Source organism: Veillonella montpellierensis, assembly GCF_947090115.1.
GTDB lineage: Bacteria > Bacillota > Negativicutes > Veillonellales > Veillonellaceae > Veillonella > Veillonella montpellierensis.
This window is the reverse complement of the sequence record NZ_CAMUMS010000004.1, coordinates 1-57,671: the sequence shown is the minus strand read 5'-3', so window position 1 is coordinate 57,671 and position 57,671 is coordinate 1. Positions and strand designations below refer to the sequence as shown.

Sequence of the window (57,671 nt, the reverse complement as noted above, 5' to 3'; positions counted from 1 at the left end):
TATGTACGCATCAATTCATTATCAATTATTCGAATATCGATATAGACGCCTTACAATGGGGATTAGAAGAAATGTATGCGATTATTGTGGGTGAGTGATAGAACGGATACTTTACTCATGGACAATACACGGGTAAATGTATTAAAATAGAGTGTAATCGATTGTTATCTAATGGAGGATATAATTATGGCAACAAGTATGGTAATTGGCACTCAATGGGGTGACGAAGGTAAAGGTAAAATTGTTGACTATTTAGCAGAACAAGCTGATGTCGTTGTGCGTAGCCAAGGTGGTAATAATGCAGGTCACACGGTTGTAGTCGATGACAAAGCATTCGCATTGCGTTTATTACCAAGCGGTATTTTGTATGATAATAAAACAAATGTTATCGGTACAGGTGTTGTCATTGATCCGAAAGTTTTTTTAGAAGAGCTTAGCAATTTGGAAAAACAGGGGAAATCCGCAAAAGGATTGCAAATTTCAAATCGAGCTCATGTGATTATGCCCTATCATATTCGCTTAGACGAAGCAGAAGAAGCATCTAAGGGAACTATGAAAATTGGGACCACTAAAAATGGGATTGGCCCATGCTATGCAGATAAAGTCAATCGTGTAGGTATTCGTGTTTGCGATTTATATGATGAAGACCTATTTGTGACAAAATTAAAATATAATGTGACGATCAAAAATAAAATGTTCACGAATGTGTATGGCGTAGAACCAGTTGATTTTGATACGATTTTAAGAGATTATAAAAATTATGCAGCGCAAATTAAAAAATTTGTGGCCGATACGAATAGTACCGTTATTAATGCCATTAAAGATGGGAAAAAAGTATTATTTGAAGGCGCTCAAGCGACGATGCTTGACCTAGATCATGGCACCTATCCATTTGTCACTAGCTCTCATCCTGTTGCAGGTGGTGCGTCTGTAGGATCTGGTGTAGGTCCTCACTATTTAAATAATATTGTAGGCGTTGTAAAAGCTTATGCAACCCGTGTAGGTGAAGGTCCATTCCCATCAGAACAACTCAACGAAGTGGGAGAAGCCCTTCGTGAAATTGGCCACGAATTTGGTACCGTTACAGGTCGTTCTCGTCGTACTGGTTGGCTAGACTTAGCCGTTGTATCCTATGCGGCAGGATTAAGTAGTTTAGACTACTTAGCCATCACACGTCTTGATATTTTAGACACCTTTAAAGAAATTAAAATTTGTGTAGGCTATACATTAGATGGCAAACCAGTAACTGGATTCCCAGCAGATTTAAAAGAATTAGAACGATGCGAACCTATTTATGAAACAATGGAAGGATGGCAAACTGATATTAGCGGTATTCGTGAATATGATGCATTGCCAGAAGCCGCTCGTCGTTATGTAGAACGCATTGCAGAAGTAACAGGCGTAGCTATTGGTATCGTATCTGTAGGTCCTAATCGTAATCAAACGATTGTAGTGCAAGATGTATTTAAATAAGCTAGTTATTACCTAGCATTTATAGCATAGCGTCATTCTAAGTTAACCATGTGTATAGTATGTGCCACACATACATGCGTGTGGTTAATTTAGTATATGCGTGATAAAGCATGATGATGTATATACACTGTATATGAAATAGTTATGTATACTATGCATAGAATGTGATATAGAATTATTTAAAAAAATAGATTTAATTAACTATTTTGTATATAATATAAAATAGATAAAGATACATTGTTGATAAGTATCAAATTTCTGTTTGCAACATAAGGAGAATTTTTATGGAAGTTTCGTATGAGCGTTTAGCTGCTGTTTTTAAAGCACTCAGTGATGAAACACGATTACACATTGTGGATATGTTGTCTTGCAATGAACTATGTGCTTGTGATATTTTAGCTAGCTTTAATTTATCTCAATCAACATTAAGTTACCACATGAAGATTTTAATTGATGCAGGCGTGGTCAATTCTAAACGCAGTGGATTGTGGACACGATATTCCATCAATGAATCTACCTTTGAAAGTATACTACACATTCTTCCTCAATTGTATAAAACTAAGGATGAATGCATTTGTGCACAGATTAAATATTGTCGTTTGGAAGACAAGCCGGAGTAATCTATGAGACGCTGGATTATGCATGTGGATATGGATGCATTTTATGCGTCTGTGGAGCAACTGGATCATCCAGAATATAGAGGCCGCCCTATTATTGTGGGCGGTCTTTCTGCACGTGGCGTCGTGGCCACTGCTTCCTATGAGGCCCGTGCCTTTGGTGTTACGTCGGCGATGGGGGCGATGAAGGCCCATCAACTTTGTCCAGAAGGCATCTTTGTGCCACCACGGATGGAACGGTATCATCAAGTATCACAACAGATTCATGAAATTATGGCACAGTATACTCCGTACATTGAACCCTTATCGTTAGATGAAGCTTTTTTGGAAGTGTCTGGCATGGGCCATATGTTTAAGGGACCCTATGAATTAGGCAAGGATATTAAAGCGCGCGTGTTACAGGAAACGGGCTTAGTTATTTCCGCAGGCATTGCGCCGAATAAATTGTTAGCCAAAATAGCTTCTGATATTGATAAGCCAAACGGCCTTGTTATCGTTCCCTATGGTAAGGAAATCGATTTTTTAAAAGACTTACCCATATCACGTTTGTGGGGCGTAGGTAAACATACGGAAAAGCGCTTGCACGAAGGGGGCTTTTACAAATTAGGTGATATACAACGCTTGCCAGATGAACGACCACTGATCCCTTATTGTGGCACGATGGCAAAACGATTCTATGATATGAGTCGCGGCATAGATGATCGTCCCGTCGAGTATGAACGGCGTGTGCAATCGGTGGGCAATGAAGAAACCTATGAAATGGATTTGTCGGATCCAGAATTGATCGATTGCGAATGGCGTTATTTTTCTCATCGTGTAGCACGTAGGTTGCGCAAACAACATATGATGGGACAGACGGTGTCTATAAAAGTTCGGTACCACGATTTTGTAACACTTACACGACAAAAAACATTGCATACCGCTACGGATAGTGAGTATGTTTTGTATGAAGTGGCACGGCGTTTATACGATAAAATAGATAGTCACAAGCCGATTCGTTTATTAGGCTTATCGGTATCGCAACTATGTGAGCCTATCGTGCAAACCTCTTTGTTTGCCACAGAAGTCGCGCAAGAGGCGTTAACAGAAACGCTCGATGACTTGGCAGATCGCTTTGGAGAACAGGCCGTTATGCGCGGTGATTTATGGCAACGTAAGGCGCATACGGTGCGTCAAGTAGAAGCCGATCAAGTAGGAATTGAAAAAACGGTAGAAGTAGAACGTAACAACTAGGACTTTACTAGTATGTATAGCCGATGATATACAGAGTAGAATTTAGGGCGTGCGTACACACATAGAGAGGGCAATAGATGACAGAGTATGAATTACGATATGGAAAAGGGGCGGTAACGGTATCGTTACCAGAGGAGAGAGTGCTGCATGTAGTAATGGGAGCGCCGTATCCAGCGATTATGAATACAGAAAAGGCCTTAGTAGATGCCTTAGAGCATCCAGTAGGGACACCGCCGTTACATATGATTGTTCATCCTGGTGAAACGGTTTGCATCGTCGTATCGGATATTACGCGAGCTTGGATTCACTATGAACGATTTTTACCAACCTTGCTGGACTATTTAAATGATGCAGGCATTCCAGATACGGATATATTTTTATTAGTCGCTTATGGTGCTCATCGAAAACAATCAGAGGCAGAACATCGCATGTGTTACGGTGAAGATGTGTGTAGACGAGTACGTATTGAACACAGTTGTGCCGTTAGCGAGGACTGTCACTACCGCCATCAAGGGGTGACATCGCGCGGAGTACCGATTGAAATTAATGAATTAGCCTTAGATGCGGACCGTGTCATTTTAACGGGTGGTTTGGTATACCACATGATGGCTGGTTATGGGGCTGGTCGCAAAGCCGTATTACCAGGCATTTCGTCCTATGAAGCGATTCAAAAAAATCATGTACTATGCTTATCGGATACAGTAGGCGGTGGGTGTAATCCAGATAATTACAGTAGCAATATTAGTACCAATCGCATGCATGCCGATCAATTGGAACATGCACAGGCACTGAATGCAGATTTTTTGATCAACGTCATTAATAACGCAGACAACCAATTAGCTCGCTTTGTGACGGGGCATTGGCAACAGGCCTGGAAAGATGGAATTCATACGGTGGATGAAATCTTTAAAGTGCCGATTACGGCTAAAGCCGATTGCGTTATCGCCTCTGCTGGAGGGTATCCTAAAGATATTAATTTATATCAAGGTATTAAAACACAAGATAATGCGACAAAAGCAGTTCGCCCTGGCGGCGTTATTATTTTACTAATGGAATTAGAAGATAGTCAGGAACTACCAGAATTTATCAATTGGTTTCACTACGATAATCCGAAGGAACATGAAATGGCATTGCGTAAAGGCTTTACGGTGCCAGGATTTATTTCTTTGCACGTAGTAGAAGACTTACAAACCTATACACATATTTTTGTAACCTTAGAGAAAAATAGGTCCATTATTGAGCAAACAGGGGCAAAGATGGCCACCACCGTAGAAGAAGCATTGGCTATGGCAGAAGACATATTGGGTGATGCATTTACGATTAACATATTGCCTACAGGCAGTACGACTATGCCTGTTGTCATGTCGGATGTTCCTAGCAAGAAGAGTGGGGGCAGTTCTTGCCTGTGCGAGGAGTAGACAGAGAAACTTTTACATAGAAGATATAAAATAGTATGTATAGCGTATATACTATGATATAATGAAGTGATATCATTTTATGAGCGCATATAAGTATATGCATATGTTGGCGTAGTAAGCGTATGCATGACGAAGCGGTCAACGTTAGAGGCTCGATAGAATGTGCATGATTTTAATAGGTATAGGATATAGAAAATGAGGGTTGGAAAATGGCAGATACTGTATTCCATGTGGCGATTCATTATGGTATAACTAGCAATGGGTATATTGCATATAATATAGACACAAAAGAACTTACCGTGGTTCTTCCGGAACAAGAATGGGCCGATAAAGTTAAGGCGTATTTAACAACGGAGCAGACGATAAAAAATGCAGTAGGTCTTAATACGTATGAAACGGTTACAGTATTACCAGTTAGCTCCTTAGATAATTTGAAACTAGCCTTAACCCGTATGTGGACGGCGATTGAAGTACAAGTGGATTGGTCTCGGCCTTGGAATTTGTAATTTTCTATTGCGTAGGAACCAGTATTTTGTATAATAGTGATATATCATATGCGTCTATAGCTCAGTAGGATAGAGCGGTGGTTTCCTAAACCATGTGTCGCTGGTTCGATTCCGGCTAGGCGCACCATAATTAATGAGTAACCACAACGTATTTTGCGTTGTGGTTTTTTATATACTTATTAGACGATACAATGATTGATTAGAGGGCTGTAAAAGCTAGAGTAGAACGACTGTAAACTAGATATAACAATATATAGTCATATATGCATATAATAAATTGTACAAAATTTATTTACATTTTACAGAAATGTGCTACAATATGACCTATATTGTTGATAAAGGAGGTTGTTCTATGTGTAAATCAACTAAAAAATCTATGATGACCATCATAGTGGCTATGATTAGCCTACTTATCTGCTCTTTTCTATATGTGGGATGTGGCTCTACAAAGCAAGCGGCACCAGCAGATAAAAAAATTAAAGTCGTTGCGACTACGACTATGTTAGCGGATTTAGCTCGTCAAGTAGGGGGCGACAAAGTAGAAGTACAAGGTTTAATGAAACCAGGTGTGGATCCTCATGTATATTCGGCTACTACTGCTGATGTACAGGCCTTAGAACAGGCGGATGTAATCGTGTACAATGGGGTAGAATTAGAAGGTAAGTTAGAAGAAACGTTAGAAAATTTAGCGAAGAAGAACAAAGTTGTCATCAATGCGAGCTCCTTAATTCCAGAAAACACATTGCTAGATTTTGAAGAAGACGGAGAAGTGGGTAAAGACCCTCATATTTGGTTCTCTGTAAATAATTGGAAAATGGCGACCCAAGCAGTTGTTAAGGGGTTAAGTGAAAAAGATAGTGCTAATAAGGCGTACTATGAAGCACAAGGTAAAGCGTATACCGATAAATTAACTGCCTTAGATGCAAAAGTGAAAGAACAAATTGCATCGATTCCAGAAACATCGCGTGTATTAGTTACTGCTCATGATGCACTAGGCTATTTCTCTAGAGATTATGGCATTGCAGTCAAAGGTATTCAAGGCGTGACTACAGAAGATGCAGCGAATGCAGCAGATGTAGATGCATTGGCTAACTTTATTGCAGACCATAAAATAAAAGCTATTTTTGTAGAGTCGTCCGTACCTACAAAATCGATTGAAGCTTTACAAGAAGCAGTGGCGGCTAAAGGCTGGCAAGTCACTGTGGGCGGTGAATTATTTACCGATTCTCTTGGCGATGAAGGTACAGAACAAGGTACTTACATTGGCATGATGCAATATGATGTGGATACCATCGTACAAGCGTTAAAATAATAGTATAGTAACATAAGTTATATCATAGCTGCTAGTCAATCAGAATCCCTGGTTGATTGAGCAGCTATGTGTGTATAAGAGGAACATAAGGGGTTTTTATGAAAACAGAATGTGCTATTGCATTGGAACAAGTCTGTGTATCGTATAATCGGCAACAGGTATTATATATTGATTCGTTACAAATTCCTAGAGGTGTGGTAACGGCTATTATCGGACCTAATGGAGCAGGAAAGAGTACGTTATTAAAATCTATTATGGGGATGAAACGGATTGATCGAGGTACGATTACGGTGTATGACAAAGACCATCATCCAGTAGAACCTAATTGCTACAGTATGGCCTATGTACCGCAACATAGTAGCGTTAATTGGGATTTTCCTGCCACTATATTTGATATCGTTTTGATGGGGTGCTATCAGCATATTGGTATTGGTAAACGACCAACACAAGAAGATTATGAAGCGGTGTATGGTGCATTAGAAACGGTGGGACTTCAAGATTTGGCTAAGCATCAGATTAATGAATTGTCGGGTGGACAACAACAGCGCGCTTTTATAGCGAGGGCATTGGTACAAAATGCAGATATGTATTTGCTCGATGAACCACTAAAAGGCATTGATTTGCAAGCGGAGCATGTCATTATGGATGTGTTGCAAGCGATGCGTGAGGAGGGAAAAACGATAGTAGTAGTGCATCATGCATTACATACGGTGCCCATGTATTTTGAATATGTAGTTTGTATCAATCATCAGTTGATGGCCGCTGGTACGGTGGATAGGACTTTCAAAAAAGAAATTGTGGAGCGCACATTTAGTGTTGAAGGAGATAGGCATGGAGAATTTTTTGATACCTTGTGTCGGTAGTAGTATTGTCGCTCATGTTATGCGCTATTATACAATCTATGTGATCATGATCGGCACATCCTTATTGGGCCTTTTATGTGGCATCATCGGTTGTGTTGTAGTGGCGAAGCGAGAAAGTTTGTTAGGCGATGGTATTGCCCATATGGCGTATCCTGGTATGGTTGCCAGCTTTTACCTAGCGTCCATTAAATCTGTGTTGGTGCAATTGATCGGTGCGCTTGTGACAGCTACCTTGGGCATTTTGTTAATACAGTATATTAAGGAGAGAACGCATGTATCCTATGATAGTATACTGGCGACCGTATTATCTGGGTCATTTAGTATTGGATTAGTATTAATGTCGTTGGTGCAACAGCAAGCGGGGGCCAAACAATCAGGCTTAACGCGCATATTGTTTGGTCAACCAGCGGCCTTGATGAAAGCGGACCTAGTAGTGATTAGTGTGTTCATTGTGGTCATACTTATAGCGCTTAAGGTGTATTGGCATCATATCGTTTCTGTTATTTTTGATGCGGTCTATGCCCAATCAATTGGACTATCAGTGAGGACAATTCAAAATGCAATAGCCCTTATTAGTACGATTGGCGTATTGTTAGCGATACAAAGTGTAGGAGTTATTTTAATGTGTGCTTGTTTAGTAGGGCCTGCTATCAGTGCGAGACAATGGGCGCATACGTTCAAACAAATGATGGTCATCAGTGCTATGATAAGTATTTTTTCTTCTATGATAGGAACGGGGATTAGTAGCATCTATTCATCAATTCCTACAGGACCTGCTATCGTGGTGACGATTAGTTGTGTTGTATTGGTGAGCGTACTCATCGCCCCTAAACGGGGAATTTTGTGGAGGGCTATTAGATGATGGAATATGTAGATATTGTTTGTATTGCCCTCTTTACGGGATGGGCCTGTGCTATCATTGGGAATTTTCTAGTGATAAGAGGATTAGCCTTAGTGTCTGATGCCATTAGTCATAGTGCCTTATTAGGCATTGTTATAGGTGTATTGATTTGGCACGATCTCAATTCACCCTATGTGGTCGTGGCGGCTACACTTATGGGCGTAGCTACCGTATATATGATTGAATGGCTTATACAGACCAGGCTCATGGCTAGTGATGCAGCGACGGCAGTCATCTTTCCTTGTCTATTTAGTATCGCCATCATTCTAATTACCAACTATGCATCGCATATGGGGATTGATACGAATAAAGTGCTATTTGGAGATTTGGCTTTTGCTCCTTTCAATCGATTTTATTGGGGCGATATCGATCTAGGGGCGAAGGCACTCTACATGAGTGCCATTAGTTGCTTGGTGGTGAGCGTGGTGGTTTACGTATTTTATAAAGAACTGTGCCTAGCTAGCTTTGATGCTGAGTTTTCGCAATCCATTCATATTTCTCCTGCCATTGTCCACTATGGTATTATGACCGTTACCTCATTTACGGCAGTCACCTCCTTTCAAGTTATTGGAGCTATGTTGCTCATTGCGTTCTTAATCATACCAGCTGTGACGGCTAGCTTTGTGACGCGTACTATGAAAGCGCGTATTGCCGCTAGCTTGCTCTGTATCGTCATAGCCATTGCCATCGCCATGCCTATAGCGATTATCTATCACCTATCTTTAGCGGGCACAATGGGGGCTAGCTTGTTTTTCTGCTTTTTGGTAGTGGCCTTTTATCGATTGGTGGTACGTAAAGAATAAAGAAATGGATATGGTTGATAGAAATAAGTATCACACATAGTGAATGTGAAAATAGCCATGCCATATAGTAGGGATACTATCAAATAGATGTTATATAAGCACTTTGTACATAGGTGCTGAAATTTTTGTGTGCCATCGAATAGGTGGTATATGCTGGTGTTAATTCCTGTATAGGTAGCTTAGAAAATAGAACGTTTAGCAGTTTGATTGCTGTTAGAGTTGGTCCTAACAAGCAATTCGATAGCCCCGTATTGTTGGCTTTTACTATCTATGGTATAATAAATATAAATTAACATGATCGGATTATAATTGCACAGTCAAGATAAGACGTACATTGATGATAAGGGTACGTTTTTTTGTGCTTATATATCATTTGTCACATGGAACGGCAAATGTACAAATACATACTACATAGCAACAAATCTGCATCAGTGAGGACGGCTTTAGAATTTGCTACACCATGCACAGTGTTGTGAGTGCTATCATTTGCTAAGAAGGACAAATGTCATAAGATCGGTAATAGTAACAATATAGGTATATCTAATAAGTATAGGAGGAAACATTGGATAATATACATGAACAAGCGACAGCTATAAAAGCTGCCAAGACAACAACATCGAAAGTTCGTAATACACGTGCTCGTCATAATACGACTAAGGGAGATACTACATCTCATTTGACTACCGAAGGTACAGAAACAGCTACACGTACTCGTCGCCGTACTAGCCATAGCAATACCGATACAGGTCATAAAAAAACTAGTACGACTGGTGCCAAAACTCGGAGTGCTCGTAGTAAAACAACTGCTGATACAGGCAATACGCATACATCACGCCGTGTGGGGCGCCCTAAAACTCGTGCCACAAGTGAAGAAACGACAACTCGTACAACACGAACTACAACGCGTAGTCGTGTAGGAACTACTGCACGTCATACAGAACAGGCGGGGCAAAGTAAAGAACATACAGCATCATCTCGTCGTGCCCCACGGATGAATGTAAAAGAGGTAACTGAAACACAGGATTTGCAAACTACGTTACATCCAGATAGTAAGGATAAATTACTCATCATGCCATTAGGCGGGTTAGGAGAAATTGGTAAAAACATGACTATCTTTCAATATGGCGATGACATCGTCGTATTGGATGCAGGCCTTGCCTTTCCTACAGAAGATATGCCTGGTGTAGATATTGTCATTCCTGACATGAGCTATCTAATCGAGAACCGTAAAAAAGTACGTGCTGTCGTTATTACGCACGGTCACGAAGATCATATTGGATCTCTATCGTATTTAATTAAAGAAATCGGCACAGATACCCCAATTTATGCAACTGATTTAGTGTGCGGTTTAATTGAAGGTAAATTTAAAGAAAGCCGTCTTGGCACGAAATATTTGAACGTGGTTAAGGCCGGTGAAGAAATTAAGGCGGGCGTATTTAAAGTAGGATTTATTCAAACTACCCACTCCATTCCTGATTCTTGTGCGATCTATTTTGATACGCCATTGGGAATCGTGGTTCATACAGGGGACTTTAAAGTAGACCAAACGCCAGTAGATGGTCGCATGATGGACGTTCATAAATTTGCCGAACTAGGCAATCGTGGTGTATTAGCATTGATGGCAGATTCTACAAATGTGGAAAAACCTGGTTATACGGGCTCTGAAAGTTCCGTAGGACCAGCACTTAAGCGCGCCGTAGGAGAGGCAAAAGGTCGCGTCGTATTAGCTACATTTGCCTCTAATGTATCTCGTATTCAACAAGCTATTGACGCAGCTGTTGCGTATAAACGAAAAGTAGTCATTTTAGGCCGCAGTATGGTGAATGTTACAGAAATCGCTCAAGAACGAGGCTATTTGAATGTGCCAGAAGGCACTATTATCGGTGATGATGAAATGAATCGCTATCGAGCAGATGAAATCATGGTACTTACCACTGGTTCACAAGGCGAGCCAATGGCGGGCTTATCGAGAATGTCGACGAGCAATCATAGAACGGTAGAAATTGTACCGAATGACACAGTCATTATTTCAGCAACACCAATACCAGGCAATGAAGCAGCCGTAGGACGGACGATTGATAATCTATTGCGGTTGGGCGCCAATGTGGTATATGGCAAAGAATATGGTATTCATGTATCGGGTCATGCGAGTCAAGAAGATTTAAAATTAATGCAAAATCTAGTGCGACCTAAATATTTTATTCCTGTTCATGGGGAATATCGTATGTTGCGTAAACATGGTGAATTAGCTGTATCGATGGGGGTTGACCCTAAGAACATTTTAGTTGGCGATAATGGACAAATTTTTGAATTTTCTAAACAAGGTGGCAAATTAGGCGGACGGATTCCATCAGGTAACGTATTTGTTGATGGTTTGGGTGTCGGCGATGTAGGTCATATTGTTATTCGCGATCGTCAACTGTTAGCCAAAGAAGGTATGGTTATCGTTGTTATGGCTATGGAACGAGCTACTGGCACCATTGTATCTGGTCCTGATATCGTATCGCGTGGATTCGTGTATGTACGAAATGCAGAAGAATTGATGGCACAAGCACAGGAACGTGCAGAAAACGCTGTGGATCGTTGTGCGGCAGAACATATTAAGGATTGGTTGACCATTAAAAATACGGTGAAAGACGCGTTAGGAAAATTCTTCTATGAAAAAACACGTCGTCGTCCTATGATCCTTCCGATTATTCAAGACGTATAGCCTATTATCAGGGAGAACCTATGAAACAGACCAGTACAAGAGCGTTAGTAGAAACGGCTTTTTTAACAGCCATCATTATTATGTTTGCTTTGATTGGAACGAACGTGCCTATGTTGGGCATGTTCGCTACCATTCTTGTGCCAGCTACGATTACGATTATAGGAATTCGTTGGGGTTTATTCTATAGCCTGGCCGCTATCGTGGTAGAGTTATTTATTTTATCCATGGTGGTAGGACCTATGGTAGGCACTATGGAAGCACTTACCTTTTCTGGCGTAGGTGTCGTATTGGGTTATGGCTATGAAAAGTCATGGGGCACTGCAAAATTATTATTACTTCCCTCTCTGTATTTTGTAGGGAGTATAGTGGTATTGCTTGTCATCGGCAGTTATCTGTTTAATATAAATATGGCACAAGGATTTATCAATGGCTATGAGTCCGCACAATCTATGATACAGGCGATGGCAGACAAAGGCATATACACGGCAGAACAAGTGGCGACCACAGAGCAACTCGTCAGCAATATGATGAATATATTGTGGCGCACCATGGTATTAATGCTATGTATGGTAGGGGTGTGTATCACCTTTTGTGCCTCTAAAATTGCTACATTGATTTTAGGGAGAATTGGATATGTGGTACCGGCATTTCGACCTTGTCGAGAATGGCGTATGCCTAAAAGCTCTATCTATGTGTTGCTATTAGGCATTATCATACAAGCTTGGTCTACGGTACGACCTATGGAGATTTTATTTTGGTTAGGCCCTAATTTATATTTATTAGGGGCCACCTTATGTGCAGTGCAAGGGTTTTCCTGTATATGGAGCATCTTACAATCATATGGTATGGGGGTAAAAGCACGAGCTTCGATTAGTATTCTTGCTTTTCTCTTTCTTTCTACATATTTAATTTTCTTAGGAATATTTGATTTGTTCTTTGACTTGCGTACACGTATTGACAATCGAAGGCGTCGATAGGGGTAACAAGTTAGATAATAGGGTAGGCAAACTATGAAAACAATAACATCCAGATGGACGGCATTGGAAGTGACGATTTTTGTTGTTATCGCCGTATTAGTAGGGATTATAGCGTATATAAATTGGCCATTAGCACTATTAGCCTGTATTGTAGTTATAGCAGGATATTTATATAACTATAAAATGATTCATCGCCGTCGGCGATTACTCATTCAATATCTTGATAGTGTCGTTAAAGGCGTTACACAGGGGAGTAACTTTGCGTTACAAAATTTGCCAACAGCCATGGTGGTCATTGATAGTAAAGCTAGAATTTGTTGGAGTAATAGTGTCTTTCGTGATTGGCTATCGTGTGACATGGATAAGACACAACGGCTCAATGGGTTAATTCCATCTCTTCGGCTGGATAAATTATGGGGCAAGTCGGGTTTCTTTCAGGACCTCATTGGCGATCGCTATTTCCGTGTCATTTATAAATACATCGATAGCAATCAGATGGAAACTGTATCGGCTGATATGAAAGACAATTCATTTATGGCCTTGTATTTTGATGATATTACCGATGTGGAACGAGCACGGCAACAAGCGGTAGATGCCATGCCTGTTATGGGTATTATTCAAATGGACAATATCGAAGAAGTAACCAAGGGACTTGGCGATATGGAATACACCAATCTATGGGCTGAAATTAACAATAGTATTGTAGATGAAATTAATAAGCGAAATGGATTTGTTCGTAACTATCAAGAAGATTCCTATATTTTTACCGTATCGAAAACAGCTTTTTTAGCAATGAAGGAAGAAAATTTTCCTTTAGTGGGGAAAATTAGAAACATTCCGACCGCACGTCGCATTCCAGCTACTATTAGCGTGGGGATGGCCTATGATGAACCATCATTTAAGGAGCAAGCAGAACGGGCACGATTTGCGTTAGAATTGGCCCTCGGTCGTGGCGGGGATCAAGTATGCGTGTATGAAAATGAAAATGTTAAATTTTTCGGTGGTCGTACGCAAGGGTCAGAAAAGAATACGCGTGTAAAAGCGCGCGTTGTTTCACAGGCCATTAAAGAATTGATGAACGATGCGGATCGTATCATTGTCATGGGCCATCAACGAGAAGATTATGATGCCTTAGGTGGTGCAGTAGGTGTGTACGTGTTGGCACAGTCCTTAGGTAAGCCCGTATCTATCGCGTTGAGTGCCTATCCAAAATCCATTCAGAGAATGGTGGATTTATTTAAGGAAGAAGATGGCTATCGAGACACCATGTTTATTACGGCAGAACAAGCAGAAAAACTTGTGACAGATAGTACGCTTGTTGTGGTTACCGATGTGCACCGACCTGATATGGTAGCGGCACCGAAACTATTGGATAAAACTAAGAAATGTGTAGTTATCGATCATCACCGACGGGCCTCTGATTTTATTGCACAACCACTTTTGACATACTTAGAACCATCTGTATCATCTACTAGTGAATTAGTGACAGAATTAATTCAATATTTTGGTGAACACATTGAATTGTCGATTAATGAGGCTAGCGCTATCTATGCAGGTATTATTTTAGATACGAAGAACTTTTCCATTCAAACGGGAGCGAGAACCTTTGATGCAGCATCGTTCTTACGTAGATCGGGTGCTAACGTAGATATTGTTAGAGGATTGTTTACAGATACCTTTGATGCGATGCAAGTTCGTGCTAAAATGTTAAGTAACGCGGAAAGTATTAATGGACTAGCTTTTACAGTGTGTCCAGAATATGTGAATAACCCGACAGTTGTGTCCGCGCAGACTGCCGATATGTTGATTACGGTAGAAGGTATTGAAGCAGGATTTGTGTTCTATCAATTGCCGGATCACGTGATTGGCGTCAGTGCTAGATCGCAAGGAAAATTAAATGTACAATTGATTATGGAAGCTGTAGGCGGTGGTGGTCATCGTACAGTGGCGGGGGCACAATTGGCAAATATGAACGTCAGTGATGCAAAAGAATTAGTGCGTAAAGCAGCATTAGAAGCATTACAGTCATTGAAGGAGGAATAGCAATGAAAGTTGTATTACTAGAAGATGTGAAAAAAGTTGGTAAAAAAGGCGAAATTGTTGAATTAAGTGAAGCCTATGCACGCAATGTGATTATAAAAAAAGGATTAGGTCTTGAAGGCACAGCGACCAATCTAAATAATGCGAAACAAAAACAAGAGTCGGTGGCTCATAAAAAACAAGTAGCCAATGATGAAGCACATATTTTAGCAGCACAACTTAAAAAAGTGGCTGTTACGATTCCTGTGAAAATGGGTGATGCAGGACGTGTATTTGGCTCTGTTACCGCAAAAGATATTTCACAAGCCGTGAAAGCAGCCTATGATGTAGATTTAGATAAAAAGAAAATCGAATTAAAAGAACCGTTAAAAACATTGGGTGTTCACGATGTTGTCATTCGCGTACATCCTGAAATTACAACAACCATTACGGTTACAGTAGTGGCAGAACAATAAGAAAGTACTTTTTATAAGTGACATGCTATGTGGTGTTAGATTTCTCTATGGAAGTCGGCACCACATTTTTTATAGAAATTTCTCTTATTTATCTAGACTTACCATCCTCAGTAGGCGTATGGTAACCATTGCCTAGATGGGATACAATTGGTATGATAGAATTATGAGCAGTGTGTACACACTATGGAAAATAGTTTAGCTACGTGATAGAGTAGACACATCGTGGGTCATTGATTATATAAAGAGGGTTATAAAATGAGTAGTATAGATGCTAGAATTCCACCGCACAATCTCGAGGCAGAGAAAGCTGTACTATGTGCCATGTTGACGAGCGAAGATGCCAGTGATAGTGTTATGAACATCGTGAAAACGGAAGATTTTTATCGCGATGCACATCGCGTTATTTATGAAGCGTTGATGGCAGTGATTCATAGTTATAAACGGGCTGATCTTGTGCTGTTGACGGAGGAATTAAATCGTCGTCATAAGCTAGAACAAGTGGGTGGTGTTGCCTATATTACATCGCTGGCTAACGATACGGCATTAACTTATAACGTGGAACAACATGCACGGATTGTCAGCGAAAAAGCGCAGATGCGACGTTTGATTGATGCAGGCAATAAAATTGTAGGCATGACGTATGCAGGCAAGGAAGAACCAACAGAAATTTTAAATGAAGCGGAACAGTTAGTGTTGAGTGTGAGTGGTCAATCTCGTAGTGAAACATCGTTTGCCCCTATGGGAGAAGTCGTATTGAGTGCCATGGAACGATTGAATGAAATTCAGCAGATGGAAGGTATTCTTACCGGCGTTTCTACTGGCTTTCGTGATTTAGATGAATGCACTAACGGTCTGCAAAAATCAGACTTAATTTTGGTAGCCGCTCGTCCATCTATGGGGAAAACGGCATTTACCTTGAATATTGCACAAAATATCGCTATTAAAAGTAACCGCACAGTGGCATTTTTTTCCTTGGAAATGTCAAAGGAACAATTGGTAGGCCGCGTCTTGTCATCCGTATCGGAAGTGAGTGCGGAAAAATTACGCAATGCCAACTTAGAACCAGCTGAATGGGAACGGGTGATTAAGGCGGCAGATATTATGAGTAAAGCGCCTCTTTACATCGATGATACACCGGGGTTGACACCACAAGATATGCGTTCTAAACTGCGCCGTTTAAAAGTAGACCATGGACTTGATCTTGTCATCGTAGATTATATTCAATTGATGCAAGGTCGATCACATGGGGGTAATGACAATCGGCAGCAAGAGATATCTGAAATTTCCCGTAATTTAAAATTGATTGCCCGTGAACTCAATGTGCCAGTTATCGCTTTATCTCAGCTCAGTCGTTCTGTAGAGTCTCGTACCGATAAGCGACCGATTCTAAGTGATTTGCGTGAATCTGGATCACTCGAGCAAGATGCGGACATTGTAGCATTTTTGTATCGTGATAAATACTATGATGAAAATTCAGAAAAAGGAGATATTACAGAAATTATCATTCGTAAGCATCGTAATGGCGCATTGAAAACGGTGGAACTGTTATTCCAAGGCGAACTTACACGATTCCGCGATATCGCGTATCGTCAAGAATAGCCTGAAATCGCAAGCAAACAGTGCATTACAAGATATAGGTTGTTTATATATTACTGACGGCATCTATATCAGTCTCATCTTTTATTGCCTAATACAGCATCAGTAGTTTTTAGTTTCTTGGTATGATTGAAAGCTGTACATATAAACTATGCTTACGTGAAGTGACTAGGCAGGTGGTAGATTAGAAATAGTTCGCATACTATTATGAGTTTTAGATGATAATACCTACAAGTTGTTATTATGATTCGTCAATAATAACAACTAAGATTATATCTGTCTTCAGAATAAATTGTCATACAAATAGGTACCATCTAATTTCTAGAAGTTATTGTGCATGTGTGGATGTTTTAGAATCTACCATATAGGGTAGTTTTATAGAATTATAGTGTGATTTAGTCATTACCTGGACGGACATATACGTTTGTGCAAGAATATCTATTACTAGGTGCAATTATTGATATATATCATCTGCTTTATAGAAAAAATTTAATTGAAAAGTATAAGACATATACAGATAATACGCATAGACTATGTAGTCTATGCGTATTATCTGTATTTTCTATATTTGATATGATAAATTGAATAGAGAAAATTAGATAGCGTGCTATTGACTTGCAAGCAAGGGATATGATATAGTTATTACACTTATCATATGTGTTTTATGGGATATTAGATATGTAGGGGGATACGATGAAACAACACATACTAACCACTGTTGTAGTAAGTTTTATGATGTTAGGTGGCATTGCTAGTACGGTACAAGCTGCTAGTACGGCACAAGCTACTACTGGTACAGTAGTAGGGGCTGGTGAAGTTCAAGATACAGCTAAAGAAGGCGTGGCTATTGGTGGGCGTAAAGAAGAGAGGAAACAGAATTGGGAGAAGACCATCGTAAGCGGTGAAAATGGTATTGCGATTGCAGCGACAGGTAATGAAGTTACTGGTGCTAATGCAATTGCCGTGGGGAATAGGGCAGAGGCAAAGGGAGATAGATCGATTGCCGTGGGAAATAGTGCAGCGGCAAAAGGAGATAAATCGATTGCGATTGGTGCCAATGCGCGCATTATAAAAGCTGGTGAGAATTATTCGATTGCGATTGGTACAGAGGCATCTACGCATGATGAGGGCAATATTTCTATCGGTAAAGGGGCTGAGACGACAACCAATAATAGTATGGCTATTGGTACTAAGGCCTATGCTAATGGAGCGGGGGCCATCGCATTAGGAGCAGGATCTCATAGCAATAGAGCCTCTATAACCATCGGTCAGGATTCAAAGGGCACTGATAAAGGCGTTGTTATAGGCACTAAAGCAAATGGTGAATTAGGTAAAGAAAATACTATCGTAGGTAGTGAGGCTGTGGGAGGTGCTATGCGAGCAACGGCTTATGGATATAAAGCTAAATCCAAGATGGCTAATGACTTATCAGTTGGATATAATTCTGAGGCGAGTGGTGGATCGAGTGTTGCAGTAGGGAGTGGATCTACGGTTGCATCGCAATGGGCTATTGCTATTGGCGCTAATAGCGTTGTGGGAAAAACTGCTTTAAATACGGTAGCTTTAGGAAGTAATATAAATGAAGTGAAAAATGCTAATAATGTGATTCTAGGAAGTAGCTCAGCGGATGCTGATATTAAAACCGTGAAGAAATCAGTAGTGATTAATGAGGTAACCTATAGTGATTTTGCTGGTGTAGCAAAGGGAGTCGTATCTGTTGGTAGTGTCGGAAAGGAACGGCAAATACAGAACGTATCAGCAGGAGATATTTCGAAGGCATCTACAGATGCTATTAATGGAAGTCAACTTTTTGCAGTAGCAGAAAAAGTATCTACTAATGTAGGGAATATTAAACTTGCGACAGATACAGCAGATGAGGCAAAAAAATTAGCTAAAGAAACAGCGGATCAGTTGGGGACATTGACAAGTACTACTAGTCAGAATTTCGATGTAGTGACACGATTAACACATGAGGCGCACCAAGAGGCTGTTAAAGTGGGAGCTAAATCGGCAGCTTTGTCAGGATTACATCCATTGTCATTTGATAAAACACAAAAATTTAATGTGGCGGTGGCGGGCGGTGCCTATCGCAATGAACAGGCATTAGCATTAGGTGGATTCTATGCACCGAATCAAGATGTATTGGTTTCTTTTGCTACAACTGTAGGTGGTAGTGATAATATGTATAGCATAGGTGCATCCTTCAGAGTAGGAGACAAAGGAGCTACACCGACCGTTTATAAGAATATACCAGAAGTGGTAGCACAACAATCGGAAATGATTCGAGTGCAGCAAGAACAAATTAATCGCCTTATAGAACAAGTGGAAAGCTTGCAGCGTCGTAAATGATAGTATGATAAATATTGGTTGAACAATTGATGAGAAGGAACTACCGTATGGTAGTTCCTTCTTTGCATGGTTGTAGTTAAAAATTTTATAATCTATAATTACCTATTTGAAATGGGGGTTGGTAGCAACTTTTATGAGTGACGATTTTTCTGATTTGCTTCACTATAGAATATTTTTATAACGATACGCCCATTTTCACCATGGCAAAATGGGAAAGTAGAACGAAGTCATAAGGTTGATGGAGAACGATTTTACAGAAGAAAATTTACAAGTCTTGATGCTTTTTTTTAGGACATCGACGGTATGCAAGTAGATATAATAACATGGTGCAAAAAGTATTGGGGTTTACATCACCTAATGAATATATAGCAGAGTACTTTTTACGTATATCGTTACGAGTCGATGTCACACATGTTTGACTACTACCGAACATGTATTGCTATCTATGAGAAATATTCCTTTACAACGAATGATTTTATTGCTATAATTGTTAATTGCAAAAGTGTATTTTTAGCCTATAACTCTGTTTGTGAAGAGGTTAATCTTTCAAGGTTGTGCTAGCAACGTCAAGCAAGGCCCCAAAATTTTTGAGAGGAGTCTTGCTTATTTGTCGTCTTATTTAGCAGGAAAACTGAGACCTGATGGATGTCTTTATTCATTAACGTTATAGAATATGGTAGACCCAAATTAGATGAGAGGTGAAAGCTAGTATGTTCAAACCTGAGCAGGTAGGCAAACGAACTCGTTATACGTACGCAAAAATTAACGAAGTTATTAAAATGCCGCATTTGTTAGATGTACAACGAAAATCGTACGAATGGTTTTTGGAGAGTGGTTTACAAAATATTTTTGACGATATTTCTCCTATTAAAGACAATTCAGGTAATTTAGTACTTTCTTTTAAAGGATTCAGCTTAGGAGAACCTAAGTATGATATTAATGAGTGTAAGAACCGTGATGCTACGTATGCGGCACCATTGCGTGTTAACATTCAACTAGTTAATAATGACCCAGAAAATATGGATATCAAAGAGCAAGAAGTATTTATGGGTGATTTTCCATTAATGACCGATACAGGGACATTTATCATTAATGGGGCAGAACGTGTTATCGTATCTCAATTGGTTCGTTCTCCTGGTGTATATTATGATAAAGAAATCGATACTATGGGGAATCGTTTATATGCCTCTACAGTTATCCCAAATCGTGGCGCGTGGATTGAGTTAGAAACTGATGCGAATGAAGTTGTATCGGTTCGTATCGATCGTAATCGTAAAATACCAGCAACTATTTTAGTGCGCGCTCTTGGATGGGATACGAATGAATCTATCCTTGAATTATTCTGGAATGGTCAAGTTGATGAAGATGGTAATCCAATCTACGATGAACGCTTACTTCGTACATTAGAAAAAGATACGACAGAATCGTCTGAAGAAGCGTTGGTAGAAATTTATAAAAAATTACGCCCTGGTGAACCACCAACAGTAGAAAGTGCAAGAAATTTATTTGACAATTTATTCTTTGACCCTCGCCGCTATGATTTTGCTCGCGTAGGTCGTTATAAAGTGAATAAGAAATTAGGCTGGAAACAACGTATGTTTGGTCAACTATTGGCACAACCTATTTTCAACCCAGAAACTGGGGAAGTCATCTTAGATGCAGGCACTCATATTGGAGAAGAAGAAATTGAAATCGTAGAGAAATCAGGCGTATTTGCAGGTGAAGGATTTGCCGAATTCTACATCGATATCGATGGTGTTCATGCCAAAGTTATCTGTAATAACTGCAACTTGCCATATGAATTCCGCACCGTGACTCGTGAAGACATGATTGCTAATATTAGCTATCTACTTAATTTGATGGATGGCGTAGGACATACGGATGATATTGACCATTTAGGGAATCGTCGTCTTCGCTGCGTAGGAGAATTGTTGCAAAACCAATTCCGTATTGGCTTAACTCGTATGGAACGTGTTGTACGGGAACGTATGACCGTACAAGAAAGCGATATGATCACACCACAGGCACTGATTAATATCCGCCCTGTAGTAGCAGCGGTAAAAGAATTCTTTGGGTCTTCACAATTATCACAATTTATGGATCAAACAAATCCATTAGGTGAATTAACACATAAACGTCGTCTGTCTGCATTGGGACCAGGCGGTTTATCTCGTGAGCGCGCAGGCTTTGAAGTTCGTGACGTTCACCATTCCCATTATGGTCGCATGTGTCCAATTGAAACACCAGAAGGTCCAAACATCGGCTTGATTAACTCTTTATCCAACTATGCGAAAGTGAATGAATTTGGCTTTATTGAAGCTCCATATCGTAAAGTTGAAAAAATTTATGGTACTGGTGATGAAGCAGATAAAATTGTTAAAGTGCGTGTTACCGATACAGTCGCATATATGACAGCCGACGAAGAAGAAGGCATGGTTATTGCACAGGCTAACTCTGTGTTAGATGAAGAAGGATGCTTTGTCAGTGATCATATTGCTTGCCGCTCTGGCCATGATGTATTGGAAGTAAGTCCTGATAAAGTAGACTACATGGACGTAAGTCCAAAAGAAGTGGTATCCATCGGTACAGCGATGATTCCATTCTTGGAAAATGATGATGCAAACCGTGCGTTAATGGGCGCCAACATGCAACGTCAAGCGGTGCCATTGCTACGAGCACAAGCACCATTAGTTGGTACTGGTATGGAATATACAGCCGCTACCGACTCGGGCGTATGTATTTTGGCAAAAGCAGCAGGTACCGTTGTTCGCTGTTGGGGCGACCAAATTCACGTAATGCGTGACGATAATGGTCGTGTCGATGTGTACAAGATGAATAAATTCTTGCGCTCTAACCAATCTACTTGCTTTAACCAAAAACCAATAGTACATCGTGGTGATCACGTGGTGGCAGGACAAGTATTAGCGGATGGTCCAGCTACCGATGGCGGTGAATTAGCATTAGGATTTAACATTCTTGTTGCGTTCATGCCATGGGAAGGTTATAACTACGAAGATGCGATTTTATTATCTGAAGATCTTTGTAAAGAAGATATTTACACATCCATTCATATTGAAGAGTACGAATGTGATGCGCGTGATACCAAACTAGGTGCCGAAGAAATCACCCGTGAATTGCCTAATACAGGTGATGACTCCTTGAAAAACTTAGATGCAGATGGCATTATCTGCATTGGTGCAGAAGTTAAACCAGGCGATATTCTCGTAGGTAAAGCAACACCAAAAGGAGAAACTGAATTAACGCCAGAAGAACGCTTGTTGCGTGCTATCTTTGGTGACAAAGAACGCGAAGTGCGCGATACATCCTTGCGCGTGCCACATGGTGAATCTGGTAAAATCGTTGACGTTAAAGTGTTTACTCGTGAAAATGGCGATGAATTACAACCAGGGGTTAATAAATTAGTTCGCGTATATATTGCACAAAAACGTAAAATTCATGAAGGCGATAAAATGGCGGGTCGTCATGGTAACAAGGGGGTTGTATCCCGCGTTATGCGTCGTGAAGACATGCCATTCTTGCCAGATGGCACACCAGTACAAATCGTGTTGAACCCATTGGGCGTACCATCTCGTATGAACATCGGTCAGGTATTGGAAACACATTTGGGATTTGCTGTCCAAGGTCTTGGCATGAAAATTAAAGATACGGATATGCAAATTAAACAAGTTCTTGAACGAGCTAAAACAGATGCGTCCTATTGGGATAACATTGAAGAATTAAAGGGCTTATATGCACGTCTAGACGAATTGAAAGCTCAAATTGCTCAAGATGTGACAGTTGCTCATTTAGATGTGGACGAAGAAATTACACAATTAACTAATGACATTATGGATTTAGTGAAAGTGGAAACAGAACGTCAACTATCTGTTCTAGGTGGATATACTCGTTACCGTGAATTGAAAGACATCGAACGCTCCCATATGGCTAAGCAAATCGAATGCTTCGATACGGATGAATCGGTACCAGACATGGATCCTGAACTAGAAAAAGAACTAGGTAGATTACAATCGATAGTGCGTATATTGGAAACTATCGACGAAGCGCGTGAAAAACGCTCTGAAATTCGTAAGTCCTTAGAAGCAATTGGCTATGACTATGAACAATATGGCATGCCAAAACCTGATGTAGCAGGCATTCATATTGCGACTCCTGTATTTGATGGTGCCAGTGAAGTGGATGTGTTTGAAGCATTACAATTGGCCGGCAAGAGTGAAGACGGTAAAACCGTTTTATATGATGGTCGTACAGGGGAACCAATGGATAACCGCGTTACCGTAGGATACGTATACATGTTAAAACTTCATCACTTGGTTGATGATAAAATCCATGCTCGTTCCACAGGACCATACTCCTTAGTTACACAACAACCATTAGGTGGTAAGGCACAATTTGGTGGCCAACGTTTCGGTGAAATGGAAGTGTGGGCGTTAGAAGCCTATGGCGCTGCGTATACATTACAAGAATTATTAACTGTTAAATCGGACGACGTAGTAGGTCGTGCGAAAGCATTTGAAAAAATCGTTAAAGGTGAAAATATTCCTGAACCAGGCGTTCCTGAATCCTTTAAAGTGCTATTAAAAGAGCTACAAAGTATTGGCCTTGATGTAAAAATATTAAATGAAGACCAAGAAGAAGTAGTGATTAAAGAACTTGATGACGATGATAATGTAAGTGAAAATGAAGATACAATCAAAGAAGTAATGGGCGAAGAAGCAAGTCAACCATCTGAAATGGTAGATGAAACGACTGCTATTATCGAACAAGAAGAACCTGTCACCGCTGGCGAAGATGATGATGTTATCAGCCAATTAGGAATTAGTTCTTTCACTTCTGTTGAATCCTCTCAAGATGATGAAGACTAATAAGGAAGGGAGCGATATTCGTGCTAGACGTTAATGAATTTGACTCCATGCGTATTGGGTTGGCATCTCCAGAACAAATTAGAGAATGGTCTCATGGGGAAGTTAAAAAACCGGAAACGATTAACTATCGTACGCTCAAGCCAGAACGTGATGGATTATTCTGTGAACGTATTTTTGGACCTACAAAGGACTGGGAATGTCATTGTGGTAAATATAAACGCATTCGCCATAAAGGCGTAGTGTGTGATAAATGTGGTGTAGAAGTAACAAAAGCAAAAGTGCGCCGTGAACGTATGGGACATATTGAATTAGCTACACCAGTATCCCATATTTGGTATTTTAAGGGGATTCCATCTCGTATGGGCCTTATTCTCGACATTTCCCCACGCTCTTTGGAACGAATTCTATACTTTGCTTCCTATGTAGTGGTGGATCCAGCGGGAACTCCGTTGATGAAACGTCAGTTATTATCGGAACAAGAATATAGAGAATATGAAGCCCAATTTTCAGATTCTAATTATACCATCGGCGGCAAAGAAGTCGTTATCGAAACGGTTTCCCAGCGAAGTGATCGATTGGCACTAGTGAAAGAAGCAAAACGCAAAATCGAATCGAATGCAGCTATGCAAGAAGATACTTTCATTGATGAAGACGATAAAGTCTATGAAGAAGTAACCCAAGAAGAACAATTTGCATTGGATGCGACCGATCATGTGGTATTTGTATGTATCGATATGGGTGCAGAAGCGATTAAGGCATTATTGAGCGAATTGGATTTAGAAACATTGAATGCAGAGCTTCGTGAAGAATTAGAATCTTCTTCGGGACAGCGTAAAATCCGTGCAGTTCGTCGCTTAGAAGTGGTGGAAGCATTCCGTCAATCTGGCAATCGTCCTGAATGGATGGTTATGGATGTAATTCCTGTCATTCCACCAGATTTACGCCCGATGGTACAACTTGATGGTGGTCGTTTTGCCACTTCTGATTTGAATGATTTATATCGTCGCGTGATTAATCGTAACAATCGGTTAAAACGTTTGTTAGAACTTGGTGCGCCAGATATTATCGTGCGTAATGAAAAACGGATGCTCCAAGAAGCGGTGGACGCATTGATTGACAATGGTCGTCGTGGTCGTCCTGTGACTGGCCCAGGCAATCGTCCATTAAAATCCTTGTCCGACATGTTAAAAGGTAAACAAGGTCGTTTCCGTCAAAACTTGTTGGGGAAACGTGTTGACTATTCTGGACGTTCCGTTATCGTAGTTGGCCCAGAATTGAAAATGCATCAATGTGGCTTGCCAAAAGAAATGGCCTTGGAATTGTTTAAACCATTTGTTATGAAACGATTGGTAGAACGTGGTCAAGCTAGCAATATTAAAGCAGCTAAACGTCAAATTGAACGAGTAAATTCTGGCGTATGGGAAGTATTGGAAGAAGTTATTAAAGAACATCCTGTATTATTGAACCGTGCCCCTACATTGCACCGTTTGGGGATTCAAGCATTTGAACCAATTCTTTGGGAAGGACGCGCTATTAAATTACATCCATTAGTATGTACAGCATTCAATGCGGACTTTGATGGCGACCAAATGGCATGTCACTTACCATTATCGGTGGAAGCACAAGCGGAAGCGCGGACATTGATGTTATCATCCCATAACATATTGGCAGCGAAAGATGGTAAACCAGTAGCAGTACCATCACAAGATATGATTCTAGGGACATACTACTTAACAGTTATTCGTCCAGAAACGAAAGAAAAAGCAAGATATTTCAGTAACTATGATGAAGTTATGCTAGCCTATGACCAAGGTGTGATTGGCTTACAAGACATCTTATACATTCGCCTTGAAGGCTATGGCCGTGTAGAAACAACAGCAGGTCGCTTAATCTTTAACAACGCTTTGTATCCTGAAATTCGTCAGTTTATAAAACAAGACGATGGCCACTATACATTGGGTAAAGTTATGGATAAAAAAGCAGTAGGTAAATTAGTGGATGAATGTTTCCAAAAATTTGGTAACGAAGAAACCGCTGAATTACTAGACCGAGTAAAATCGCTTGGCTACTCCTTTGCACGTCGTGCAGGCATGACGATTGCCATTGCAGATATTAAAGTACCAGAAAATAAATTTAATATTCTCAATGAAGCGGACGCAGAAGTTAATAAAGTATCCCGCTTGTATCGTCGTGGTTTGATTACAGAAGAAGAACGTTATCGCAAAACCATTGAATTGTGGAATGATGCAACTGAAGAAGTAACTGATGCGATGATGGATAATATGGCAGCGGACCAACGTGGCTTTAATCCTGTTTATATGATGGCTATTTCTGGTGCCCGTGGTAATAAGCAACAGATTCGTCAATTAGCAGGGATGCGTGGGTTGATGGCTGATCCATCTGGTCGAATCATCGACTTGCCAATCAAGGCAAACTTTAAAGAAGGTTTGACTGTATTGGATTACTTTACATCGTCTCATGGTGCCCGTAAAGGTTTGGCGGATACTGCACTTCGTACAGCCGATTCTGGTTACTTAACACGCCGCTTAGTAGACGTATCACAAGACGTTATCGTCCGTGAAGAAGACTGTGACGTAGTCGGCATCGACTTAGTTCGTGAACGAGCACGATTGGCTACATCCTCTCGTCAAGCCGTACAGTTATTAAAGGATAAATTGATTGGACGAGTACTTGATAAAGAAGTGGTTGATGTAGATACTAATGAAGTTATTATTCCAGCAGAATCTATATTAACAGCTGAGATGTTAGAAGAAATTGCTAACCATAAAGTGCCAGCCATTGCATTACGCGGTGTACATTTAGGTAGTGATACAGAAATTAATCACACTAATATGGTACAAAAAGTGATATTAGGTGAAACAGATGATAGTATTCGTGAAACACTTCGCACGACTATGATTCAAAATATGCTTGGAAAAGATACGGTAGCAGCCGTTATTGATAGCGAAGGTAATGAAATATTCCCAGCAGCTACTAAATTAACCGAAGAAGGCATCGAAGCTATTTTGGCATCCGATGTAAAAGAAGTACAAGTTCGCAACAATGAAATTCATGGTATCGAAGTAGAAGCTATCGTGGAAGGTAGCGGTATTATTGAACCACTTAAAGATCGCATTGTAGGTCGTACTGCAGCAGAAGAATTAGTTAATAAAGAAACTGGCGAAGTCATCGTTCCATTGAACGCTGAAATCACAGAAGAACTAGCAGACGAAGTGGTAAAATACTACGATACTGTTAAAATTCGTTCTGTATTAACTTGTAAATCTCCTTATGGGGTGTGCATGAAGTGTTATGGTCGTGATTTAGGTACAGGCGGTCAAGTACAAGTAGGTGAAGCTGTTGGTATCATTGCTGCGCAATCTATCGGCGAACCAGGTACACAGTTAACGATGCGTACATTCCATACAGGCGGTGTTGCCGGTGATGATATTACACAAGGTTTGCCTCGTGTTGAAGAGTTGTTTGAAGCCCGTAAACCTAAACGCAATGCGATTATTAGTGAAATAGCAGGCGTTGTCCGTGTAGTGCCAAATGATAATAAAAAAGGCACGAATACAATCTTTATTACTAGTAACGATGGCGTAGAAGAAGATTATTTAATTCCATATGGTTCGCGGATTATCGTAAAAGATGGGGATATGGTAGAAGTTGGTGGTCGTTTGACTGAAGGTTCTGTAAATCCTCATGATATTATGCGCGTATTGGGAACAGAAGCAACACAACGTTACTTAGTATATGAAGTACAAAAAGTATATAAATCACAAGGTGTTGAAATTAATGATAAACATATCGAAGTTATCGTGCGCCAAATGTTACATAAAATTAAAATTGAAACAGCAGGCGATGCAGATATGTTGCCAGGCGATATGATTGATGTAAATACATTTGATGATGAAAATCGTCGCTTAACACTAAATGGTAAAACAACAGCGACTGGTAAACGCACCTTATTAGGTATTACGAAAGCGGCATTGGCGACTGATAGCTTCTTATCAGCAGCTTCTTTCCAAGAAACAACGCGAGTTCTTACTGATGCAGCCATAAAAGGTAAAATTGATCCATTATTGGGCTTAAAAGAAAATGTCATTATTGGTAAGTTGATTCCTGCTGGTACAGGTATGAGCCGTTATCGTAAAATTGAAGTGGTCAAAAAAGAACCTCACATCATTGATGTAGAATCTACTGATGAAGAAGAAAAATAAGACTTCTATAGATTTTATGGTATATCTACATGAGAATGCTTGTGGAAAGACTATGACTATTTATATAGTGTAGCTATAGTGTTCCTATCAATACTATAGCTACACATGTATAGACTTGCGGTACTTATCGCTCAATCTGTATGATCCATAGATAGTAATATGTGATGGACGTAGAAAATAGTGCATTGTAGTTCATACGTTTATAGTAGTTTATATATCCATTGACTACAGGCATAACTAGTTATAGTGGTGTAAGTCTATATTGTCCTATATATAGATTAACTATACCTACAGATAGAATTCCTATAGAACGGTACTATAAAGCCACGTGAACAGGTAATACTGTTCACGTGGCTTTTAATATGCTTGTTATAGTGTTGCAACCTTTTAAGTGCGAACATAATAGATTAGTAATTATAGAATGTGGAAAGATTAGAGTTATAGGACAAAATATGTTGTTTTGAATGCCGATGGAACTAGGAAATACCTCGTTCTATCGGCATTTCATCTTTTTTGTGATCTTTAAAAGGTGGATAAAATGTGTCGCAAAAAAAGCTGAAAACCCTTGCATTTACTAGTCTAACTATAGAGAGTAGAGACGTAAGCGCCAGAGCGTTCATTATCGGTACGTGTAGAAATATCGTATATGTGAAGCGTTGCTAGCGTGTATGATAAGGGAGAAGGGGTATAGCAATGGTTATGAGTCTACACAGGTTAGCCATGTTATATATAGAAAAAATACAAAAAGCTATATCAAATTGGCATAATGAAGATGTATGAATGCAAATTAAATACATATAAATGTTATAAATATAATAAAAAAGATTAGAAATTAGTAATTTTATGCAAAATATTCATTATTTTTTTAAGAAATGAACCACACCGATACGTGTGCATAAAGAACATTGATATTTGTTGAATTTGTAGGTGATTTTTTGTTGACATGATGAACATGTATTGATATACTTGTATAGTGCTTAAGTAGGGTGAGGATTAACTGAGTGAAACCGTAAGGAGTGAACCTATGGAAATCGATACGTTGCGATCGCTACATAAAACCATTGGAGCTAAACAAACTTCTAAAGCCATCAAACGTGGCGAGGTTAAGTTGGTCCTAGTGGCAGTAGATGGCGACGAACCTATTACGGCGCCTATTCTTGAACTTTGTAAAGAATATAATGTGCCGGTGGAAGAAAAGCATACGATGGAAGAACTTGGTAAGGCGTGCCACATTAAGGTGAAAGCCTCAGCCGTAGGGATTCTAGATTAATTTGGTAATATCTGTTGTGGTATTTCACCATGATAGATCAATTATAAATCTCACATTTAGAAAGGAGGTGCCCAAATGCCAACAATCAATCAGTTAGTACGTAAAGGTCGCGAAAGCTTGAGCAAAAAATCTACAGCTCCAGCACTTCAAAACTCTCCACAAAAACGTGGTGTATGTACTCGTGTATACACAGCTACTCCAAAAAAACCGAACTCCGCGCTTCGTAAAGTTGCCCGTGTTCGTTTGACAAATGCTATTGAAGTAACTGCTTACATTCCAGGCATTGGACACAATTTACAAGAACACAGTGTAGTACTTATTAGAGGTGGTCGTGTTAAAGACCTTCCAGGTGTGCGTTATCACATTGTTCGTGGTGCATTGGATACTGCTGGCGTACAAAATCGTATGCAAAGTCGCTCCAAATATGGCGCTAAAAAAGCTAAAAAATAATCTTAGCTAACAACAAAGTAAACACACATCGTTAAAGGAGGAATTGACATGCCAAGAAAAGGCCCTGTTGTAAGACGAGATGTACTTCCAGATCCGGTGTACAATTCTAAACTAGTAACTCGTTTTATTAACAAAGTTATGTACGATGGCAAAAAAGGTATTGCTGAAACCATCGTATATGATGCATTTGAAATTATTCGTTCCAAAATGGGACAAGATCCTATGGAAGTTTTTGATCAGGCGTTAAAAAATGTAATGCCTGTATTAGAAGTACGTGCTCGCCGTATCGGTGGTGCTAACTATCAAGTACCAGTAGAAGTACGTGCTGATCGCCGTTTAACACTAGGCATTCGCTGGGTGGTAAACTATGCTCGTCTTCGTGGTGAACGCACTATGAAAGAACGCTTAGCAGGCGAATTAATGGACGCTTTCAATAACACAGGCGCTTCCATTAAGAAGAAAGATGATACTCATAAAATGGCAGAAGCTAATAAAGCATTTGCTCATTATCGTTGGTAATTAATAAGGAGTGACTATAGTGGCAAGAGAATTTTCCTTAGCGAAAACTCGTAATATCGGTATCATGGCTCACATCGATGCAGGTAAAACAACTACTACAGAACGTATCCTTTACTATACAGGTCGAGTTCACAAAATCGGTGAAGTGCATGAGGGTGCTGCTACGATGGACTGGATGGCACAAGAACAAGAACGTGGTATTACTATTACATCCGCGGCTACTACTTGCCATTGGAAAGAACATCGCATTAACATCATCGACACTCCTGGTCACGTTGACTTTACTGTAGAAGTAGAACGTTCTCTTCGTGTTTTGGATGGATCTGTAGCAGTATTCTCTGCTAAAGGTGGTGTTGAACCTCAATCCGAAACTGTATGGCGCCAAGCATCGACATATGGTGTTCCACGTATTGCGTATGTCAATAAGATGGATACTGTAGGAGCGGATTTCTTCAATGTTGTAGACATGATGAAAACTCGTTTAGGTGCGAATAGCGTTGCTATCCAAGTGCCAATTGGCGCGGAAGATACTTTCTCTGGTATCGTTGATTTGATGACTATGAAAGCAGAAATTTATACATCTGAAGATGGTAAAGAATATGAAATCACTGATATTCCAGCAGAATACGTTGACGTAGCTAATGAACGTCGTGAAATGATGGTTGATGCTATCGCTGAAACAGATGATACCATCATGGAAAAATACCTTGAAGGTGAAGAATTAACAGTCGATGAATTGAAAGCGGCTCTTCGTAAAGCTGTTTGTCAAAACTTGATTTTCCCAGTTCTTTGCGGATCTTCCTACAAAAATAAAGGCGTTCAAATGATGATGGATGCAGTTGTTGACTACATGCCATCGCCATTAGATGTACCAGCTATTAAAGGTGTTAACCCTGATACAGAAGAAGAAGAAGTACGTGAATCTTCCGATGAAGGTCCATTTGCAGCCTTAGCATTTAAAATTATGGCTGACCCATTCGTGGGTAAACTTGCTTTCTTCCGTGTATATTCCGGTACATTACAATCTGGCTCTTATGTATTCAACTCTACTAAGGGCAAGAAAGAACGTATTGGTCGTATTCTTCAAATGCATGCGAATACACGTAATGAAATCGACATAGTATATGCTGGTGATATTGCGGCAGCTGTAGGTTTAAAAGATACTACAACTGGTGACACACTATGTGATGAAAAAGCACCAATTATTCTTGAATCTATGGAATTCCCTGAACCAGTTATTTCTGTAGCGGTAGAGCCAAAAACTAAAGCTGACCAAGAAAAAATGGGTATGGCCTTAGCTCGTTTGGCGGAAGAAGATCCAACTTTCAAAGTTCGTACCGACGAAGAAACTGGTCAAACAATCATTTCCGGTATGGGCGAATTACATTTGGACATCATCGTGGATCGTATGAATCGCGAATTTAAAGTTGAATGTAATGTGGGTAAACCACAAGTTGCATATCGTGAAACAATTCGCAAACAACTTAAATCAGAAGGTAAGTTTGTTCGCCAATCTGGTGGTAAAGGTCAATATGGCCATTGCTGGTTGGAATTGATTCCACAAGAACCAGGCGCAGGCTTTGAATTTGAAAATAAAGTTGTAGGCGGTGCTATTCCTCGTGAATATATCGGACCAGTTGAAGCTGGTGTAAAAGAAGCTATGGAATCTGGTGTTATTGCTGGATATCCAATGGTTGATATTAAAGTTATCGTTTATGATGGTTCTTATCATGATGTTGACTCCTCTGAAATGGCGTTTAAAATTGCTGGTTCTATGGGCTTCAAGGAAGGTGCTCGCAAAGCAGATCCTTGCTTATTGGAACCATACATGGCTGTGGAAGTGGATGTGCCAGAAGAATACATGGGCGATGTTATCGGTGACTTGAACTCTCGCCGTGGTCGTATGGAAGGTATGGAAGCGCGTAATGGTAGCCAACATATTAAAGCCTATGTTCCATTGAGTGAAATGTTTGGGTATGCCACCGACCTTCGTTCTAAAACACAAGGCCGTGGTAACTACTCCATGACATTCGATCATTATGAAGAAGTTCCTAAGAAAATTGCTGAAGAAATTCAAGCAAAGAAAAATGGGTAATCGATTAGGGTTACAAAGTTTACTTTAATTATCCGGGAGGACAATTTAAAATGGCAAAAGAAAAATTCGAACGTACAAAACCGCATGTTAACATTGGTACTATCGGTCACGTTGACCATGGTAAAACAACATTAACAGCAGCTATTACTAAAGTATTGGCTGAAAAAGGTCAAGCTGATTTCCAAGACTACAGCATGATCGATAAAGCTCCAGAAGAACGTGAACGCGGTATTACAATCAATACAGCACACGTTGAATATGAAACAGCAACTCGTCACTATGCACACGTTGACTGCCCAGGCCATGCTGACTATGTTAAAAACATGATCACTGGTGCTGCACAAATGGACGGCGCTATCTTGGTAGTATCCGCAGCTGATGGCCCTATGCCTCAAACTCGTGAACACATCTTGTTAGCTCGTCAGGTTGGCGTTCCAGCAATCGTTGTATTCTTGAACAAAGCTGATATGGTTGACGATGAGGAATTATTAGAATTAGTAGAAATGGAAGTTCGTGAACTTCTTTCTTCCTACGAATTCCCTGGCGACGATATTCCAGTAGTTATCGGTTCTGCTTTAAAAGCATTAGAAGGCGATGCAAAATACGTTGCTAAAATTGAAGAATTAATGGATCAAGTTGACTCCTACATTCCAACTCCAGTTCGTGATACAGACAAAACATTCTTGATGCCTGTAGAAGACGTATTCACAATTACAGGTCGTGGTACAGTAGCTACTGGCCGTGTAGAACGTGGCGAAATTAAAGTAGGCGACACTGTAGAAGTAGTAGGTCTTGCAGATGAAGCAAAATCTTACGTAGTAACAGGTCTTGAAATGTTCCGTAAAACATTGGATGAAGCAGTAGCTGGTGATAACGTAGGTGCTCTTCTTCGCGGTGTTGAACGTAAAGATATCGAACGTGGTCAAGTATTAGCAAAACCAGGTTCCATTCATCCACACACTAAATTCAAAGGCGAAGTATACGTGTTGACTAAAGAAGAAGGTGGCCGTCATACTCCATTCTTCTCCAACTACCGTCCACAATTCTACTTCCGTACTACAGACGTAACTGGTGTTATCAGCTTACCAGAAGGTACAGAAATGTGTATGCCTGGTGATAACATCACTATGGATATTGAATTAATCACTCCAATCGCTATCGAACCAGGTCTTCGTTTTGCGATTCGTGAAGGTGGTCATACAGTAGGCGCTGGTGTTGTTACTGAAATCGCTGACTAATTGACAAACACTACATTGATTACTAAATCCTTTGGGATTTGAGTATATAAGCACATGGAGCGGCTATGCCGCTCTCATGTTGCGTTTAAACTATGATATGGAAGGTGACCTCATAAGAGGATAATTTCCATGGAGCAGTTCATTCTCGAAATGAGCGACAGGAGGAAAAGCAATAATGGCTAAACAACAAAAAATTCGTATTCGCTTGAAAGCTTACGATCACAAAGCACTTGATCAAAGCGCTCAAAAGATCGTAGACACAGCAAAAAGAAATGGTGCTATGGTTTCAGGTCCGATTCCATTGCCAACAGAAAAGAATATTTTCACAATTCTTCGTTCTCCACATGTTAACAAAGATTCTCGTGAACAATTTGAAATGCGTACGCATAAACGATTGATTGATATTCTTGAACCAAATTCTAAAACAGTAGATGCTATCACTCGCTTAGACTTGCCAGCTGGTGTATCTATTGAAATTAAATTATAAGAGGAGGTGCGATAATGTCTAAAGCTATTTTGGGTAAAAAAATAGGAATGACTCAAGTGTTTACTGCTGAAGGTAAATTAGTTCCTGTTACTGTAGTAGAAGCTACTCCAAACACTGTAGTTCGTGTAAAAACTGTTGAAACTGACGGTTATAACGCAGTACAAATTGGTTATGGCTCTATTAAAGAAAAACATCTAACAAAACCTGTTAAAGGTCAATTCGAAAAAGCAGGTGTGGATCCAGTTAAGTATCTTCGCGAAATTCGCGTTGCTGATACATCTGAATACACAGTAGGCCAAACTCTGGCGACTGATATCTTCGCAGAAGGTGAATTAGTCGATGTGGTTGGAACAGGTAAAGGTAAAGGGTTTGCTGGTACAATTAAACGCCACAACTTCCACCGTGGTCCACAAACACATGGCTCTAAATCTCACCGTGAACCGGGTTCCATCGGTCCTATGATTTCCGGTGGCGGCGGTAAGGTATACAAAGGTAAAAAACTTCCTGGACAAATGGGTGGTTACAGAGTTACCGTACAACGCTTATCCGTGGTTAAAGTTGACGCTGAAAGAAACCTTTTATTAATCAAAGGTGGTATTCCAGGTGCTAAAGGCAGCTTGGTTATGGTTCGCAACACGGTAAAACCTGTTAAATAATACATTTGTCGAAAGGAGGATATAGAATGCCTACAGTTGATTTATATAATCAATCCGGTGTAAAAACTGGTACAATCGAATTAAATGATGCAGTATTCGGCGTTGAAGTAAATGACGCAGTTATGCATCTAGCCGTAGTTCGTCAATTAGCAAACGAACGTCTTGGCACACATGCAACAAAAACTCGTGGTATGGTTCGCGGCGGCGGCAGAAAACCTTGGAAACAAAAAGGTACAGGCCGTGCTCGTTCTGGATCCACTCGTAGCCCATTATGGGTAGGCGGTGGTACCGTATTCGGTCCATCCCCTCGTAGCTACTACAAAGCTATGCCTCGTAAAGCTCGTCGCTTAGCAGTTAAATCCGCTTTATCTGCGAAAGTAAACGAAAGCGAATTATATATTTTGGAAGAATTAACACTAGCAGCTCCAAAAACTAAAGAAGTATTGAATATCCTTAATAACTTCAATGTGGGTGATGCAAAAGTTTTATTCATTACTGAAGGTGATGTAAATGTTGAACTATCTGCTCGTAACATCCAAGGTGTGAAAGCAACTTCTAACGAAGGCATCAACATTTTTGATCTTCTTCACTATGACAAACTCTTCATTACTAAGGGTGCAGTCGCAAAAATTGAGGAGGTATTAGGATAATGGAATTACGTGATGTTCTTATTCGTCCGGTTATTACCGAAAAATCTACAATATTGATGGAAGAAGGCAAGTACACATTCCGTGTGCCTTTGACTGCTAATAAAATTCAAATTCGTCAAGCTGTAGAATCAATCTTCAATGTAAAAGTAGAAAAAGTTGCTACCATTCGCGTGTTAGGTAAAACTAAACGTATGGGTCGTACAGAAGGTAAACGTAGCGATTATAAAAAAGCTATTGTCACTTTGAAAGCTGGCGAATCCATTGAATTCTTTGAAGGTGTATAAAGTCTAGTTTTGTAAGGAGGCCCACTAATGGCATTAAAATCATTCAAACCGTACTCCGCTGGTCGTCGGTTTATGACAGTATCTGCCTTTGATGAAATTACAGCAAGCAAACCTGAAAAATCTTTGTTGGCTAAAATTTCTCAAACAGGCGGTCGCAACAATACTGGTAAAATGACTGTTCGTCACCAAGGTGGCGGTCATAAACGTCAATACCGTATTATCGACTTTAAACGTACGAAAGACAATATCCCTGCAAAAGTTGCTACAATTGAATACGATCCTAACCGTAGCGCTCGTATTGCTTTGTTAAACTATGCAGATGGTGAAAAAAGATATATCATTGCTCCACACAATTTAAAAGTGGGCGATGTAGTATATAGCGGTCCAGAATCTGATATTAAACCTGGTAACTGTTTACCACTATTAAACATTCCGCTAGGTACACAAATTCACAACATTGAAATGAAAATCGGCAAAGGCGGTCAAATCGTTCGTTCTGCTGGTACTTCAGCTCAATTAATGGCAAAAGAAGGTAATTATGCATTACTTCGTTTACCATCCGGTGAACTTCGTAAAGTTCATATCAATTGCCGTGCAACAATCGGTGTTGTAGGTAATATTGATCATGAAAACCAAACTATTGGTAAAGCTGGTCGCCATCGTTGGATGGGCGTTCGTCCAGCAAACCGTGGTGTTGTTATGAACCCTTGTGACCATCCACATGGTGGTGGTGAAGGTAAATCTCCTGTTGGTCGTAAACATCCTGTTACACCTTGGGGCAAACCAGCACATGGTGTTAAAACTCGCGACAAGAAAAAAGCTTCTAACAGCTTAATCGTTAAACGTCGTACAAAATAGGATAAAGGAAAGGAGATAAGACAGTGTCCAGATCTATAAAAAAAGGCCCTTTCGTTGCAGCAAGTCTGTTAAAGAAAGTTGATGCTTTAAACGAAACAAACGAAAAGAAAGTTGTAAAAACCTGGTCCCGTGCCTCTACTATTATCCCTAGTTTTGTAGGCCATACAATTGCTGTTCATGATGGTCGCAAACACGTTCCTGTATTTATTACAGAAGATATGGTAGGTCACAAATTAGGTGAATTCGCTCCTACACGTACCTATAGAGGTCACGGTAAGGATGAAAAAACCACAGGCAAAAGATAATAGGAGGAAATAAATAATGGAAGCAAAAGCAATCGCTAGACATATTCGCATTGCGCCTCGTAAAATCCGCATTGTTGCAGATTTGGTTCGTGGCAAAAATATCGGCGAAGCATTTGCCATCTTGAAGTTCACTCCGAAAGTTGGCGCCGATGTAGTTGAGAAAGTTATGCGTTCTGCTATCGCTAATGCAGAACACAATTTTGATATGAACGTTGATAATCTTTACGTATCCGAGATCTTTGTTGATCAAGGTCCGACATTGAAACGTATTCATCCTCGTTCTCGTGGACAAGCTTTCAAAATCTTGAAACGTTCTAGCCACGTTACAGTTGTTGTAAAAGAAAGAGCTTAAGCAGAAGGAGGGAAACAGAGTGGGTCAAAAAGTTAATCCACATGGTTTGCGTGTCGGTATCGTAAAAGATTGGGACGCAAAATGGTATGCTGGTAAAGATTACGCAGCAAACCTTCATGAAGACGTAAAAATTCGCAACTTCTTGAAAGAAACACTTTTCATTGCTGGTATTTCCCGCATTGAAATTGAGCGTACAAATAAACGTATTAAATTAACTATTCATACAGCAAAACCAGGCATGGTAATCGGCCGTGGTGGTGCAGGTATCGAAGATATTAAAAAAGCAATGACTCGTTTTACCGATAAACAAGTAGACGTAAATATTGCTGAAATTAAACAAGCTGATATGGATTCTGTATTAGTAGCAGAAAACATTGCTGGCCAATTGGAACGCCGTATTGGTTTCCGTCGTGCCATGAAACAAGCTGTTAGTCGTACAATGCGCTTAGGTGCAAAAGGTATTAAAATTATGGTATCTGGTCGTTTAGGCGGTGCTGAAATTGCGCGTAGCGAATCTTACCGTGAAGGTAGTATTCCTTTGCACACATTGCGTGCTGATATCGATTATGGTACTGCTGAAGCACATACAACATATGGTTGCATCGGTATCAAAGTTTGGATTTATAAAGGTGAAGTTTTGCCTAATGCAAAAGTGAACAATAACCATAAAAAGGAAGAAGGTGACAACTAATGCTTATTCCAAAACGTGTGAAACATCGTAAACAATTCCGTGGGCGTATGAAAGGCCGTGCGATGCGTGGCAACACTGTATCTCATGGTGAATTCGGTTTGGTGGCATTAGAGCCATCTTGGATTACTAACCGTCAAATTGAAGCTGCCCGTATTGCTATGACTCGTTATATTAAACGTGGCGGTCAAGTTTGGATTAAAATTTTCCCAGATAAACCAGTTAGTATGAAACCAGCTGGTACTCGTATGGGTTCCGGTAAAGGTTCGCCAGAATATTGGGTAGCAGTAGTTAAACCTGGTCGCGTTATGTTCGAAATGGACGGCGTTTCTGAAGAAGTTGCTCGTGAAGCTATGCGTCTTGCAAGCCACAAACTTCCAATTAAATGTAAGTTCGTTGTTAAGGGTAAAGAATTGGGTGGTGACGTAAATGAAGGTTAATGACATTCGCAATATGAGCGCTGCCGAAATGGACCAAAAAGTAGTTGGTCTTAAAGAAGAGTTGTTTAACCTCCGTTTTCAGCTTGCAACAGGTCAATTAGAAAATCCTATGCGAATTCGTGAAGTTAAGAAAACTATCGCTCGTATTAAAACAGTACAACGTGAAGCAGAACTTAAATCTCAAAACGCATAATAACAACCATTGTTAATAGGATTGAAAAGGAGGCTTAAAGTCGTGGCAGAAGAAAGAAGCGTACGCAAAGTCCGTGTTGGTAAAGTTGTAAGCAACAAAATGGATAAAACTGTAGTAGTTGTTGTAGAACGTAAAGTACCTCACGCATTATATAACAAGCCATTGGTAACTAATAAACGTTTTAAAGCTCATGATGAAAAGAATGAGTGCCAAGTAGGCGATACAGTTAAAATTGTAGAAACTCGTCCATTATCAAAAGATAAATGTTGGAGAGTTGTAGAAATTATTGAAAGACAAAAATAATAAAGTGATGTAAGGAGGATATAGACGATGATCCAGCAACAAACAATTTTGAATGTTGCCGACAACACTGGTGCAAAGAAAATCATGTGCATCCAAGTTATGGGCGGTTCTTACCGCAAATTCGGCAATATTGGTGACGTAATCGTTGCTTCTGTAAAAGATGCATCACCCGGTGGCGTTGTCAAGAAAGGCGATGTGGTTAAAGCCGTTATTGTTCGTTCTAAAAAAGGTATCCGTCGTGCAGATGGTTCCTATATTCGTTTTGACGAAAACGCAGCAGTAGTAATTAAAGACGATAAAAGCCCTCGTGGCACTCGTATCTTTGGCCCTGTAGCTAGAGAACTTCGTGAAAAAGACTTCATGAAAATTATCTCCTTAGCTCCAGAAGTATTATAATCGGGAGGAATACACTGATGTCATTGAAAAAACTTCAAATCAAAACTGGTGATACAGTTGTAGTTATCTCCGGTAAAGATAAAGGCAAACAAGGTAAAGTTACAGCAACTGAACCTAAAAAAGAACGCGTATTTGTAGAAGGCGTTAACGTTGTTAAACGTCATACAAAACCATCGCAAGCCAATCCACAAGGTGGTATTATAACAAAAGAAGCTGGTATTCATGTTTCTAATGTCATGATTCTTGACCCAGAAACTAAAACAGCAAGCCGTATCAAAAAAGTAAAACAAGCTGACGGTTCTTATGTACGTGCCACAGTGAAATCTGGTGCAGAATTAAAATAATAGGGAAAGGAGGTTCTTAAATAATGTCTCGTTTAAGCGAAAAATACACTTCTGAAATTAAGAAGTCTATGCAAGAAAAATTCAATTACGGCAACGTAATGGAAATTCCAAAATTGGAAAAAATCGTAATTAACATCGGCGTTGGCGATGCAGTAGGTAACTCCAAAGCATTAGATGCAGCTGTTACTGACCTAACAATTATTGCTGGTCAAAAACCTGTTGTAACAAGAGCTAAAAAATCTATTGCCAACTTTAAAGTTCGTGAAGGTATGGCATTAGGTACTAAAGTTACTCTTCGTGGCGAACGCATGTATGAATTCCTTGATAAATTGATCAATGCGGCATTACCTCGTGTACGTGACTTCCGTGGTGTCAGCGCAACAGCTTTTGATGGCCGTGGCAACTATGCATTAGGTTTAAAAGAACAGCTTATCTTCCCTGAAATTGAATATGATCAGGTAGAACGTGTAACTGGTATGGATATCATTGTGGTAACCACAGCTAACACTGATGAAGAAGCTCGCGAATTGTTAACTCAATTCGGTATGCCGTTTGAGAAATAATTAGGAGGAATAATAGATGGCTAAAAAGTCTATGGTTGAACGCGAAAAGAAACGCGCTAGAATCGTTGCTAAATATGCAGCTAAACGTGAAGCATTAAAAGCAGCTGGAGATTATGAAGCATTATCTCAATTACCTGCTAATGCATCTCCAACACGTTTGCACAATCGTTGCAACTTAACTGGACGTCCTCATGGCTACATGCGTAAATTCGGTATTAGCCGTATCGCATTCCGTGAATTAGCGTACAAAGGACAAATTCCTGGTGTAAAAAAAGCCAGCTGGTAATATATTAGAAACGGGAGGAGGTTTTTAGACTATGGTAATGACCGATCCAATCGCGGATATGCTAACGCGCATTCGTAATGCAAACTCTGCTTTTCATGAAACTGTGGATATTCCAGCTTCTAAAATGAAAGCAGCGGTTCTTGACATCCTTTTAGAAGAAGGCTTTGTTAAGAGCGTAGAAGTAGTTGAAAACAATTTAAAAGTAACTTTAAAATATGGTTCCAATAAGGAACGTGTAATTACTGGAATTAAACGTATTTCCAAACCAGGTTTACGTGTTTATGCGAAAAAGGAAGAACTTCCTCGTGTACTTGGTGGTTTGGGTATCGCTGTTATTTCTACATCGAAAGGTGTTATGAGCGATAAAAAAGCTCGTAAAGAAGGCCTTGGTGGCGAAGTAATCGCATACGTTTGGTAATCAGTAGCAATAGGAGGTAGAAATAATGTCACGTATCGGTAGAATGCCTATCGAGATCCCTGCGGGCGTTACAGTTGCATATGATAACCATGTAATCACTGTAAAAGGCCCTAAAGGCGAATTAACTCGTAACTTGCATCCAGATATGGTCGTTGCTGTAGAAGGCAATGAAATCAAAGTGTCTCGTCCAACCGAACACAAAGATCATCGTTCCTTACACGGATTGACTCGTGCTCTTGTTGCTAATATGGTAACAGGCGTAAGTGAAGGCTTTAGCAAATCTTTGGAAATTAACGGTGTTGGTTACAGAGCGGCAAAACAAGGCACTAAACTAGTGCTTACTCTTGGCTTCTCTCACCCAGTTGAAATGGAAGCCCCAGCTGGTATTACAATCGATGTACCGGCTCCTAACAAAATCGTTGTGTCTGGTGCTGATAAAGAAGTTGTTGGCGCTATAGCAGCTGATATTCGTAAATGGAGAAAACCAGAACCTTATAAAGGCAAAGGTATCCGCTATGAAGGCGAATATGTTCGTCGTAAAGCAGGTAAAGCTGGCGCTAAAGGTAAGTAATATCATTTGGAAATTAGAAAGGAGTGAACAAATTGCCTCGTAAATCTAGCAGAAACATCGCTCGAGCTAAACGTCATCTTCGTCTTCGCCGTCACATTTCTGGTACGGCAACACGTCCACGTTTAAACGTATATCGTTCTTTGAGCAACATTTATGCGCAAGTTATCGATGACGTAGCAGGTAACACATTGGTTGCCGCTAGCTCTTTAGATAAAGAATTAAAATTAACTTACGGTGGTAACGTAGCAGCAGCTAAAGTTGTTGGTAAAGCTATTGCTGAAAAAGCTATGGCTAAAGGTATCGATTCCGTTGTATTTGACCGTGGCGGTTATATTTATCATGGTCGTGTAGCAGCCCTTGCAGAAGGTGCTCGTGAAGCAGGCTTGAAATTCTAATTAGGAGGAAATTTAGACATGGCGAGAATAGATTACACTACTCTTGATCTTAAAGAAAGAGTTGTTTTCATCAACCGCGTAGCCAAAGTTGTAAAAGGCGGCCGTCGTTTCTCCTTCAGCGCCTTGGTAGTTGTCGGTGATGGCAATGGACACGTTGGCGTTGGTTTAGGTAAAGCTGCGGAAGTTCCTGAAGCAATTCGCAAAGGCATTGATGATGCTAAGAAAAACTTAAAATACGTTGTTATTAAAAACGGTACAATTCCTTACACTGTAACTGGTACATTTGGCGCAGGTCGCGTATTCTTGAAACCAGCTGCAGAAGGTACTGGCGTTATCGCTGGTGGCCCTGTACGTGCGGTATTGGAATTAGTAGGTGTTCGTAATATCCTTACAAAATCCTTAGGCTCTTCTAACCCTAATAATATGGTTCGTGCAACTATTGAAGGTTTATGCCAAGGTAAATCTGTAGCCGACGTAGCAGCGCTTCGTGGTAAAACTGTTGAAGAAATTTATAACGCGTAATAAGGAGACTAGATATGGCACAAGTTAAAGTAACATTGACTCGAAGCTTAATTGGTCGCCCTGAAGATCAACGCGCGACAGTTAAAGCATTAGGCTTGAAAAAAACTAACTCTCAAGTAGTTAAAGAAGTTACACCTCAAATCCAAGGTATGCTTCACAAAGTTAGACATTTAGTAACTGTAGAAGAAATTTAATAGGATAAGGAGGTGCACTGAATGAAACTTCATGAATTAACTCCTGCAGCTGGTTCTACTAAAGCACGTACTCGTCGTGGTCGTGGCTTAGGTTCTGGTTTGGGTAAAACTGCTGGCCGTGGCCAGAAAGGTCAAAATTCTCGTTCTGGTGGCGGCGTTCGCTCTGGCTTTGAAGGTGGCCAAATGCCTCTTTATCGTCGTTTACCAAAACGTGGTTTTAAAAATATCTTTGCTAATACATATGCTGAAGTTAATGTATCTCAGTTGAACCGCTTTGAAGATGGTGCTACTGTAGATCCAGTTGCATTGATCGAAGCTGGTATTTTGAAAAATGTACGCGATGGTATCCGTATTTTAGGTAACGGAGAATTGACAGCTAAAAATCTTACTGTTATCGCTAACGGTTTTACAAAATCCGCTGAAGAAAAAATTACAGCAGCTGGTGGCAAAGTTGAGGTGATCTAGGGTGCTACAAGGCCTCTCGAACATCTTTAAAATAACTGAACTTCGCAATAAACTAGCGTATACACTACTCATGTTTATTGTTTTTAGAGCAGGTATTCATATTCCTGTTCCCGGCGTAGATAGTTCAGTTATCGAAAGTTTATTTACTTCTGGAAGCCTATTCGGCTTACTAGATTTATTTGCCGGTGGTGCATTAAGTAAATTTTCAATTTTTGCAATGAGTATTACACCATACATCAATGCGTCCATTATCATGCAGTTACTACAAGCCGTAGTACCTACGTTTGAACAATGGAGTAAAGATGGCAATGATGGTCGTAAAAAAATTCAAAAAGTAACTCGCTATGGTACAGTATTGCTAGCTTTCATCCAAGCCTTTGGCATGAGCTATGCACTACGTGCCAATCAGGCGTTAATTAATAATAGTATGCTTGATGTTGTATTTATTACAATCATCCTCACAGCTGGTACTTGCTTATTGATGTGGGTTGGTGAACAAATTACAGCACATGGTGTAGGCAATGGGATTTCTTTAATCATCTTTGCTGGTATCGTGGCTCGTTTGCCAGAAGGCATATCTACTATTTACCAGTATATACAAACTGGTACAATCAATGTATTCCAAGCATTCTTGTTTGCATTGATTGCTGTTGTTATGATCGCATTGGTTGTAGCAGCAACACAAGGCCAACGTCGTATTCCTATCCAATACGCTAAACGCGTAGTGGGACGTAAAATGTATGGTGGCCATTCTACATTCTTGCCGTTAAAAGTAAATCAGGCAGGAGTTATTCCTATTATCTTCGCTTCTTCTGTATTGATGTTCCCTGTTACCTTGGCACAGTTCATTCAAAATGACTATGTCAAAACGGTGGCTAATTGGTTCACATGGGGAACGATTCCGAACACTGTGGCATATGCGATTTTGATTTTCTTCTTCACATATTTCTACACAGCGATTTCGATCAATATTCCTGAAATGGCAGATAATATGAAAAAATATGGTGGTTTTATCCCAGGTATTCGTGCGGGGAAACCTACTGCTGATTATGTGGATAATGTTATGACCAAAATCACTTTAGCGGGTGCTATCTTTTTAGCATTTGTTGCTATCTTGCCTAACTTCTTAGGAGGTATTACAGGCGTGCAAGGCGTATATTTTGGTGGTACTGCTTTATTGATTGTTGTAGGCGTTGCTATTGATACGATGCAACAAATTGAATCCTTATTGGTAACACGCCATTATAAAGGTTTTGTAAAATAGGAGGAAATATCTCATGCATATTTTATTAATGGGACCTCCGGGTGCTGGCAAAGGTACTCAGGCAGTCCGCTTAGTGAAACAATATAACATTCCTCAAATTTCTACGGGAGATATGTTCCGTGCTGCGGTAAAAGAACAAACTCCATTAGGCATTGAGGCAAAAAAATATATGGATGCTGGTCAATTGGTGCCAGATAGTGTAACAGTTGGTATCGTTCGTGAACGGTTGAGTAAAGATGATTGCAAGGCAGGATTTATTCTTGATGGGTTCCCACGCACTACTGCACAAGCAGTAGCATTGGATGCTATTTTAAAAGATATTGGCATCAGTCTTACTGCAGTGGTGAACTTGAATGTTCCTTCTGATGAATTAGTGAAACGCATTAGTGAACGAGCACGTCTTGAAAATCGTGATGATGATAAACCTGAAACAGTACAGAAACGTCTTACTGTATATGAAGAATCCACAAAACCACTAATTGACTACTATCGCAACAGTGGCTTGTATGTTGAAATCAATGGCTTACAAGATATGGATGCGGTATATCATGATATTGTGAAAGCGTTGGAGAAATAAGATGATTATTTTGAAATCGCCAACTGAAATTGAATGTATCCGCCGTGCTTCAGCATTAACAGCTAAAACACTAGAAGTGTTAATTGAAGCTGCTAAACCAGGTGTAACAACCCTTGAATTAGACACATTAGCTGAAGAATATATCCGTAGCCATGGTGGTACACCAAGCTGTAAAGGGTATTATGGGTATCCTGCAACAATCTGTGCCTCTGTTAACGATGTAGTAGTTCATGGTATTCCGAGTGCGAAACAAAAGCTAAAACATGGAGATATTATTTCGATTGATTTAGTATCGTGTGTAGATGGATATCATGGCGATTCTTGTGTGACAATTCCGATTGGTCATGTAAAACCAGATGTGCATAAACTATTGAAAGTTACAGAAGAAAGTTTGTTTAAAGGTATTGAACAAGTTGTTGTAGGGAATAGAATCGGAGATATTTCCCATGCTGTTCAGACGTATGCTGAAAAATATGGCTATGGCGTTGTTCGTGATTTTGTAGGTCACGGTATTGGACGCGATATGCATGAAGATCCCCAAATTCCTAACTATGGAATGGCAGGGCATGGACCATTACTAAAACCTGGTATGGTTATTTGTATTGAGCCTATGATTACTATGGGCACATATAAAGTTCGTGTGTTAGGTGATGACTGGACAACAGTTACACTTGACGGCAAGCCAGCCGCACATTTTGAGCATACGGTAGTTGTTACTGAAAACGGCCCTGAGATTTTAACCATGCGCTCTGAGCCAAGGTTAATTAAATAATCAGGCAACCGGAGGATAAGATATGTCAAAAGAAGACGTTATTGAAGTGGAAGGTACGGTTGTTGAAGCTTTGCCGAATGCTATGTTCCAAGTTGAATTGGAAAATGGTCATATCGTGTTGGCTCATGTGTCAGGTAAAATGCGTATGAATTTTATTCGTATTCTTCCCGGTGATAAAGTTACTATGGAACTGACACCATACGACTTAAATCGTGGTCGCATCACCTATCGTTTTAAATAAGCGTAGGATTCCACAAAGGAGGTACTAATGAAGGTTCAACCATCAGTTAAAAAGATTTGCGAAAAATGTAAAATTATTAAACGTAAAGGCCGTGTAATGGTTATTTGCGAAAACCCTAAACATAAACAAAAACAAGGATAAGACAGGAGGTGTATGGATAGATGGCACGTATAGCCGGTGTAGATTTACCACGTGACAAACGTATTGAAATTGGTTTAACTTATATTTACGGTATTGGACCAACATTAGCTAGTGAAGTTCTTGCTAAAACGGGTATTAATCCAGATACTCGTGTACGCGATCTTACAGAAGAAGAAGTTGCTAAAATTCGTGAATTGTTAGACACAGATTACAAAGTGGAAGGTGACCTTCGTCGTGAAGAAGCCCTTAACATTAAACGCTTAATTGAAATCAACTCCTATCGCGGAAAACGTCATCGTATGGGATTACCTTGTCGTGGACAAAGAACTAAAACGAATGCACGTACTCGCAAAGGTCCTAGAAAAGCAATTGCTGGTAAGAAAAAATAATATAAAGGAGGGATAAAGCGTGGCTAAAAAAGTTGTAAGATCTAGAAGAAAAGAAAAGAAACATATTGAAGCAGGGGCGGCACATATTCGCTCCACATTCAATAACACAATCGTAACATTGACTGATGTAAATGGTAATGCCCTTTCTTGGGCATCTGCTGGTGGCCTAGGATTCCGTGGCTCTCGTAAAAGCACTCCATTTGCAGCACAAATGGCAGCTGAACAAGCAGCTAAAGCAGCTATGGAACACGGTTTACGCACTGTAGAAGTGTTTGTAAAAGGCCCTGGTTCTGGTCGTGAAGCGGCTATCCGTGCTCTTCAAGCAGCTGGCCTTGAAGTAAATTCAATCAAAGACGTGACTCCAATTCCTCATAATGGTTGTCGTCCTCCAAAACGTCGTCGCGTATAATTTATAGAATGGCGACTACGGTTGGTAGTCTGTCGTGATATATATGTATGAGGCGTGTTTTATAGGAGGATTTTCCTGATGAGCGAAGAAAAGAAACTTAAAATCGAGAAAGTTGATATTGGCGATGGTGGACGTTACGGTAAATTCGTATGCGAACCACTAGACCGTGGATACGGTATCACTCTCGGTAACAGCTTACGTCGTATATTGCTTTCATCCTTGGATGGAGCGGCAATTACATCCATTAAAATTGATGGTGTTCTTCATGAATTTTCCACTATCCCTGGTATCAGAGAAGATGTAACAGACATGATTCTTAATTTAAAACAATTATGTTTTAAATTGGATGATAATGTAGAGTTACCATTGGACGTTCATATTGACTTTAAAAAAGATGGTGTGTTAACTGCTGGTGATTTGTCACAACAATTTCCATCAGACATTGAAATTTTAAATCCAGAACTTGTGATTGCTACTATGGATGAGACTGCTCATCTTGTGATGGACGTATGCATTGAACGTGGTAAAGGCTATGTTCCATCTACGAAGAATAAAAAAGAAGACGACATGATTGGATGTATTCCAATTGATTCAATCTTCTCTCCTATTCTTCGCGCAAAATATGAAGTTAGTGATGTTCGTGTCGGCAATGAAATGGACTTCGACAAATTGACATTGGAAGTTTGGACTGATGGTTCTATCACTGCGGCTGATGCAGTAGCTAAATCGGCAGCAATTATGATTGGCTATTTAAATAACTTCACTAGATTGGCGAACTCTGTAGATACACTAGCAGTTGGGGATGAATATACAGGTGTCATTGAAACACCTACTGATGAACCAGAACAAGAAGATGATGGCCCAGCTAAGATTTCCATTGATGACTTGGAATTATCTGTTCGAGCTTACAACTGCTTAAAACGTGCTGGTATTAATACAATTGCAGATTTATTGGATAAAACAATTGATGATTTAGGTAAAGTCCGCAATCTAGGCAAAAAATCTATTGATGAAATTGTTGAAAAATTGCAAAATCATCCAGGTGGCTTTGCATTAAAACATAAAGGCGAATAAGGAGGAGAACGAATGTATAGAAAATTAGGCCGTGATAGCTCTGCTCGTAAAGCTTTATTCCGCGGTATGCTAACTTCTTTATTCCAACATGAACGCATTGAAACTACAGAAGCTAAAGCGAAAGAACTTCGCAAATTAGCTGATCAAATGGTTACTTTGGCTAAACGTGGCGATTTACACGCTCGTCGTCAAGTGCTTGCGTACATCATGGACGAAGATGTGGTAAAAAAATTATTTGACACAGTAGCACCAAAATACGTTGATCGTCAAGGTGGTTACACTCGTGTAATCAAAACTGGTCTTCGTAAAGGCGATGCTGCACCATGTGCGATTATTGAATTAGTATAATCAATAACATAGAATCACGTAGGGTTTATAACAGACTATATTCCCACAATCACATAGAGGAAAGTTGATCAAATTATCAGCTTTCCTCTATTTTTTTGCATCCTTTTAGGCCATGAGAACATTGAAAACAATATATCTTTACACGTTTTATCTCACTTACAACCTACAATTACACATAGTACTATATGGGGTAAAAGAAGCTGTTATACATATTACATGATATAGTAGAGATAGTTCGATCTATAGTATATATCAGCCAGTGTTTATTAGAATTGTAAGTGTAATGCCCCATAGATTCTTTTAAGATAGCGGATAGTTGTTATATATGAAGATACTAGAAGTAAGCATTTGATGATTATAGGTTTTGTCTAGCGGATAGGTGCGATATATGAAGATGCTAGAACTAAGGGGTTGAGGACGCATAGATTGTTTTAAGATAGTAGAAAGTTTCTATATATGAAGTTGATGGATTAAGAATTTAATGATTTATAGATCGTTTTAAGTTAGTAGATAGTTGCTATAGAACAGCTAATGGTAATGGCCTATAGATTCGTTTTAGGCCTGTTTATCGAATCGTAGATATGGTTGTTTTAATAGAATAGGGAAAGTACAAATTTTGTGTACACACATCGTAACATGATATGCGCTAGGTATATTTTGTTGATGTAATAGGATCTATAGGTATCTGTGTCATATAAGTAGTGTGAGAAGCATTATATGAGTAGCAGTATATATAGCAGTGCAATTAAATGATAGTACCGTGTAAGTCAGTATTATAACTTATAGAACATTATTCATTTCGTGTAAATTCATAGCTCTGTTACTGTCATATATATGCTGTTTTGTTACTGAAAATGAAATAAAATGAGAATTATAGTTAATAAGGATATGATATTTTAGTAGACACAAATGGAGTGACCTATTAGTGCAACTATACACAAATGGATTGAAATACAATATAAATGATAATAAAATTGATAAAAACGATAAAATAACTTATTTTATATAGTGTAAAATATCGGTAAATGAGAATAGAAAGGATATCTGTAATCGGTGATAATATAGGAAAAATAGTGATATTCTCTCTTGAAATAATTTAATTTTGATAGTACAATAACTTCATAAATGATAAAAGATATCGTTATTGCACATAACGACTCTATGTCATGCGATTACGAATAGTTTATAGTAGATACATATATGTACCATCGATAAACAGGATCATCATGACGTAGAGGATGGATTATAGGAGGTTTTATGAACGAAATTGCTGTAGTGTATTCCACATTGACTGGAAATACTAAATTAGTCGCAGAGGCGGTAGCAAAAGCACTTGATACGACAGCCATATTTGATGTTAAAGAGGCACCTGATGTAAGTGCATACAATAAAATTTGTGTAGGGTATTGGGTTGACCGTGGTACGGCTGATGCGAGTACACGAGATTTTATGGCCACTTTACATGAAAAAGAAGTATTTGTGTTTGGTACATTAGGGGCGAATCCGTTAAGTCCTCATGGAGAACATTCTAAAGTGGCGGCTGCTGGTTGTGTACCAGCTGATTGCCAAGTAGTAGGTTCTTTTATTTGCCAGGGCAAGATTGATCCTAAAATTATTGAAATGTTTAAGAAAATGCCGTTGACAAATTCTCATGCGGCTACAGAAGAAAATCAACAATTGTGGGCCGATGCGGAAAGTCATCCCAATGAAGAAGACTTACAAGCAGCTATGATAGCGGCTAGAGCGGCCTTTCATAAATAACAATACAGGGTCGCATTTATAATAACGTGCTTGGATGGTTCACGCATACTGTATGACGCATTAAGAGCAAGTGAAAGTCCTGTACAGAACTATACGGTAGTTAACAAGAAGAATTTAGCTACTGAAAGTCGGTTGAAATTTCTAAGCTACCTATGGCGTATGTGATAGTTAATGTATCGGTTTCATAGTTTGTAGTATGTGTGAAAGTGGCCCGTATGTTTGCGATAGAACATCATGAAGGACTAATGATGTTCTGATAGACAGAAGTCGTCATATATAGAGAGCATCACATATAGAGAACATCACATAGAAACGCATGAAACACCATTTGCTGTATAGATAGAAGTGATAGTTGATGTATCGGGCTTTCATAGTCTGTAGTGTGTATAGTATGAATGGGTTAGGAATGTTACAGGGGAAATGATAGAGTGCTGCTGGTATTGTGAATAGTAGCACAACGTATGATAGAGGCAGTATATACGTAATTCATATGATATGTAGTATATAAGTAATTTATATGGTATGTAGTATATAAGTGATTCATATGGTATGTAGTGTATAAGTAATTTATATGGTAGGTAGCAATGTTGCCAATAGGTAGTAGTCACTTAGGTAAGTGCAGTGTGTAAAATCGGTAAGCATATAATGAGAGGAGCTAAATTCAATGGCTGAAGCGTGGCGTTTATTTTTACAGGGTGGCATTGTAATGTGGCCACTAATGTTGGCATTAATTATTGCAATTATGATTCTAATCGAACGGATTAGTTATTATAAACAAATTAAGAAAGAAATTGTATCCGTACATACGACGTTGAAAGAATGTCATTCGTGGGAAGATTTTTTGACTAAGTTGCAGCACTTACCAACCTATCATATTTCCTATGATTTAGTTAGCGTATTAGGTAAAGCGATTAACCGAAATGTGTTGCAATCGCGTATGGAAGATACTTTAGCGTCGGTGAACACTCGCATGAATCGAGGCTTAGATTGGTTGAGTACTATTGTTACGATGGCACCACTTTTAGGCTTGTTGGGGACTGTAACAGGCATGATTGGAGCATTCAGAGTGTTCGGTACTGATGCAGGCACACCAACTGCCATTACTGGTGGCGTAGGGGAAGCTCTGGTAGCAACTGCTACTGGTTTATGCGTGGCAATTATTGCATTGGCAGTGCATTCCTATTTTTCTCATAAAGCGCGCATTTTGTTGACCGTCTTAGAAGATGCATTTGGTCGTTCCTTGGATTTATTTGATCGAGGTAATTAATATGAAACGGTATAGCACACAAAATCAGTCTAAGCCTACCTTGATGATTATCCCTATGATTGATATCATCTTTTTTTTACTCGTGTTCTTCATGATTAGTACTATTTATACGATTCCTCAACAATCGCTCAATATTAGTTTGCCCGTTACAAAAACACAGCAAACAGCGGAGCTTCGACCTGTATTGATCGATTTGGAAAAGTCGGGGCAATTGATGATGGGAAATGAAGTGGTGACACGAGAGGAAGTATTACAACAGGCTAAGGTAGAAATTGCAAAAGATAAAAATAAAAATTTCTTAATCCGTGCAGACAAAGATGTTAACTATGGAACCGTTGTAGAATTAATGGATCAAATGAAAGTATCTGGTGTTACTAATATCAGCATTGCTACAGTTAATAAATAGGCGGTGATGATATGAACTTAGGACAATTATGGAAGAGTCGACAGCCAGGTATCACCTATGAACGGGCCTTTGTATACGCTACAATCATTAGCACCTTGTTGATGGGGACTGCGGGGTACTTTTTTAGTGCCGTTGTCAATCCCGCTATGAATAAGGAATTAAAAGTTAACTTTATGAATGCCCAAGAGGCACAACAAGTGGTAGAAAAAGTCCATACCCTAGAGGAACAAGAACAAGCGCGTGCTGAATCGGGCGCGATTGGGAGTGCTGGACAAAAGGGTGGCGGTTCTGGACATGGGGGACAAGCCGGTACAAGCCATACTATGAAAGCTAGCAATACCAAGACGGTTGATGCAGCTGGTAGCCATGGAGATATTTCCCAAGTGAAAGGTTCACCTATTGGTGGGGCTGGTAGTGATGGCTTAGTAGGCGCACCAGGCACTGGCGTAGGCGAAGGCGTTGGTACAGGTTATGGAAACGGTAGCAATGAAGGGTCTGGCGCTGGTGATGGATATGGATCTGGCACTGGCGAAGGCACTAGTGATGGCGGTACATTCGACCCGAGTGGATATAATGCGACGCTACAAGAAAATGCACAAGATGCCTATCCTGTGCAAGCATTGCAACGTAATATTTCTGGGGAAGTTACCTTGAGTATTACTTTCAGTGCCGATGGAAGTGTTGCAGACGTACAAGTGATTAGTGAATCCAATCCTATTTTAGGGCGTGATGCGGTTAAAAAAGCTTGGTCCGCTGGCTCTAGTATTAATACAACTGGACAAAGCCAAGTGGCAACTGTTACCGTGTACTATAGCTTGTAAGACTACGAAGATGTTAGGCATGTGATTATCATGGTAAGGCATAGCGCTATGTTATAAGCGATATAATACTGTTGTTATCGAGGATGATGGGGCACTATGGTAGCTGTTTCTGTGAATAGTCATTGACTTGATAGTAGCAGAATCAGTTACTATACTAGCAGAATACGACACTAATAACAGAATGCGTCACTGTAGTAGGCTGTACAAGAGCAATGGACTTATCCGTATGTAACAACATAGATACTAGGGTAATGGAATAGATAATTTTAATAGTAATGTAGAGGTACCTATGAAAGATTTACAACATATATTGACGACAATGCCAGAAGAGCAACGTCGTTGGATCGTGGGCAATGAAACAACCAATGGATTGCAAGAAGCCTTCGATTATAAAAGAGTCGTGCATGCAGGCGTGGCAGGCATGCCGATTATGAACCCAGAGGAACAACAAAAAAAGTGGCAAGAACTGATGTCCTTAGAAGCACCAGTACAAGAACGGTCATTATATATTCATGTACCATTTTGTGAAACGAAATGTTCCTATTGCGGATTCTTTCAAAATGCGTCGAAACAGACAATGCTCCATGACTATACAGAGCGCGTATTGAAAGAAATGGAAATGACCGCGTCCTATCGTCGTGCCACTACGGGGACAATCAATGCCGTTTATTTTGGCGGTGGCACACCATCTACGCTAGCGGCTGACGATATAGCACGGTTGGTGAAAGCGTTGAAAACATACTTTCCGTTAGCGAATGATTGTGAAATTACGTTGGAAAGTCGTATTCACGATATGACCGTGGAAAAAATTGAAACGGTACTAGAAGCGGGCATCAATCGTTTTTCTATTGGGGTGCAATCCTTTGACACAACTATTCGTCAAGCCGTTGGCCGCATTGATGATGAAGACACGGTGCGACGGACGTTGGAACGCTTGTTGAACTATGATGCAGCGACCGTGGTCATCGATTTGATGTTTGGATTGCCATATCAAACATGGGATACATGGAAACGAGATTTGGAAATTCAATTTGACATGGGTCTTCATGGAGGCGACATGTATCAATTAAATGTATTCCCGGGTAGCGATTTAGCGAAATTAATCGATAAAGGCACATTGCCAGCGTGTATGACTACTAAGGAACAAGCCACACTATATGCGCGGACGGTAGAATTAATTCAAAGTGACTATCCAGATATCAATATGTTCGATGCATCGCATTGGGCACGGACGCGGCGTGAACGAGGGTTGTATAATACGCTAGCAAAAAGACGCCTTGACATGCTTAGCTTTGGCTCCAGTGCTGGTGGAGCACTCGATGGAGTTACCATGATGCATCAGCGTAATCTAAATGGCTATAATGCAGCCATCGATGCAGGCATGAAACCGATTGCCATGATGATGGATGGCGGTCATGACAGTCAAATGAGCGATGATTTGAAGGAACAATTGGCAGAAGGCTATATTTATGATGCATTCTTTCAAAAGAAATGGAATATATCTATGCTAGATGCATTAGCCCCTGTGCTAACAGAATGGGAACGAAAAGGCCTCATTACCAATAATGGACGAGTGGTACGATTTACCACAGCGGGCAATTTCTGGCATGACAATTTAGAACAAGCGGCGGTAGAATGCTTGGCCATGATGAATGATACCAAGACCGCCATGCCTCATGGTGAAAGTCACTCATCTGAAGGTATGATGGAATCTATGATGGCTATGATGAATCGTGCTAAGAATGGGGAAAAACCATCTACGGATATGATCGCTATGATGAAAGAAATGGCAGCGGCCATGGGTATGGATACGTCTAAGGGGAAACCATCTATGGATATGATGCGCCAAATGGCGAGTGCCATGATGGGACAAGGTGTATCCCCTAATGCATCTGGTGACGGTGAAAGCAAGAAAGCACATCCTCATCATTCAGATATAACACAACCAAAGGAAATGACGAATACTTTTAAACTTCGTATGGATAAAGTGGCCGATCAGGACCGATAGTTGTTTTATATATACATCTACAAAAGAGCTGTAAGAAGATACAAATTATGTTTGACTCTTACAGCTCTTTTTGTAGGTGTACCTATGATAGGAATGATGACGCTTGTTCGGCGATAGTGAAAGTAAAGTATAAGTATCTACTTCGTTCGATGCGTGTGGACGTTCCATCGTCTGTTCGATAAGATGAACGTATCATAGCTTAATGGTGCCAGTGAAAGGTATTGATTCGTTTGATGCCAATGGGGTATGAAGAATTTTTATATACAATGATGGGTATTGTAGGTTACGTCATGCATAGTTCGATGTGTAGATTTTTACATAGTTGTTAGTTATTATGATAGAAATCTAATGAGATGTATAAACTATGATAATGATTATTTCCTAGTTAAGATATATTGATTAAGAATGCTAACATGTAGAAATTAGAAAAAATTTTTCTGATATTTTTTATCATTTTTCATAAAATATAATTGTTAATTTTTGAATCGGGTCATAGAATGCTGTAATGGGACAAATTCATAATTAGAACAAGATGCTAGATATATATTGATTGGTTGAGCAATATTAAATGGCGTAAATGTTAGTGGGGGGGGTGAGGTGAACAATACTAGTAGTATGATAATTCTTGTTATAAGAAAAAATGATGTGTGTGGACTATGAAATTTATCTAAACTAAGTTATAATATACATTATGACTAAATTTAAAGTGAATAGAAATAGGAACTTAATTGAACGCGTTAATAGTTCTATGAATTGCGGATTGGAGTTATTATTATGAATAAAATTTATAAGGTGATTTGGAGTAAGGTGCGGAATTGTTGGATTGTCGTTTCCGAACTAGCAAAAGGGCAGGGGAAAAACACATCATGTGGAGGAACTAGCCTACTTTCTATGTTGGTAATGGCTACACTCTTGACAACAGGAGTGATGCATGCACAGGCGTTGACACCGGAAGAAAAAGACGAAATTAAGGCGGACATTGTTAGCGACTTGACCGCACGGATGGGTCAGAAAGGGTTTATTATCGATAATGATGCGAGCGTTACCGCTGCTGGTGGAGTGGCGCTAGGAATTGGTTCTGTAGCCGATAGAGAAGCAGGCTTACAGGGATATATATCTTTGGATAAAAAGAAAACCATAGCAGACGGATATAAAGCTATGGGAGATGATTATGACTATTATACGAATGAACTGACAAAACAAGATAGAAAATATAACGAGTATGCCGAGAAATATGAAGAGGCCATGAAACAGTCTGAACAGGCAACGGATGAAGGAAAGAGAACGAAATTTAAAAAAAGGGCTGAGAACGCACAAGCGAGAATGGCTGAGGTGCTAAAGAACAAAGAGAAAATCGAACGGAACATACAATCTATGGAACCCGTATGGAAATCTACGAAAGGGGCTGTTAGCGTAGGTGTAGACACTAATGGAGATAGAAAATTAGAAACACGGCAGATTACAGGCGTTGCAGCAGGCACGGAAGATACGGATGCGGTGAATGTGGCACAGCTGAAAGCGAGTACGACTCGCTACTTCTCAGTAAATGAAGTGATTCCGAAGGAGATTAGTAAAAGCACTCGTCCTTATAAAGGATCAGACGAATGGGGATATACAACGCAAGAAAATCAGATCAATGATGGTGCTGTCGGCGATGGAGCCGTGGCTGTTGGTGAAAATGCACAAGCCTTACAGAAATATGGCGCTGCTTTAGGCTATGGCGCTAAGGCTAAGGAAGAACGATCCTTGGCATTAGGGTTGCGCGCTGAGGCAGAAGGAAACGGAGCGGTGGCTATGGGCGGATTTTCCATCGTGGAAGCAACGGGTAAAAACTCGATTGCCTTGGGACACCATAGTAGGGTTACTGCGGCTAATTCCATCGCTCTTGGGTCAGACTCATTTGTAGGAAAATTAGATGATATCAAAACGGATGCCTATCTAACTGGTGATAAAGATAAATTCACTGCTGAGAATGGCGTCGTATCCGTAGGTCGTACAGGCTATAAGAAATGGACTAAAGAATGGAAATTAGCTGGTCAGAGCAAGCACCCTGAAGAAGTTGTGACTGAGGAAACTGTTCCAGATTCCTATCGTCGCATCGTTAATGTAGCAGGTGGCGCGGCAGACACTGATGCGGTGAATGTGGCACAACTGAAAGCACTTGCTAACGTGCCAATGAATTTCTATTTTGGTGGTGTCAAGGATAAGAATAACGTGTATACTCCAGGCGGTACCAATTGGAGCATGCCACTTAATGAATTTCATATGGACTTTGGCAACGGCTTGAAAGCGGAACAGGTAACCGACAAAGAGGGAAAGAAATACACGCTCGTTACGCTTGATAAGGAAAGTTTGAAAAACGACCCTGCCTTTAAGGGCGGTAAAGGTGGTGCTAATGGTAAGTCCGCTTATGAAATTTGGAGAGATCAGACAAATGATGAAGGTGTACAACCAAATAAAGATAAGACCGAAAAACAATTTTTGGATAGCTTGAAAGGTGAAAAAGGTGAAGCAGGACCAATAGGTCCAATAGGTCCACAAGGTAAAGAAGGACCAGCAGGACCTAAAGGAGATCAAGGGATAGCAGGACCAGTAGGCCCAGCGGGACCTAAAGGCGATACAGGTGAAAAAGGCGAAGTAGGACCGACAGGCCCAGCGGGTCCACAAGGTAAAGAGGGACCGCAAGGTAAAGAAGGCCCAGTGGGACCTAAAGGAGATGTAGGCCCAACCGGACCGCAGGGACCAACTGGAGCAACAGGACCTAAAGGAGATCAAGGGATAGCAGGACCAGTAGGCCCAGCGGGACCTAAAGGCGATACAGGTGAAAAAGGTGAAGTAGGACCGACAGGCCCAGCGGGTCCACAAGGTAAAGAGGGACCGCAAGGTAAAGAA

Annotated in this window: 59 protein-coding genes, 1 tRNA gene and 1 pseudogene (1 of these 61 running past the window's edge); all 61 read left to right on the top strand. The window is 40.0% G+C overall.

Features of this window, described 5'->3' with window-relative positions; translation table 11 throughout:
• Positions 1–98, top strand: partial view of a PLP-dependent aminotransferase family protein gene (locus P6940_RS03000; protein ID WP_277293150.1) — the 3' end only. It extends 1,321 nt beyond the left edge of the window; 98 of the gene's 1,419 nt are visible here — the last part of the coding sequence; its start codon lies off the left edge, out of view; its stop codon occupies positions 96–98.
• Positions 99–186: 88 nt separating this feature from the next.
• The gene (locus P6940_RS02995; RefSeq protein ID WP_028257543.1) at positions 187–1,473 is read left to right on the top strand and encodes an adenylosuccinate synthase; all 1,287 of its coding nucleotides are present in this window, start codon (positions 187–189) and stop codon (positions 1,471–1,473) included.
• A 284-nt stretch (positions 1,474–1,757) separates the two neighbouring features.
• Positions 1,758–2,093: an ArsR/SmtB family transcription factor gene (locus P6940_RS02990; RefSeq protein WP_028257542.1), complete on the top strand. Its 336-nt coding sequence runs from the start codon at positions 1,758–1,760 to the stop codon at positions 2,091–2,093.
• Between the two features lie 3 nt (positions 2,094–2,096).
• Positions 2,097–3,323: a DNA polymerase IV gene (locus P6940_RS02985; protein WP_277293149.1), complete on the top strand. Its 1,227-nt coding sequence runs from the start codon at positions 2,097–2,099 to the stop codon at positions 3,321–3,323.
• Between the two features lie 77 nt (positions 3,324–3,400).
• Positions 3,401–4,741 (top strand): nickel-dependent lactate racemase, encoded by a 1,341-nt coding sequence (larA, locus tag P6940_RS02980; protein WP_277293148.1) that lies wholly within the window; start codon positions 3,401–3,403, stop codon positions 4,739–4,741.
• A 209-nt stretch (positions 4,742–4,950) separates the two neighbouring features.
• The gene (locus tag P6940_RS02975; RefSeq protein WP_038113543.1) at positions 4,951–5,247 is read left to right on the top strand and encodes a hypothetical protein; all 297 of its coding nucleotides are present in this window, start codon (positions 4,951–4,953) and stop codon (positions 5,245–5,247) included.
• A gap of 50 nt (positions 5,248–5,297) precedes the next feature.
• Positions 5,298–5,374: transfer RNA gene (locus P6940_RS02970), tRNA-Arg, on the top strand.
• 225 nt (positions 5,375–5,599) lie between these two features.
• Positions 5,600–6,559 carry a metal ABC transporter solute-binding protein, Zn/Mn family gene (locus P6940_RS02965; RefSeq protein WP_244869372.1) on the top strand — a complete coding sequence of 320 codons (960 nt, stop codon included), beginning with the start codon at positions 5,600–5,602 and terminating at the stop codon, positions 6,557–6,559.
• A gap of 98 nt (positions 6,560–6,657) precedes the next feature.
• Positions 6,658–7,422, top strand: coding sequence for a metal ABC transporter ATP-binding protein (locus P6940_RS02960; RefSeq protein ID WP_277293147.1), 765 nt, complete (start codon positions 6,658–6,660; stop codon positions 7,420–7,422).
• Positions 7,391–8,284, top strand: coding sequence for a metal ABC transporter permease (locus P6940_RS02955; protein WP_277293146.1), 894 nt, complete (start codon positions 7,391–7,393; stop codon positions 8,282–8,284). The genes P6940_RS02960 and P6940_RS02955 overlap by 32 nt, the downstream gene beginning before the upstream one ends.
• On the top strand, positions 8,281–9,126 hold the full coding sequence (locus tag P6940_RS02950; protein WP_277293145.1) for a metal ABC transporter permease: 846 nt from the start codon (positions 8,281–8,283) through the stop codon (positions 9,124–9,126). The genes P6940_RS02955 and P6940_RS02950 overlap by 4 nt, the downstream gene beginning before the upstream one ends.
• A gap of 991 nt (positions 9,127–10,117) precedes the next feature.
• Entirely contained in the window at positions 10,118–11,836 is a 1,719-nt protein-coding gene (locus P6940_RS02945) for a ribonuclease J (protein ID WP_051212092.1), read from the top strand.
• A 20-nt stretch (positions 11,837–11,856) separates the two neighbouring features.
• A complete protein-coding gene (locus tag P6940_RS02940; protein ID WP_277293144.1) occupies positions 11,857–12,813 on the top strand; it encodes a DUF2232 domain-containing protein in 957 nt (318 codons plus the stop codon).
• Positions 12,814–12,846: 33 nt separating this feature from the next.
• Positions 12,847–14,856 (top strand): DHH family phosphoesterase, encoded by a 2,010-nt coding sequence (locus P6940_RS02935; protein ID WP_277293143.1) that lies wholly within the window; start codon positions 12,847–12,849, stop codon positions 14,854–14,856.
• A 2-nt stretch (positions 14,857–14,858) separates the two neighbouring features.
• Positions 14,859–15,308, top strand: a complete 450-nt coding sequence (gene rplI / locus P6940_RS02930; RefSeq protein ID WP_028257530.1) for a 50S ribosomal protein L9 — start codon at positions 14,859–14,861, stop codon at positions 15,306–15,308.
• A 264-nt stretch (positions 15,309–15,572) separates the two neighbouring features.
• A complete protein-coding gene (dnaB, locus tag P6940_RS02925) occupies positions 15,573–16,907 on the top strand; it encodes a replicative DNA helicase (RefSeq protein WP_081936469.1) in 1,335 nt (444 codons plus the stop codon).
• Positions 16,908–17,597: 690 nt separating this feature from the next.
• Complete coding sequence (locus P6940_RS02920; protein ID WP_277293142.1) at positions 17,598–19,253, top strand: YadA-like family protein; 1,656 nt, start codon at positions 17,598–17,600, stop codon at positions 19,251–19,253.
• Positions 19,254–19,436: 183 nt separating this feature from the next.
• Positions 19,437–19,672, top strand: a pseudogene (locus tag P6940_RS08135) (IS481 family transposase); the annotation flags it as partial.
• A 291-nt stretch (positions 19,673–19,963) separates the two neighbouring features.
• Positions 19,964–24,136 carry a DNA-directed RNA polymerase subunit beta gene (gene rpoB, locus P6940_RS02915; protein WP_277293141.1) on the top strand — a complete coding sequence of 1,391 codons (4,173 nt, stop codon included), beginning with the start codon at positions 19,964–19,966 and terminating at the stop codon, positions 24,134–24,136.
• Between the two features lie 20 nt (positions 24,137–24,156).
• Positions 24,157–28,359 carry a DNA-directed RNA polymerase subunit beta' gene (gene rpoC, locus P6940_RS02910; protein ID WP_277293140.1) on the top strand — a complete coding sequence of 1,401 codons (4,203 nt, stop codon included), beginning with the start codon at positions 24,157–24,159 and terminating at the stop codon, positions 28,357–28,359.
• A gap of 1,024 nt (positions 28,360–29,383) precedes the next feature.
• Positions 29,384–29,629, top strand: coding sequence for a L7Ae/L30e/S12e/Gadd45 family ribosomal protein (locus P6940_RS02905; protein ID WP_277293139.1), 246 nt, complete (start codon positions 29,384–29,386; stop codon positions 29,627–29,629).
• Between the two features lie 75 nt (positions 29,630–29,704).
• Positions 29,705–30,079 carry a 30S ribosomal protein S12 gene (gene rpsL / locus P6940_RS02900; RefSeq protein ID WP_028257525.1) on the top strand — a complete coding sequence of 125 codons (375 nt, stop codon included), beginning with the start codon at positions 29,705–29,707 and terminating at the stop codon, positions 30,077–30,079.
• 48 nt (positions 30,080–30,127) lie between these two features.
• Positions 30,128–30,598, top strand: coding sequence for a 30S ribosomal protein S7 (gene rpsG, locus P6940_RS02895; RefSeq protein WP_028257524.1), 471 nt, complete (start codon positions 30,128–30,130; stop codon positions 30,596–30,598).
• A 19-nt stretch (positions 30,599–30,617) separates the two neighbouring features.
• Positions 30,618–32,693 (top strand): elongation factor G, encoded by a 2,076-nt coding sequence (fusA, locus tag P6940_RS02890; protein ID WP_038153000.1) that lies wholly within the window; start codon positions 30,618–30,620, stop codon positions 32,691–32,693.
• A 50-nt stretch (positions 32,694–32,743) separates the two neighbouring features.
• Entirely contained in the window at positions 32,744–33,931 is a 1,188-nt protein-coding gene (gene tuf / locus P6940_RS02885; protein ID WP_277293138.1) for an elongation factor Tu, read from the top strand.
• A 175-nt stretch (positions 33,932–34,106) separates the two neighbouring features.
• Complete coding sequence (gene rpsJ, locus P6940_RS02880) at positions 34,107–34,418, top strand: 30S ribosomal protein S10 (protein ID WP_028258021.1); 312 nt, start codon at positions 34,107–34,109, stop codon at positions 34,416–34,418.
• Between the two features lie 14 nt (positions 34,419–34,432).
• A complete protein-coding gene (rplC, locus tag P6940_RS02875) occupies positions 34,433–35,074 on the top strand; it encodes a 50S ribosomal protein L3 (RefSeq protein WP_028258020.1) in 642 nt (213 codons plus the stop codon).
• Between the two features lie 26 nt (positions 35,075–35,100).
• Positions 35,101–35,724: a 50S ribosomal protein L4 gene (rplD, locus tag P6940_RS02870; RefSeq protein WP_028258019.1), complete on the top strand. Its 624-nt coding sequence runs from the start codon at positions 35,101–35,103 to the stop codon at positions 35,722–35,724.
• Complete coding sequence (gene rplW / locus P6940_RS02865) at positions 35,724–36,008, top strand: 50S ribosomal protein L23 (protein WP_028258018.1); 285 nt, start codon at positions 35,724–35,726, stop codon at positions 36,006–36,008. The genes rplD and rplW overlap by 1 nt, the downstream gene beginning before the upstream one ends.
• A gap of 27 nt (positions 36,009–36,035) precedes the next feature.
• Complete coding sequence (gene rplB, locus P6940_RS02860) at positions 36,036–36,866, top strand: 50S ribosomal protein L2 (protein ID WP_028258017.1); 831 nt, start codon at positions 36,036–36,038, stop codon at positions 36,864–36,866.
• A gap of 23 nt (positions 36,867–36,889) precedes the next feature.
• Entirely contained in the window at positions 36,890–37,171 is a 282-nt protein-coding gene (rpsS, locus tag P6940_RS02855) for a 30S ribosomal protein S19 (protein ID WP_277293137.1), read from the top strand.
• Positions 37,172–37,187: 16 nt separating this feature from the next.
• Positions 37,188–37,523 carry a 50S ribosomal protein L22 gene (rplV, locus tag P6940_RS02850; protein ID WP_028258015.1) on the top strand — a complete coding sequence of 112 codons (336 nt, stop codon included), beginning with the start codon at positions 37,188–37,190 and terminating at the stop codon, positions 37,521–37,523.
• A 19-nt stretch (positions 37,524–37,542) separates the two neighbouring features.
• A complete protein-coding gene (gene rpsC, locus P6940_RS02845) occupies positions 37,543–38,214 on the top strand; it encodes a 30S ribosomal protein S3 (protein WP_028258014.1) in 672 nt (223 codons plus the stop codon).
• Positions 38,214–38,651, top strand: a complete 438-nt coding sequence (gene rplP, locus P6940_RS02840) for a 50S ribosomal protein L16 (RefSeq protein WP_028258013.1) — start codon at positions 38,214–38,216, stop codon at positions 38,649–38,651. Before rpsC ends, rplP begins: the two co-directional genes overlap by 1 nt.
• Entirely contained in the window at positions 38,641–38,844 is a 204-nt protein-coding gene (gene rpmC, locus P6940_RS02835) for a 50S ribosomal protein L29 (protein ID WP_028258012.1), read from the top strand. Before rplP ends, rpmC begins: the two co-directional genes overlap by 11 nt.
• Positions 38,845–38,886: 42 nt before the next feature.
• Complete coding sequence (gene rpsQ / locus P6940_RS02830) at positions 38,887–39,147, top strand: 30S ribosomal protein S17 (protein WP_028258011.1); 261 nt, start codon at positions 38,887–38,889, stop codon at positions 39,145–39,147.
• 27 nt (positions 39,148–39,174) lie between these two features.
• A complete protein-coding gene (gene rplN, locus P6940_RS02825; RefSeq protein ID WP_028258010.1) occupies positions 39,175–39,543 on the top strand; it encodes a 50S ribosomal protein L14 in 369 nt (122 codons plus the stop codon).
• 17 nt (positions 39,544–39,560) lie between these two features.
• Positions 39,561–39,887 carry a 50S ribosomal protein L24 gene (gene rplX / locus P6940_RS02820; protein ID WP_169712404.1) on the top strand — a complete coding sequence of 109 codons (327 nt, stop codon included), beginning with the start codon at positions 39,561–39,563 and terminating at the stop codon, positions 39,885–39,887.
• Between the two features lie 20 nt (positions 39,888–39,907).
• Complete coding sequence (rplE, locus tag P6940_RS02815) at positions 39,908–40,450, top strand: 50S ribosomal protein L5 (protein WP_244869387.1); 543 nt, start codon at positions 39,908–39,910, stop codon at positions 40,448–40,450.
• 16 nt (positions 40,451–40,466) lie between these two features.
• A complete protein-coding gene (gene rpsN / locus P6940_RS02810) occupies positions 40,467–40,736 on the top strand; it encodes a 30S ribosomal protein S14 (RefSeq protein WP_028258007.1) in 270 nt (89 codons plus the stop codon).
• A gap of 31 nt (positions 40,737–40,767) precedes the next feature.
• Positions 40,768–41,154 (top strand): 30S ribosomal protein S8, encoded by a 387-nt coding sequence (gene rpsH / locus P6940_RS02805; RefSeq protein ID WP_277293136.1) that lies wholly within the window; start codon positions 40,768–40,770, stop codon positions 41,152–41,154.
• A 25-nt stretch (positions 41,155–41,179) separates the two neighbouring features.
• On the top strand, positions 41,180–41,725 hold the full coding sequence (rplF, locus tag P6940_RS02800) for a 50S ribosomal protein L6 (RefSeq protein ID WP_028258005.1): 546 nt from the start codon (positions 41,180–41,182) through the stop codon (positions 41,723–41,725).
• A gap of 32 nt (positions 41,726–41,757) precedes the next feature.
• A complete protein-coding gene (rplR, locus tag P6940_RS02795) occupies positions 41,758–42,120 on the top strand; it encodes a 50S ribosomal protein L18 (protein WP_277293135.1) in 363 nt (120 codons plus the stop codon).
• An 18-nt stretch (positions 42,121–42,138) separates the two neighbouring features.
• On the top strand, positions 42,139–42,642 hold the full coding sequence (rpsE, locus tag P6940_RS02790) for a 30S ribosomal protein S5 (RefSeq protein WP_028258003.1): 504 nt from the start codon (positions 42,139–42,141) through the stop codon (positions 42,640–42,642).
• Positions 42,643–42,656: 14 nt separating this feature from the next.
• The gene (gene rpmD, locus P6940_RS02785) at positions 42,657–42,836 is read left to right on the top strand and encodes a 50S ribosomal protein L30 (RefSeq protein WP_028258002.1); all 180 of its coding nucleotides are present in this window, start codon (positions 42,657–42,659) and stop codon (positions 42,834–42,836) included.
• Positions 42,837–42,857: 21 nt separating this feature from the next.
• Positions 42,858–43,301, top strand: a complete 444-nt coding sequence (gene rplO / locus P6940_RS02780; protein WP_028258001.1) for a 50S ribosomal protein L15 — start codon at positions 42,858–42,860, stop codon at positions 43,299–43,301.
• A 1-nt stretch (position 43,302) separates the two neighbouring features.
• Entirely contained in the window at positions 43,303–44,565 is a 1,263-nt protein-coding gene (secY, locus tag P6940_RS02775) for a preprotein translocase subunit SecY (RefSeq protein WP_277293134.1), read from the top strand.
• Between the two features lie 13 nt (positions 44,566–44,578).
• Entirely contained in the window at positions 44,579–45,142 is a 564-nt protein-coding gene (locus tag P6940_RS02770) for an adenylate kinase (protein WP_277288429.1), read from the top strand.
• Position 45,143: 1 nt separating this feature from the next.
• The gene (map, locus tag P6940_RS02765; protein WP_277288430.1) at positions 45,144–45,914 is read left to right on the top strand and encodes a type I methionyl aminopeptidase; all 771 of its coding nucleotides are present in this window, start codon (positions 45,144–45,146) and stop codon (positions 45,912–45,914) included.
• Positions 45,915–45,936: 22 nt separating this feature from the next.
• On the top strand, positions 45,937–46,155 hold the full coding sequence (gene infA / locus P6940_RS02760) for a translation initiation factor IF-1 (protein ID WP_004695147.1): 219 nt from the start codon (positions 45,937–45,939) through the stop codon (positions 46,153–46,155).
• A 27-nt stretch (positions 46,156–46,182) separates the two neighbouring features.
• A complete protein-coding gene (rpmJ, locus tag P6940_RS02755; protein ID WP_004695148.1) occupies positions 46,183–46,296 on the top strand; it encodes a 50S ribosomal protein L36 in 114 nt (37 codons plus the stop codon).
• 20 nt (positions 46,297–46,316) lie between these two features.
• Positions 46,317–46,685 (top strand): 30S ribosomal protein S13, encoded by a 369-nt coding sequence (gene rpsM, locus P6940_RS02750; protein ID WP_028257997.1) that lies wholly within the window; start codon positions 46,317–46,319, stop codon positions 46,683–46,685.
• 19 nt (positions 46,686–46,704) lie between these two features.
• On the top strand, positions 46,705–47,094 hold the full coding sequence (gene rpsK / locus P6940_RS02745) for a 30S ribosomal protein S11 (RefSeq protein WP_028257996.1): 390 nt from the start codon (positions 46,705–46,707) through the stop codon (positions 47,092–47,094).
• Between the two features lie 78 nt (positions 47,095–47,172).
• Entirely contained in the window at positions 47,173–48,168 is a 996-nt protein-coding gene (locus P6940_RS02740; protein WP_028257995.1) for a DNA-directed RNA polymerase subunit alpha, read from the top strand.
• Positions 48,169–48,180: 12 nt separating this feature from the next.
• Positions 48,181–48,516 (top strand): 50S ribosomal protein L17, encoded by a 336-nt coding sequence (gene rplQ, locus P6940_RS02735; protein WP_028257994.1) that lies wholly within the window; start codon positions 48,181–48,183, stop codon positions 48,514–48,516.
• A gap of 1,257 nt (positions 48,517–49,773) precedes the next feature.
• The gene (locus P6940_RS02730; RefSeq protein WP_277293133.1) at positions 49,774–50,277 is read left to right on the top strand and encodes a flavodoxin family protein; all 504 of its coding nucleotides are present in this window, start codon (positions 49,774–49,776) and stop codon (positions 50,275–50,277) included.
• Positions 50,278–50,941: 664 nt separating this feature from the next.
• Positions 50,942–51,544, top strand: coding sequence for a MotA/TolQ/ExbB proton channel family protein (locus P6940_RS02725; RefSeq protein WP_277293132.1), 603 nt, complete (start codon positions 50,942–50,944; stop codon positions 51,542–51,544).
• 1 nt (position 51,545) lies between these two features.
• Positions 51,546–51,950: an ExbD/TolR family protein gene (locus P6940_RS02720; protein WP_277288644.1), complete on the top strand. Its 405-nt coding sequence runs from the start codon at positions 51,546–51,548 to the stop codon at positions 51,948–51,950.
• Between the two features lie 11 nt (positions 51,951–51,961).
• The gene (locus tag P6940_RS02715) at positions 51,962–52,771 is read left to right on the top strand and encodes a TonB family protein (RefSeq protein WP_277293131.1); all 810 of its coding nucleotides are present in this window, start codon (positions 51,962–51,964) and stop codon (positions 52,769–52,771) included.
• Positions 52,772–53,060: 289 nt separating this feature from the next.
• Positions 53,061–54,779 carry a heme anaerobic degradation radical SAM methyltransferase ChuW/HutW gene (hutW, locus tag P6940_RS02710; RefSeq protein WP_277293130.1) on the top strand — a complete coding sequence of 573 codons (1,719 nt, stop codon included), beginning with the start codon at positions 53,061–53,063 and terminating at the stop codon, positions 54,777–54,779.
• Between the two features lie 774 nt (positions 54,780–55,553).
• Positions 55,554–57,671 (top strand): ESPR-type extended signal peptide-containing protein (locus tag P6940_RS02705; protein ID WP_277293129.1); only part of this gene is annotated, 2,118 nt, incomplete at its 3' end.

Bases quoted from the DNA above. Each gene is read 5' to 3' on its own strand.
- P6940_RS02995 (WP_028257543.1), top strand. From the start codon at position 187: ATGGCAACAAGTATGGTAATTGGCACTCAATGGGGTGACGAAGGTAAA.
- P6940_RS02990 (WP_028257542.1), top strand. From the start codon at position 1,758: ATGGAAGTTTCGTATGAGCGTTTAGCTGCTGTTTTTAAAGCACTCAGT.
- P6940_RS02985 (WP_277293149.1), top strand. From the start codon at position 2,097: ATGAGACGCTGGATTATGCATGTGGATATGGATGCATTTTATGCGTCT.
- larA (WP_277293148.1), top strand. From the start codon at position 3,401: ATGACAGAGTATGAATTACGATATGGAAAAGGGGCGGTAACGGTATCG.
- P6940_RS02975 (WP_038113543.1), top strand. From the start codon at position 4,951: ATGGCAGATACTGTATTCCATGTGGCGATTCATTATGGTATAACTAGC.
- P6940_RS02965 (WP_244869372.1), top strand. From the start codon at position 5,600: ATGTGTAAATCAACTAAAAAATCTATGATGACCATCATAGTGGCTATG.
- P6940_RS02960 (WP_277293147.1), top strand. From the start codon at position 6,658: ATGAAAACAGAATGTGCTATTGCATTGGAACAAGTCTGTGTATCGTAT.
- P6940_RS02955 (WP_277293146.1), top strand. From the start codon at position 7,391: ATGGAGAATTTTTTGATACCTTGTGTCGGTAGTAGTATTGTCGCTCAT.
- P6940_RS02950 (WP_277293145.1), top strand. From the start codon at position 8,281: ATGATGGAATATGTAGATATTGTTTGTATTGCCCTCTTTACGGGATGG.
- P6940_RS02945 (WP_051212092.1), top strand. From the start codon at position 10,118: ATGAATGTAAAAGAGGTAACTGAAACACAGGATTTGCAAACTACGTTA.
- P6940_RS02940 (WP_277293144.1), top strand. From the start codon at position 11,857: ATGAAACAGACCAGTACAAGAGCGTTAGTAGAAACGGCTTTTTTAACA.
- P6940_RS02935 (WP_277293143.1), top strand. From the start codon at position 12,847: ATGAAAACAATAACATCCAGATGGACGGCATTGGAAGTGACGATTTTT.
- rplI (WP_028257530.1), top strand. From the start codon at position 14,859: ATGAAAGTTGTATTACTAGAAGATGTGAAAAAAGTTGGTAAAAAAGGC.
- P6940_RS02920 (WP_277293142.1), top strand. From the start codon at position 17,598: ATGAAACAACACATACTAACCACTGTTGTAGTAAGTTTTATGATGTTA.
- rpoB (WP_277293141.1), top strand. From the start codon at position 19,964: ATGTTCAAACCTGAGCAGGTAGGCAAACGAACTCGTTATACGTACGCA.
- P6940_RS02905 (WP_277293139.1), top strand. From the start codon at position 29,384: ATGGAAATCGATACGTTGCGATCGCTACATAAAACCATTGGAGCTAAA.
- rpsL (WP_028257525.1), top strand. From the start codon at position 29,705: ATGCCAACAATCAATCAGTTAGTACGTAAAGGTCGCGAAAGCTTGAGC.
- rpsG (WP_028257524.1), top strand. From the start codon at position 30,128: ATGCCAAGAAAAGGCCCTGTTGTAAGACGAGATGTACTTCCAGATCCG.
- tuf (WP_277293138.1), top strand. From the start codon at position 32,744: ATGGCAAAAGAAAAATTCGAACGTACAAAACCGCATGTTAACATTGGT.
- rpsJ (WP_028258021.1), top strand. From the start codon at position 34,107: ATGGCTAAACAACAAAAAATTCGTATTCGCTTGAAAGCTTACGATCAC.
- rplC (WP_028258020.1), top strand. From the start codon at position 34,433: ATGTCTAAAGCTATTTTGGGTAAAAAAATAGGAATGACTCAAGTGTTT.
- rplD (WP_028258019.1), top strand. From the start codon at position 35,101: ATGCCTACAGTTGATTTATATAATCAATCCGGTGTAAAAACTGGTACA.
- rplW (WP_028258018.1), top strand. From the start codon at position 35,724: ATGGAATTACGTGATGTTCTTATTCGTCCGGTTATTACCGAAAAATCT.
- rplB (WP_028258017.1), top strand. From the start codon at position 36,036: ATGGCATTAAAATCATTCAAACCGTACTCCGCTGGTCGTCGGTTTATG.
- rplV (WP_028258015.1), top strand. From the start codon at position 37,188: ATGGAAGCAAAAGCAATCGCTAGACATATTCGCATTGCGCCTCGTAAA.
- rplP (WP_028258013.1), top strand. From the start codon at position 38,214: ATGCTTATTCCAAAACGTGTGAAACATCGTAAACAATTCCGTGGGCGT.
- rpmC (WP_028258012.1), top strand. From the start codon at position 38,641: ATGAAGGTTAATGACATTCGCAATATGAGCGCTGCCGAAATGGACCAA.
- rplN (WP_028258010.1), top strand. From the start codon at position 39,175: ATGATCCAGCAACAAACAATTTTGAATGTTGCCGACAACACTGGTGCA.
- rplX (WP_169712404.1), top strand. From the start codon at position 39,561: ATGTCATTGAAAAAACTTCAAATCAAAACTGGTGATACAGTTGTAGTT.
- rpsN (WP_028258007.1), top strand. From the start codon at position 40,467: ATGGCTAAAAAGTCTATGGTTGAACGCGAAAAGAAACGCGCTAGAATC.
- rpsH (WP_277293136.1), top strand. From the start codon at position 40,768: ATGGTAATGACCGATCCAATCGCGGATATGCTAACGCGCATTCGTAAT.
- rplF (WP_028258005.1), top strand. From the start codon at position 41,180: ATGTCACGTATCGGTAGAATGCCTATCGAGATCCCTGCGGGCGTTACA.
- rpsE (WP_028258003.1), top strand. From the start codon at position 42,139: ATGGCGAGAATAGATTACACTACTCTTGATCTTAAAGAAAGAGTTGTT.
- rpmD (WP_028258002.1), top strand. From the start codon at position 42,657: ATGGCACAAGTTAAAGTAACATTGACTCGAAGCTTAATTGGTCGCCCT.
- rplO (WP_028258001.1), top strand. From the start codon at position 42,858: ATGAAACTTCATGAATTAACTCCTGCAGCTGGTTCTACTAAAGCACGT.
- P6940_RS02770 (WP_277288429.1), top strand. From the start codon at position 44,579: ATGCATATTTTATTAATGGGACCTCCGGGTGCTGGCAAAGGTACTCAG.
- map (WP_277288430.1), top strand. From the start codon at position 45,144: ATGATTATTTTGAAATCGCCAACTGAAATTGAATGTATCCGCCGTGCT.
- infA (WP_004695147.1), top strand. From the start codon at position 45,937: ATGTCAAAAGAAGACGTTATTGAAGTGGAAGGTACGGTTGTTGAAGCT.
- rpmJ (WP_004695148.1), top strand. From the start codon at position 46,183: ATGAAGGTTCAACCATCAGTTAAAAAGATTTGCGAAAAATGTAAAATT.
- rpsM (WP_028257997.1), top strand. From the start codon at position 46,317: ATGGCACGTATAGCCGGTGTAGATTTACCACGTGACAAACGTATTGAA.
- P6940_RS02740 (WP_028257995.1), top strand. From the start codon at position 47,173: ATGAGCGAAGAAAAGAAACTTAAAATCGAGAAAGTTGATATTGGCGAT.
- rplQ (WP_028257994.1), top strand. From the start codon at position 48,181: ATGTATAGAAAATTAGGCCGTGATAGCTCTGCTCGTAAAGCTTTATTC.
- P6940_RS02730 (WP_277293133.1), top strand. From the start codon at position 49,774: ATGAACGAAATTGCTGTAGTGTATTCCACATTGACTGGAAATACTAAA.
- P6940_RS02725 (WP_277293132.1), top strand. From the start codon at position 50,942: ATGGCTGAAGCGTGGCGTTTATTTTTACAGGGTGGCATTGTAATGTGG.
- P6940_RS02720 (WP_277288644.1), top strand. From the start codon at position 51,546: ATGAAACGGTATAGCACACAAAATCAGTCTAAGCCTACCTTGATGATT.
- P6940_RS02715 (WP_277293131.1), top strand. From the start codon at position 51,962: ATGAACTTAGGACAATTATGGAAGAGTCGACAGCCAGGTATCACCTAT.
- hutW (WP_277293130.1), top strand. From the start codon at position 53,061: ATGAAAGATTTACAACATATATTGACGACAATGCCAGAAGAGCAACGT.